Source organism: Marinobacterium sp. MBR-111 (assembly GCF_040547585.1).
Lineage (GTDB): Bacteria > Pseudomonadota > Gammaproteobacteria > Pseudomonadales > Balneatricaceae > Marinobacterium > Marinobacterium iners.
The window spans coordinates 1-57671 of sequence record NZ_JBEPQA010000021.1 but is presented as its reverse complement, the minus strand read 5'-3'; the positions used below and the strand labels follow the sequence as shown (position 1 = coordinate 57671).

45 protein-coding genes and 1 tRNA gene (1 of these 46 running past the window's edge) are annotated in these 57671 nt (G+C 55.8%); 37 read left to right on the top strand and 9 right to left on the bottom strand.

What is annotated here, in order from left to right:
* Positions 1–1526, top strand: the 3' portion of a protein-coding gene (flgL, locus tag ABIE61_RS14090) for a flagellar hook-associated protein FlgL (protein WP_354410559.1). It extends 79 nt beyond the left edge of the window; only the last 1526 of its 1605 coding nucleotides appear in the window; its start codon lies off the left edge, out of view; it ends in the stop codon at positions 1524–1526.
* 18 nt (positions 1527–1544) lie between these two features.
* Here flgL and fliT read toward each other — a convergent pair whose 3' ends face one another.
* Entirely contained in the window at positions 1545–1865 is a 321-nt protein-coding gene (fliT, locus tag ABIE61_RS14085) for a flagellar protein FliT (RefSeq protein WP_354410557.1), read from the bottom strand.
* A gap of 203 nt (positions 1866–2068) precedes the next feature.
* Between fliT and ABIE61_RS14080 the strand changes: the two genes are divergently transcribed.
* The 9 genes from ABIE61_RS14080 to ABIE61_RS14040 all read left to right on the top strand — a co-directional run bounded on the left by ABIE61_RS14080 (position 2069) and on the right by ABIE61_RS14040 (position 13294).
* Positions 2069–4066: a flagellin N-terminal helical domain-containing protein gene (locus tag ABIE61_RS14080; protein WP_354410555.1), complete on the top strand. Its 1998-nt coding sequence runs from the start codon at positions 2069–2071 to the stop codon at positions 4064–4066.
* A 71-nt stretch (positions 4067–4137) separates the two neighbouring features.
* Positions 4138–4533 (top strand): flagellar protein FlaG, encoded by a 396-nt coding sequence (locus ABIE61_RS14075; RefSeq protein ID WP_354410552.1) that lies wholly within the window; start codon positions 4138–4140, stop codon positions 4531–4533.
* Positions 4534–4591: 58 nt separating this feature from the next.
* Positions 4592–6643, top strand: coding sequence for a flagellar filament capping protein FliD (gene fliD / locus ABIE61_RS14070; protein WP_354410550.1), 2052 nt, complete (start codon positions 4592–4594; stop codon positions 6641–6643).
* A 45-nt stretch (positions 6644–6688) separates the two neighbouring features.
* Positions 6689–7093, top strand: coding sequence for a flagellar export chaperone FliS (gene fliS, locus ABIE61_RS14065; protein ID WP_354410547.1), 405 nt, complete (start codon positions 6689–6691; stop codon positions 7091–7093).
* Between the two features lie 300 nt (positions 7094–7393).
* Complete coding sequence (locus tag ABIE61_RS14060) at positions 7394–9124, top strand: type I secretion system permease/ATPase (protein ID WP_354410546.1); 1731 nt, start codon at positions 7394–7396, stop codon at positions 9122–9124.
* Positions 9121–10446 carry an HlyD family type I secretion periplasmic adaptor subunit gene (locus ABIE61_RS14055; RefSeq protein WP_354410545.1) on the top strand — a complete coding sequence of 442 codons (1326 nt, stop codon included), beginning with the start codon at positions 9121–9123 and terminating at the stop codon, positions 10444–10446. The genes ABIE61_RS14060 and ABIE61_RS14055 overlap by 4 nt, the downstream gene beginning before the upstream one ends.
* Positions 10447–10451: 5 nt before the next feature.
* Complete coding sequence (locus ABIE61_RS14050) at positions 10452–11864, top strand: TolC family outer membrane protein (RefSeq protein WP_354410542.1); 1413 nt, start codon at positions 10452–10454, stop codon at positions 11862–11864.
* Between the two features lie 3 nt (positions 11865–11867).
* Positions 11868–12998 carry a glycosyltransferase gene (locus tag ABIE61_RS14045; RefSeq protein ID WP_354410540.1) on the top strand — a complete coding sequence of 377 codons (1131 nt, stop codon included), beginning with the start codon at positions 11868–11870 and terminating at the stop codon, positions 12996–12998.
* On the top strand, positions 12995–13294 hold the full coding sequence (locus ABIE61_RS14040) for a hypothetical protein (protein WP_354410537.1): 300 nt from the start codon (positions 12995–12997) through the stop codon (positions 13292–13294). The genes ABIE61_RS14045 and ABIE61_RS14040 overlap by 4 nt, the downstream gene beginning before the upstream one ends.
* Before the next feature lie 138 nt (positions 13295–13432).
* On the opposite strand, the gene putP is transcribed toward ABIE61_RS14040, so the two are convergent.
* From putP to ABIE61_RS14020, 4 genes are all read right to left on the bottom strand, one after another.
* Positions 13433–14923 (bottom strand): sodium/proline symporter PutP, encoded by a 1491-nt coding sequence (gene putP, locus ABIE61_RS14035; RefSeq protein WP_354410535.1) that lies wholly within the window; start codon positions 14921–14923, stop codon positions 13433–13435.
* 134 nt (positions 14924–15057) lie between these two features.
* Positions 15058–15762, bottom strand: a complete 705-nt coding sequence (locus ABIE61_RS14030; protein WP_354410532.1) for an aldehyde dehydrogenase family protein — start codon at positions 15760–15762, stop codon at positions 15058–15060.
* Positions 15759–18893 (bottom strand): bifunctional proline dehydrogenase/L-glutamate gamma-semialdehyde dehydrogenase PutA, encoded by a 3135-nt coding sequence (putA, locus tag ABIE61_RS14025; RefSeq protein ID WP_354410530.1) that lies wholly within the window; start codon positions 18891–18893, stop codon positions 15759–15761. The genes ABIE61_RS14030 and putA overlap by 4 nt, the downstream gene beginning before the upstream one ends.
* A gap of 140 nt (positions 18894–19033) precedes the next feature.
* Positions 19034–19834: an AraC family transcriptional regulator gene (locus tag ABIE61_RS14020; RefSeq protein ID WP_354410528.1), complete on the bottom strand. Its 801-nt coding sequence runs from the start codon at positions 19832–19834 to the stop codon at positions 19034–19036.
* 160 nt (positions 19835–19994) lie between these two features.
* Between ABIE61_RS14020 and hemE the strand changes: the two genes are divergently transcribed.
* On the top strand, positions 19995–21059 hold the full coding sequence (hemE, locus tag ABIE61_RS14015) for a uroporphyrinogen decarboxylase (protein ID WP_091827669.1): 1065 nt from the start codon (positions 19995–19997) through the stop codon (positions 21057–21059).
* An 80-nt stretch (positions 21060–21139) separates the two neighbouring features.
* Entirely contained in the window at positions 21140–21802 is a 663-nt protein-coding gene (gene can, locus ABIE61_RS14010; RefSeq protein ID WP_091827668.1) for a carbonate dehydratase, read from the top strand.
* On the opposite strand, the gene ABIE61_RS14005 is transcribed toward can, so the two are convergent.
* Positions 21795–22823, bottom strand: a complete 1029-nt coding sequence (locus ABIE61_RS14005; protein ID WP_354410525.1) for a YeiH family protein — start codon at positions 22821–22823, stop codon at positions 21795–21797. The genes can and ABIE61_RS14005 overlap by 8 nt on opposite strands.
* A 102-nt stretch (positions 22824–22925) precedes the next feature.
* Here ABIE61_RS14005 and ABIE61_RS14000 point away from each other — a divergent pair, with 102 nt between their 5' ends.
* Positions 22926–23780: a LysR substrate-binding domain-containing protein gene (locus ABIE61_RS14000; protein ID WP_354410522.1), complete on the top strand. Its 855-nt coding sequence runs from the start codon at positions 22926–22928 to the stop codon at positions 23778–23780.
* A 40-nt stretch (positions 23781–23820) separates the two neighbouring features.
* On the opposite strand, the gene ABIE61_RS13995 is transcribed toward ABIE61_RS14000, so the two are convergent.
* Positions 23821–23896 (bottom strand) — tRNA-Phe (locus tag ABIE61_RS13995).
* Positions 23897–24228: 332 nt separating this feature from the next.
* Here ABIE61_RS13995 and carA point away from each other — a divergent pair.
* Genes carA through greA form a run of 3 tightly spaced genes read left to right on the top strand, consistent with a single transcriptional unit; the run spans position 24229 to position 29116 of the window.
* Entirely contained in the window at positions 24229–25368 is a 1140-nt protein-coding gene (carA, locus tag ABIE61_RS13990; protein ID WP_354410520.1) for a glutamine-hydrolyzing carbamoyl-phosphate synthase small subunit, read from the top strand.
* A 50-nt stretch (positions 25369–25418) separates the two neighbouring features.
* The gene (gene carB, locus ABIE61_RS13985; protein WP_091827665.1) at positions 25419–28643 is read left to right on the top strand and encodes a carbamoyl-phosphate synthase large subunit; all 3225 of its coding nucleotides are present in this window, start codon (positions 25419–25421) and stop codon (positions 28641–28643) included.
* Positions 28640–29116 (top strand): transcription elongation factor GreA, encoded by a 477-nt coding sequence (greA, locus tag ABIE61_RS13980; RefSeq protein ID WP_091827664.1) that lies wholly within the window; start codon positions 28640–28642, stop codon positions 29114–29116. Before carB ends, greA begins: the two co-directional genes overlap by 4 nt.
* A 52-nt stretch (positions 29117–29168) precedes the next feature.
* On the opposite strand, the gene ABIE61_RS13975 is transcribed toward greA, so the two are convergent.
* Positions 29169–29471: a YhbY family RNA-binding protein gene (locus ABIE61_RS13975; RefSeq protein ID WP_091827663.1), complete on the bottom strand. Its 303-nt coding sequence runs from the start codon at positions 29469–29471 to the stop codon at positions 29169–29171.
* Between the two features lie 313 nt (positions 29472–29784).
* On the opposite strand from ABIE61_RS13975, the gene ftsH reads away from it, so the two are divergent.
* The 8 genes from ftsH (at position 29785) to ABIE61_RS13935 (ending at position 41145) form a co-directional block, all read left to right on the top strand.
* On the top strand, positions 29785–31791 hold the full coding sequence (gene ftsH / locus ABIE61_RS13970; protein ID WP_091827662.1) for an ATP-dependent zinc metalloprotease FtsH: 2007 nt from the start codon (positions 29785–29787) through the stop codon (positions 31789–31791).
* Positions 31792–31867: 76 nt separating this feature from the next.
* Positions 31868–32728, top strand: a complete 861-nt coding sequence (gene folP, locus ABIE61_RS13965) for a dihydropteroate synthase (protein ID WP_354410515.1) — start codon at positions 31868–31870, stop codon at positions 32726–32728.
* A gap of 3 nt (positions 32729–32731) precedes the next feature.
* Positions 32732–34084, top strand: coding sequence for a phosphoglucosamine mutase (gene glmM, locus ABIE61_RS13960; protein WP_354410512.1), 1353 nt, complete (start codon positions 32732–32734; stop codon positions 34082–34084).
* A 117-nt stretch (positions 34085–34201) separates the two neighbouring features.
* Positions 34202–35659, top strand: a complete 1458-nt coding sequence (locus ABIE61_RS13955) for a sigma-54 dependent transcriptional regulator (protein WP_354410510.1) — start codon at positions 34202–34204, stop codon at positions 35657–35659.
* Positions 35656–36726: a sensor histidine kinase gene (locus ABIE61_RS13950; RefSeq protein WP_354410508.1), complete on the top strand. Its 1071-nt coding sequence runs from the start codon at positions 35656–35658 to the stop codon at positions 36724–36726. Before ABIE61_RS13955 ends, ABIE61_RS13950 begins: the two co-directional genes overlap by 4 nt.
* On the top strand, positions 36723–38123 hold the full coding sequence (locus tag ABIE61_RS13945) for a sigma-54-dependent transcriptional regulator (protein WP_354410506.1): 1401 nt from the start codon (positions 36723–36725) through the stop codon (positions 38121–38123). The genes ABIE61_RS13950 and ABIE61_RS13945 overlap by 4 nt, the downstream gene beginning before the upstream one ends.
* Before the next feature lie 185 nt (positions 38124–38308).
* Positions 38309–40264 (top strand): acetate--CoA ligase, encoded by a 1956-nt coding sequence (acs, locus tag ABIE61_RS13940; protein WP_354410504.1) that lies wholly within the window; start codon positions 38309–38311, stop codon positions 40262–40264.
* A 218-nt stretch (positions 40265–40482) separates the two neighbouring features.
* A complete protein-coding gene (locus ABIE61_RS13935; RefSeq protein ID WP_354410501.1) occupies positions 40483–41145 on the top strand; it encodes a response regulator in 663 nt (220 codons plus the stop codon).
* A gap of 48 nt (positions 41146–41193) precedes the next feature.
* Here ABIE61_RS13935 and ABIE61_RS13930 read toward each other — a convergent pair whose 3' ends face one another.
* A complete protein-coding gene (locus ABIE61_RS13930) occupies positions 41194–45147 on the bottom strand; it encodes a hybrid sensor histidine kinase/response regulator (RefSeq protein WP_354410499.1) in 3954 nt (1317 codons plus the stop codon).
* 292 nt (positions 45148–45439) lie between these two features.
* On the opposite strand from ABIE61_RS13930, the gene ABIE61_RS13925 reads away from it, so the two are divergent.
* From ABIE61_RS13925 to ABIE61_RS13865, 13 genes are all read left to right on the top strand, one after another.
* Positions 45440–45700 (top strand): DUF4212 domain-containing protein, encoded by a 261-nt coding sequence (locus ABIE61_RS13925; protein WP_091822464.1) that lies wholly within the window; start codon positions 45440–45442, stop codon positions 45698–45700.
* Between the two features lie 6 nt (positions 45701–45706).
* Complete coding sequence (locus ABIE61_RS13920; RefSeq protein WP_206839093.1) at positions 45707–47476, top strand: sodium:solute symporter family protein; 1770 nt, start codon at positions 45707–45709, stop codon at positions 47474–47476.
* Positions 47477–47575: 99 nt separating this feature from the next.
* Complete coding sequence (locus tag ABIE61_RS13915; RefSeq protein WP_354410495.1) at positions 47576–48088, top strand: hypothetical protein; 513 nt, start codon at positions 47576–47578, stop codon at positions 48086–48088.
* 122 nt (positions 48089–48210) lie between these two features.
* Positions 48211–48471, top strand: a complete 261-nt coding sequence (locus ABIE61_RS13910) for a sodium/substrate symporter small subunit (protein WP_354410493.1) — start codon at positions 48211–48213, stop codon at positions 48469–48471.
* Positions 48472–48474: 3 nt separating this feature from the next.
* Positions 48475–50307, top strand: a complete 1833-nt coding sequence (locus ABIE61_RS13905; RefSeq protein WP_354410492.1) for a DUF294 nucleotidyltransferase-like domain-containing protein — start codon at positions 48475–48477, stop codon at positions 50305–50307.
* A gap of 5 nt (positions 50308–50312) precedes the next feature.
* Positions 50313–50942, top strand: coding sequence for a 3'-5' exonuclease (locus ABIE61_RS13900; protein ID WP_091822451.1), 630 nt, complete (start codon positions 50313–50315; stop codon positions 50940–50942).
* Positions 50943–51137: 195 nt separating this feature from the next.
* Positions 51138–51503 (top strand): flagellar hook-basal body complex protein FliE, encoded by a 366-nt coding sequence (gene fliE, locus ABIE61_RS13895; protein ID WP_091822449.1) that lies wholly within the window; start codon positions 51138–51140, stop codon positions 51501–51503.
* Positions 51504–51533: 30 nt separating this feature from the next.
* Entirely contained in the window at positions 51534–53213 is a 1680-nt protein-coding gene (gene fliF / locus ABIE61_RS13890; protein WP_206839099.1) for a flagellar basal-body MS-ring/collar protein FliF, read from the top strand.
* Entirely contained in the window at positions 53203–54207 is a 1005-nt protein-coding gene (fliG, locus tag ABIE61_RS13885) for a flagellar motor switch protein FliG (RefSeq protein WP_091822444.1), read from the top strand. The genes fliF and fliG overlap by 11 nt, the downstream gene beginning before the upstream one ends.
* Positions 54207–54956, top strand: coding sequence for a flagellar assembly protein FliH (locus ABIE61_RS13880; protein ID WP_354410488.1), 750 nt, complete (start codon positions 54207–54209; stop codon positions 54954–54956). Before fliG ends, ABIE61_RS13880 begins: the two co-directional genes overlap by 1 nt.
* A 15-nt stretch (positions 54957–54971) precedes the next feature.
* Complete coding sequence (gene fliI / locus ABIE61_RS13875) at positions 54972–56351, top strand: flagellar protein export ATPase FliI (protein ID WP_354410486.1); 1380 nt, start codon at positions 54972–54974, stop codon at positions 56349–56351.
* Positions 56352–56364: 13 nt separating this feature from the next.
* A complete protein-coding gene (gene fliJ / locus ABIE61_RS13870; RefSeq protein ID WP_354410483.1) occupies positions 56365–56811 on the top strand; it encodes a flagellar export protein FliJ in 447 nt (148 codons plus the stop codon).
* A gap of 52 nt (positions 56812–56863) precedes the next feature.
* The coding region (locus tag ABIE61_RS13865; protein ID WP_502915059.1) for a hypothetical protein at positions 56864–57671 on the top strand (808 nt) is incomplete at its 3' end.

Here is a 57671-nt window from a genome sequence, read left to right as displayed (position 1 = left end):
AGAACAAGATATCCAGCGGTAAAAAATTCACCAGTCTGGCGGAAGACCCTGTCGGAGCGAGCCGAGTTGTGGGGTTGCAGCGTGAACTGGCGCAGTTGAAGATGTTCCAGAGCAATATTGACGCTTCCCGTCGTAGGCTGGAGCTGGAAGGTACAACACTGGATGACCTGAATACTGCCTCTGACCGCGCCCGTGGATTGGTTTTGCAGGCAGCTAACGGCACATTGGGTGATGCGGATCGCCAAATTATTTCGTACGAACTGGAAGAGCTGGTTGGCTACATGGCCGGTCTGATGAATACGCGTGACGCAAAAGGAGAGTATCTCTTTTCGGGCTCACAGGGACAAGTACAGACCTACACACAACAAGGTAATCGCTATGTTTTCCAGGGCGATGCGACTACCCGCCAGATCCAGGTGTCCAGCGAGCTTTACGTTCGCTCGTCAGACTCGGGCCAGTTCCTGTTTGAGTCTGTGATTGATGAGCCAGGCCTGAAAGCAACTGGCAGTTTGCAGTCCAGTTTTGACCCGGAAAACCTGACCGTGACCGACCCTGATGCCTTTGCGGCATTGATGCGACAAACCGGTGATATCAGTGTTGAAGTCGATCAATATGTCGACAGTGTAACGACTGCTACCGTTAATGCATATACCTTGCGTGACAGTGCTGGAAACGTGGTGAAGGATGCGTCGGGTAACCCGTTGCAAAATGTCGAATTCACTAACGGCGCTGTTCCTGAAATAGGGCTGCCGGGTGCCAGGCTGGTACTGGACTTGGCCGAGCCTGTTTCTCCTGATCCGTCCGCGCTTGCCATTCAGGGAGAGGGTGCCGCGGTGGTTGACGCAGGCACAATTTCATCCGAACCGGACTTCCTGGAGTTGATGCGCGAGACAACCGGCGATATTCGGCTGGATATGGCCTATGACGCTGATAGCGATGAATACGCCTACACCGTGACGGATCAGGCTGGCAATACGCTGACAAGTGTAACGGGTATACCTTCATCCTCACCAGTACAACTAGTTAGTGTTGGAGGCCCGCCGCCAGTACCGTCAGTGTCGTTTGATATTGACCTGACAACGGTGACTGACGCCACGGTCGCAACCTTTGTTGTGGATACGCCGCCGACATCAGAGCTGAAACTCGGGTTTTCCCAACCGCCTTCCAATATATTGAACACCCTGCTCGATACCATCGAGCTGATGCGTGAGCCAGTTGCGGGTAATGCGCAGGCGCAAACTGAGCTCCAGGAACGGTTTGCCAAAACCCTGGATCAGATCAGCCTGTCACAGGAGCGGCTGTCTGAAGCCACGGCTACGCTCGGGTCGCGCCTTAATACGCTGGATGATGCTGAAATGACCAATACGGACTTCAAATTGATGACCGAGGGTACTCTCTCATCTGTGCAGGATTTGGACTACGCCGCAGCTGGAACAGAACTGACCAAACGCAAGCTTGCCCTAGAAGCCGCCTATGCCAGTTTTGCCAAAATTCAGGATCTGAGTCTGTTCAATTACATACGTTAAAACCGGAAACGTTAAGGCTCAACTGAACCGGTCATAGGCCTTGCGCGCCTGTTTGCTCAACTGCAGCTTGCTGTGCTCTTCCCCCACCTCTTTACGCTGTGCACTCAACTGCTTGAGAATGCTCTCCTCAAGCAGTTGAGCCTGTTTAATAAGGCCTTGGCACCCAACCAAAACATCGCGTGGCCAAGGCTTCTGGCTTTCCATATCCAGCTCGGCTACAAGTTCGGCACGTTGTAGCTGCAGTGACTCCACCTCGGCCAGGTCGCCGCCTTCAACTTTGGATTGCAGCGCCTCGGTGGCCTGCAACAGCTGCAGCGACAGCTCCATGATTCTATCCATTCGCGTTACCTCACAAAAATGCTAATGCCCAGTCTGAACGTGCCGATAAAGCAACACAAGCGCCCAGCATGGCACATACAAATTTAGCTCTAAAGTTTGTACCGAGTGGGTCGATAAAGTAAGCACAAGCGGATCAACCGCCCAGTTTTAGCAACGATTTGCATACAGCCGGTCAGACAGACCGCTATCGAGGAGAAACACTCATGGCAATGGTAATCAACTCAAACATCATGTCGCTGAATGCTCAGAATCAGCTGACAAAATCCAGCAATGAACTGAACACCTCTATGGAGCGTCTGACCAGTGGCAAGCGCATCAACTCGGCTGCCGACGATGCAGCGGGTCTGGCCATCGCCAGCCGCATGACCTCTCAGGTGCGTGGTCTGGATCAGGCGGTACGTAACGCCAACGACGGTATCTCTCTGATCCAGACCGCTGAAGGCGCGCTGGAAGAGTCCACCAACATCCTGCAGCGTATGCGTGAACTGTCCATTCAGTCTGCGAACGGAACCTATTCTGAAGGTAACCGCTCCACTCTGAACGCTGAGGTGAAGCAGCTGACGGCTGAGCTTAACCGTATCTCTGAAACCACCTCATTCAACGGCCAGAAAATTCTGGACGGCTCGCTGGGTAAAACATCCTTGCAGGTGGGCTCAGAAGCCAACGAAACCATCAGCTTCCAGATCCAAGCAATGGACGCAAAGACCTTGGGTATGGGGTCTACCAGTTCTGATGTGCTGGGTGCAGCAACGAATTTGACTGGTATCACCTTTGAAAATAATTCTGTGACTATTAACGGCCAGTCCATTATGGGTATCGGCGAGACTTGGGTGGAAGGGACAGACGAGCTGGGTGACTTGGTCGATAAAATCAACACTAATGTTCGTGGGGTTACCGCTTCTACCTATGCGGAAATCACGGCAGATGCTGCAGGTACTGGTGTTTTAGTGGCGGGTACTGATACTCTCACCATAACTGCAGGAAAAAATGACGGTACGAACGCAGTATTCAATATCACTGGTACCGAAAGCTTGCAGGAACTAGCCGATAAAATTAATACCGAAAGCGGCGGTTTGTTAGCTGCCTCTGTTACTGATGACGGTAAGCTGAGTATAGCAGGTGAAAATATCGCCAGTATCGCAATGACTGAAACAGGCGGTGCGCTTGCAGCAGCTGGTGGCTACACTACGGCAACCAAAACAGCGTCAATAGCACTGACCTCAGACAACGGTGACCCTATTGTTATTGAACGAGGCTCTGCAGGTGACTCTTCTGATCTTGAGGCACTCGGCTTCCGCGAAAATAATAAGCCTGGTGTGATCGAAGGGGCGGCCGGTGATGGTACGCAGCTTGCCTCTGGTGATGTCACAATTAATGGCGTGAAAGTGGGGGCTGGTGAATCAGGTGATTTGCAGGATACTGTTGCTGCAATCAACAAGGTAAGTGATCAAACTGGTGTGACTGCTAATGCCTTTACTTCAGTTGAGATCGACGTAAGCGTTAGGACTGGTGCTTACACAGCGACTACTGATTTCCATATGAATGGAGAGATTATCAGCTCTGGTGCTGATATTGACGCACTTGTTGAAAATATCAATGCAGTAACAAAAGATACAGGTGTCACTGCTACTCTTTCGGGTGGCTACCTCAGGTTAGAAGGGGATGTTTCTTCTATTACTTTTGGCGACGATGCTGGTACCGCAGATACTGGTGGAGCTTTGGCGGCGATACTTGATGATGGGGGTACAGTAACAGTAGCCGATGGTGTTGGTGGCGTTAAACTGACATCTGATTCTGGTAGCCCCATCAGTGTTAAACTGACCACTGCCGGTGAAGATGCAACAGGTCTGCTTAATGCAAATGCAACAGCAGATGGCAAATTCGGCGCAGCAGTTAACAGCATCGATATCTCAACTGTAGCGGGCGCTCAGAAGGCGATCGGTATCATTGATAACGCGCTGGATACCATCAACTCAACTCGTGGTGACCTCGGTGCGGTCAGCAACCGTCTGGACTTCACCATCAACAACCTGTCCAGCATCTCCGAGAACGTGTCTGCTGCACGCTCACGGGTAGAAGATGCCGACTTTGCCAAGGAATCGGCTAACCTGAGCCGTGCCCAGGTGCTGCAGCAGGCCGGTACCGCAATGCTGGCCCAGGCCAACGCGGCACCGCAGCAGGTGCTCTCACTGCTGCAGTAAGCATTAGGGTCTATCCTTAATGAGTAAGGCTGCCCCGCCGGGGCGGCCTTTTTGAACAAGAGGTAAGGGTAATGAATATCGAAACCTCCGGCATTAATGCAAATGCCCCGTCACAACAGTCAAGCGCATCTTCCCGTCAGCTGCCTGACTCCGCCTCAGCTAATGCGGCTGCCCCCGTGCCAACGCTGAATGCAGCGACGAATACTGTGCAGCAGGCCCAACAGGTTGAAAAACCTGAGGTATCCCCAGAGAAGCTGCAGGCAGCTGTCGAGAAGATGAACGAGCTGATGCAGAGCGGTAACCGCTCGCTCAGGTTTTCCGTTGATGACACCGCCGACAGGGTGGTGATCAAGGTGATGGATCTGGAAACCGAAGAGGTCGTGCGCCAGATACCCACTGAAGAAACCCTGAAATTCTCAGAATTTCTTGAAGGTATGGTTGGCCTGATCTTTGATGAGAAGGCCTGAAAGCACATTCAGGTCTCTGCTACACTGTACCGCCTAAGCGCAACCCAAGGAGGCCCCCATGTCTAACATTATCTCTTCACTTGGCGGTGGTTCAGGGATTGATACCACCAGCCTTGTATCTCAGCTGACCCAGATTGAGCGCGCACCGAAAGAGCAGCGACTGGATGCCCGGCAGGAGAAGCTCGAAGCTGAAATTTCAGCGTACGGCACCCTCAAAAGCGCACTCTCTGATTTTCAGGGGGTGCTGGCACCTCTGGGTAATAGCGACACCTTTAACGCGCGCTCGGTTGCCTTCCCTGAAACCGGCGTTATCACGCCCAACTCCTTGGCGGCGGGTGCACAAACCGGTAGCTACCAGATTGAAGTGATGAGTGTAGCCAAGGCCCAGTCTCTGGTAATGGGTAACAGCGTTGACCCGAAATCACCACTGGGGGCCACTGGTGAGCTGAGCATTCAGTTTGGCGAATGGAGCTATTCAGGCAATGACCCGGACCAGTTCCAGGTCAACGATGCCCGTGCGGCATTGAATGTCACGGTTGATGCGTCAGACTCACTGCAGACGCTGGCAGACAAAATCAACAAGAGTGACAGTGGTGTTCAGGCCAGTGTCATGAAAGTGGATGGCCAGTATCAGCTCTTGCTAAGTGCCCCTTCCGGTGGTGGCAATGCGATGCAAATCACTGCATCAGATGGGGCAACCGGTCTGGAAGGGTTTGAGTACAACCAGGCTGCGGGTATTGCCGGAACAGGTGCCCTGCAAACACAGGCCGCAAGCGATGCTGTGCTCGAAATTAATGGCCTTGAGGTGCGTCGAGACACCAATACCATTGATGATGTCATCGAAGGGTTTGACTTCACAATCAACAAGCCCAGTAACGGAGAAGTCGTCAACTTCTCGGTTGATGCTGACAAGGCTGTGGCCGAGCAGTCTATCCGTGATTTTGTCGAAGCCTATAACAGCTTCTTGACCACCGCGAAGAACCTCACGGGTTACAGCAAGGACGAAGATAACAATACCGTGCGAGGGGATTTGGCCACTGATGGTACCGCCAAGGCTCTGATCAGTCAGTTGCGTGGCATGGTGGGTGCCGAGGTTAATGGTGTCAAATCCGGTTTTACAGCCCTGACAAATGTGGGTATACGTACTGAGCTGGATGGGTCCCTTTCCATTGACGAAAAAGAATTCAGTTCGGCCATGAGTGGTAACTTTGACTTGGTCGGCAATCTCTTCGCCCAGAAAGCTTCCTCCAGCAACAATTTTGTTGACGTAGGTATGGGGACGCGGATCGGCAATACGGTACCCGGCAGTTATCAGGTTGAGATCACACAGGACCCTGCCAAGGGCTCGTTGACTGGCAGCAGTGTCGGGACCCTCTTTGATAGTCCGCTGGATACCAGTGGCGGTGGTTATACCTTCAAAATCAGTGTTGATGGCACAGTCAGTAATGAAATCGCCCTGAGCGGGATCTACACAGACGCTGAATCAATGCGTTCTGATCTGCAATCATTGATCAATGGTGATGAGAAACTGAAGGCGGTCAACGCCAGGGTTGATGTCGGTTTCGATGCTGACACTGGCCAGTTTACCTTTACATCACGCGAGTATGGTGCTGGGTCAAAGGTGAGCCTGAGTGAGCAAAGTGCCGCTATGGATGATGTAGGGCTTGGCGCAGGCTCAGCGTTGACGGCTACGGCTGGCCGTGATGTTCAGGGTACAATCAATGGCGTGGCTGCTTTTGGTGCCGGTAATGTATTACTGCCAGAGCTAGGGTCTGATGCCTACGGCCTGAACCTGTCCATAAGGCCGGGGGCTGCTGCCGAGGGTGAGTTCACTGTAGGTTTTTCACGCGGTATGGGCGGTCAGTTGACCAATTTGATTGATCAGTTCCTTGCCCGAGATGGCGCGATTGCCACCCGTGAAGAAAATATCGACAAGCAGCTGGATAAGGTTTCCACGGACCGAGAAGATCTTGATCGCCGTATGGAACAGTATGAAACTCGTATCAGCGCCCAGTTTCTGGCAATGGAGCGCATTATCAGTAGCCTGAATACCACCGGCAACTCGCTTGATGGTATTCTTGACCGACTGCCGTTTACAGCACAGAAGTAACTGAGTGCAGCCCTAAACCGTTTTCCGATAGAGTAGAGCGACTGAATGAACAACAAGGCCCTGAGTCAGTACAAAAGCGTTGATTTGAATGCGGCGGTAGCCTCTGCCAGCCCTCACCAGCTGATCAGCATGCTGTTTCGTGGCGCCTTGGAGGCGTTGGCAAAAGCGAGCGGTGCCATTGAGCGTAAGGATGTTCAACTGCGCACAACCCAGCTGAACAAGGCCTGTGAAATCATCGTCAACCTCAAGGGTTCGCTCGACTTCGAAAAAGGTGGCGAAGTCGCTGAAAACCTGGATGGGCTTTATGACTACATGATTCGAGCCCTGATGGAGGCCAACCGCAACAACGACATTGCCAAAGTCAAGGAAGTATCAGGTCTGGTTGCTGAGATCGCTGAAGGCTGGTCACAAATTCCCTCAGAAGAGCACAACACCACGGCTGTTGAGTAAATCATCAACCGGCTTTGCCGGGCTTTGGCCGTATCCTGAGAACCGAGCATCTGCTCGGTTTCTTGGTTTTGTACGAGGTACATAAATGCCTCAGTACCGTAAGCTTGTGTTAGCCCGGCTGTGAGGTGTCAGTGTGCATGATGCTGTGGTAGTATCGGCCACGTTTTTAATGATGGGCCCAGAGCGAATGGGCCAGTTCTACTTCGAATTACATGAATTCAGAGTGAAGTGGCGTTTTGATTTCGGTCGCTAACGGGTAATCACGGGTAGTCAAGCCTCTAGGCTTTTGGAGTGGTTTACATGGAGAAAAAACGCACGGATCTGGAAGCGGTGCTACATGCCTGTCGCGCCAGTTTCTTTAGTGTGGGTCTGTTCAGCATGTTTATCAACCTGCTGATGTTAGTACCAGCCTTCTATATGTTGCAGGTATACGACCGAGTTGTCACCAGTGGCAGTATACCGACTCTGGTGATGTTGACGTTGGTGATGATACTGTTGATGGTTACCATGGGTGGGCTTGAGTGGGTACGCTCGCGCATTATGGTACGAGTCAGTACACGGATGGATACCTTGCTTGGGCATCGGCTTTATGATGCAAGTTTCAAACAGGCACTGGCGTCAGGTGGCATGCAGGCCAGTGCCCAGCCGCTAAGTGATATGACCGGGTTAAGACAGTTTCTTACCGGAAACGGACTGTTTGCGTTTTTTGACGCGCCTTGGGTGCCTATTTATATCGCTATCATGTTCATGTTCCACCCTTGGTTTGGGGTGATGGCGATTATTGCAGTGATTATCCTGTCAACTATCGCGGTCATTAACGAAAAGGTCACCAGCAAAATGCTGAACGAGGCCAATCGTGAAAATATGGCCGCCACTCAGTTTACCAGCAAGAACCTGCGCAACGCTGAGGTGGTTGAGTCCATGGGAATGCTTGGACGTATACGTGATCGCTGGCAGGAGAAAAATCACAAGGTATTGGCGTTACAAGGCATTGCAAGTGATCGAGCCGGTATATTGACCTCTCTTTCAAAAACAATACGCCTTATTGTACAGTCGCTTGTTTTGGGTTTAGGTGCCTATTTGGCCGTTCAGCAGGAGATTTCCCCAGGGCTTATGATTGCAGGTTCAATCCTTTTGGGCCGGGCCTTGGCTCCTATTGATCAAATGATAGGGGTTTGGAAACAGTTTGTTGGCGCGCGTTCTCAATATCATCGTCTGAATGACATTCTAGGCAAGATAGCTCAGGAACCGGAGCGCATGTCACTGCCCGAGCCTGTTGGTGCGGTGAGCGCAGAAAATGTAATGATTGCCCCCCCGGGAACTCGAACGCCGGTTGTCAAGGGCGTCACGTTTTCAGTTGAACCCGGTGATATGGTAGGGATTATCGGCCCGAGTGCTGCAGGCAAATCCACACTTGTGCGTGCAATATTAGGAATTTGGCCAACTATCGGTGGCAAGATGCGGCTGGATGGGGCTGATATTTTTAATTGGAAACGTGATGAACTGGGGCCGCACATCGGTTATCTGCCACAGGATATTGAACTGTTTGACGGTACTATCAGCGAAAATATTGCACGGTTTGGTGAGGTGGATTCTGATGAGGTGGTACGCGCAGCACGCACTGCAGGGGTGCATGAGCTTATTCTTCAGTTACCAGAAGGCTATGATACCGTCATTGGTGCCACCGGAGGGATGCTGTCTGGAGGGCAGCGTCAACGAATAGGCTTAGCCCGAGCCCTGTACGGCAACCCGAAACTTGTTGTGTTGGATGAGCCAAACTCAAATCTTGATGATCAAGGTGAGGCTGCATTGGCTCAGGCATTGGAAAAATTGAGGCTGGCAAGGGTGACCGTTTTTGTAATTACCCATCGGGCGAGTGTTCTATCGCAAGTGCAAAAGCTGATGGTTATGAAAGAGGGGACCATATTGATGTTTGGGCCGAAAGATCAAATTCTGGCGGATCTTAACAAAGCAGCGAAACCGTTACCGACAACAGCGGTAGCCCGGTCGGCCTCAGGGACTGAAGCATGAGTGCAGAAAAGCTGAAAGCCATACGTGAAGGCCAGTTCGAGTTGGATGTTTCCGACAAGGCACCCCGCTTGATAGGGTTGTTAATTCTGTTTGTGACGTTTGGCATGTTTGGCACTTGGGCGGCGGTGGCCCCTCTTGACAGTGCGGCCTTGGCACCTGGTGTCGTCACCGTAAAAACGTACCGTAAAACGATTCAGCACCTTGAAGGTGGAATCGTGAATGAAATCATGGTTCGTGACGGTGATCAGGTAACTGCGGGTGAAGTGTTGCTGGTGCTTGATGATACCCAGACACAGGCGGAGCTTGGGATCGTCAAAGGGCAAATGATAGCGGCCTTGGCACAAGAGGCTCGCCTGCAGGCTGAGCGTGACGGGCGCGAAGAAATTGCCTTTCCCGATAGTTTTGCTCGCAACGATCCGCGTGTCGAAGAAGCGGTATTGAGTGAGAGTCAGGTCTTTACGGCACGCATGAATTCACATCTGGGCGAAATCGGTGTGCTGGAGCAGCGCATGACTCAGATTGATGAACAGGTACGCGGCCTTCAAGCCATCATCCGCAGTAAGGATGAATTAATGAAGTCTTACCGTGATGAAGTGCGTGATCTGTCAGAGTTGCTGAGTGATGGCTTTGTCGATAAGCAACGCCTGCGTGATCTGGAGCGGAGAGTGTCTGAGCTTGAAGGTGAAATGGCCGATAATCGCTCCAATATTGCACAGGCAAAAATGCGTCGAGGAGAAACGGAGCTGCAAATTCTGCAGCTGAAAAAGGATTTTCACACCGAGGTGGTAAATCAGTTGTCTGAAGTGCAGTCGAAACTGTTCGATCTGCGCGAGCGTGAACGAGCCCTGACCGACAGGGTGGAGCGTACGGTTGTTCGTGCACCTGAGGCGGGCATGGTGTTGGGTATGAAGGTTCATACGGTAGGAGGGGTTGTCAGATCGGGTGAGCCAATCCTGGATATTGTGCCTGCCGCTTCTGATCTGATTATTGAGGCTCAGGTGTCGCCTATTGATATTGATCGAGTAAGTACCGGTAAGCTGGCTGATATTCGATTCAGTGCATTTAAGTCAGCCACTACACCGGTTATCGAAGGTGAAGTAACACAGATATCGGCTGACCGCCTGACCAATGAGCAAACAGGGATGCCCTATTACCTGGCGCGAGTTGAGCTGACAGATAAGGGGCGAGAGCTGCTGGGGCCTTTGTTGCTTATTCCGGGTATGCCGGCGGAAGTGTTGATCAATACGGGTGAGCGGACACTGCTTGAATATCTGGTACAGCCGGCCACGAATGCCTTTGCCCGTTCATTTATAGAGGATTGAATGATATGCGACAAATAGGCGAGCTGTTGGGACGCTGCTCACTGGTGATGTTGCTGGCGGCTCCGTTACCTTTCCTGTCAACTGTGCAGGCTGAGGAAAAGAGGGATGCTGGCACGGGTGCCGAAGAAGCCACCAGTGGTGCGTCTGATCTGTTGCAACTGTATCAGCAGGCTCAGAGCCAGGACCCGCGGATACTTGCAGCCCAAGCGGCTGCTCGGCGGGCAGGTCACCAGCAACGCGAAGCCTTGGGTCGCCTTTTGCCTCAGATGAATGCTGATGCGCGTCTGACCCGAACGAATTATGTGTCGGGCATGACAGATACCAATTACAGCGGTGAGCGCTACTCGGCTTCCATCACTCAGGTATTGTATGACTCGCCCGTTTGGCAGAGCTTTCAGCGCTCCCGTGCCTTGAGCGAGCAGGCTGATGCCCAGGGTGAAAACGATATTCAGGGTGCGACGGCTGATCTGGTGCAGCGTTACTTTGATGTCCTTGCCGCTCAGGACTCTCTGGAGTTGATACAGGCTGAAAAGCGTGTGGTTGAAAGGAACCTTGAGCGAATCAACTCGTTATATGACCGCCAGCTGGCTTCGATCACCGAAAAGCTTGAAGTCGAGGCACGGTTGGACCGACTTAATTCGGATGAGATTGAGGCAGAAAATCGTATCTGGGTTGCACGTGAGGGGCTGGGCGAGGTCATTGGTCGTCCCGTATATGAGCAGCTTGAGCGTTTGGCTTCACAGCCTAACCTTGATGTGTTTGATCTCAAAACACATGAGTACTGGCGTGACCAAGCCTTGGCCACGAACCCTCTTATGCAAGCCAGGTTGGCGGCTGTGGAAGCACAGCGGCGAGGGCAGAAAGAGGCGTTTGGTGGGCATATGCCAAAGGTGTCTTTGCAGCTTTCGAGCCAGAAAAGCAACATTGGCTATGAAAACTCCCAGTCAGGTGAGACAGAGTCTAACGTGGCCGCGATAAGCGTTCAGATCCCCCTGTTTTCTGGCGGCTCCACTCAGGCCCGCAGCAATGCCGCCTATGAAAGCATGATTATTGCCCAGCAGGAGCTTGAGCAGGCTCGACGCCAGGTGTTGCGTGAAGTGAGGACAGCTTTTCTTAACACGGAATCTTCATTGGCAAAGGTGTCTGCTGCACGCGTCGCGCTGAGTTCTGCCGTTAAAGCCAGAGAAGCGGCTGAGAAAAGCTTCACTTTCGGTATCAACAATGCTGTCGATGTTTTGGATCGTGCCCGAGAGCAATACAGTGCCCAGCGTGATCTATTAGAGGCGCAATATAGTTTTCTGCTCAGTTATACCGTGCTGAAGCGTTGGAGTGGAACCCTGAACGAGGAAGACCTGGAACAGGTGAATGCATTGTTGGAAGTGCGAAGCGTGGAATATGCGGCTAACACTGCAGGCTGATTATTGAACGTTCTCCATCTGTATAAGTCAGCACCGCCTGAAGATATTGGTGGTGTTGGCGTTGTGATCCAGAATATATCGCGCTTCTCAAGTGTGCAGGGGGTTAACCACCGGGTTCTGGTTTGCACCAGGGAAAAAGAACGACGTGTAGAGCAATGGCCTTGCGGAACAGAGGTATATTTTTGTCCTCAAGTAACCAGTATTGCGTCTATGCCCATCAGCGCCAGTTACTTTACCCAATTCAAACAATTGCTTGAGTGGGCGGATGTACTGCATTTTCACCATCCGTTCCCTCTTCAAGACCTACTCTATCTGTCGACAAAGCTCCGGCACCCAATGCCACCTGCGATGGTAACGTACCACAGCGATGTAGTGCGTCAGCGACTCTTCAATCATCTGTACACACCCCTGGCTCGCAGGTTCTTGTGCTCAGTTGATAGGGTTGTAGCGACCTCCCCCAACTATGTGCAAAGCAGCATGCTGTTGAAGACGCTCGACCGCCAGGTCGATGTGATTCCTCTGGGTGTGAACCCTCTTACTTACCCACCGGTTTATCCACAGGTTCAGGCGCGACTGAGGGAGCAGGTTGGAGAAGGCTTTTGCCTGTTCTTGGGGGCTCTTCGTTACTACAAGGGGCTCAGCTATCTGATAAATGCGGCACGAGAAACCGGGATACCGGTTGTCATTGCTGGTCGGGGTGAGATGGAGCCGCAACTACGGCATGAAGCTTCAGGAGCGTCTAATATTCACTTTATTACTGAGGTCAGTGAGGAAGAAAAGGTCGCTTTGCTATCATTAGCGCAAATATTCGTATTTCCCTCTCATGTTCGCTCTGAGGCTTTTGGTATCAGCTTGCTTGAGGCTCAAATGATGCGACTCCCACTTATCACTTGTGAGATTGAAACCGGTACCAGTTATGTCAATCAGGCCGATGTGACGGGCTTGATTGTACCACCAGCAGATAGTTTGGCGCTGGCGGAGGCGATGCGTCGCTTGCATGACGATCCGTCGCTTTGTAGGAAAATGGGTTTTGCTGGATATGCTCGTTTTCTGGGAATGTTCACTGCGCAAGAAATGGCATCACGTTATCTCCAGCTTTATCGAAACATGTGTGAAAGGCAGGAGAATCAATGACGCAGCTGGTTTTCTTTTGCCGCGCCTTGATCAAGCACAGTCAGGAGTATGACAAGAGGCAACACTTCTTTTACAGCCTTGTCCTTATGCTTGTAGCGGCTCTGGTGTTGCAAATATGGGGGGCGGCCCTTGTGGTTGTGTTGATCGGTTTGGCAAAGGAGTGCTGGGATCACCACTGGGGTAGCGGTTTCTGTTGGCTGGACATGTTGGCCAATACCATGGGTATTGCGGCAGGAAGTGTCATTGTTTGGTTATTTGAAGATGTTTTTGCGGGTGTAATTCACATTCTGTTGTAATACACTTCGGCTTCCAGCCACCGCTAGGTGGCTGGTTCTTCTCAACATCCACGCTCACGGGTGTTTACGGTCTACCCACTCCGGCAACCAGTTCCCCGGGTGCTGGAGTGGGTTTAGACTCTTTATCTCTAGCCCTTCCTACAGATTTTTCAGCATGCGCTGATGCTGGGCCTGGATCTCTTCGTCAGGCTGGCTGCTCAGCTTCGATACAACAAAGATCCCAACAGTGGCAAAAACAATGCCCGGTACAATTTCGTACATGTCGAACAGACCGCCGCTGAGCTGTTTCCAGACAACAACGGTTACGGCACCGATCACGATACCGGCCAGTGCGCCGTTACGGGTCATGTTCTTCCAGTACAGGCTGATCAGCAGTGCAGGACCGAACGCCGCACCAAAGCCTGCCCAAGCGTAGGAGACCAGTCCCAGTACGGTACTGTCTGGATCGAACGCCAGCATCATGGCAACAAACGACAGGCCGATTACCGCAAGACGGCCGACCATGACGATCTCTTTCTGTGATGCGTTCTTGCGAAGCAGTTGCTTGTAGAAGTCTTCAGCCAGTGCGGAGGAGGACACCAGCAGCTGGGAGTCTGCGGTACTCATGATCGCGGCCAGAATGGCGGCCAGCAGAATACCGGCGATGATCGGATGGAAAATGGCATTCACCAGCAGCATGAAAATGGTCTCGCCATCTTGCAGTACGCCGCCGAGCTCGGCTTCAACATAGACCATGCCTGCCAGGCCGACCAGAATGGCCCCGGCCATCGACAGCCCCGTCCATCCCACGGCGATACGACGCGCTGTGTTGATGTCCTTGTTGCTGCGACAGGCAGCGAAACGGGCAAGGATGTGGGGCTGACCAAAATAGCCCAGACCCCAGGCAGCCAGGGAGATGATCGCAATGAAGCCAAGGGCTTCTCCGTCGGTCCCGTTGAACAGGGTCAACAGTTCAGGATTGCGTGCCTCAACGGCACCCCACATGGCGCCAAAGCCACCGTCAGCCTGAATTACCGCGATGGGAACGATCATAAGGGCTGCAGCCATCAGCAAACCTTGAACCAAATCGGTCCAGGATACCGCCAGGAAGCCGCCGAACAGAGTGTAAGAGACGATACAGATGGTGCCTACGATCAGTGCCGTGCTGTACTCAAGCCCAAATACGGTCTCGAACAGTTTGCCGCCGGCGACCAGGCCAGAGCTGGTATAGAACAGGAAAAACAGCAGTACAAAAAAGGCGGATATAATCTGGATCAAGCGAGTGTTGTCACAGAAGCGGTTGGCAAAGTACTCGGGCAACGTCAGGGCGTCACCCGCTTCGATGCTGTAGGTGCGCAGGCGTTGAGCTGTAAAGCGCCAGTTGGCCCAGGTACCCAACAGCAGGCCGCCGGCAAGCCAAAGTGATTCAAGTCCTGAGGTGAAGGCATAGCCGGGAAGCCCCAGCAGCAGCCAGCCACTCATGTCGGAAGCGCCGGCAGACAGTGCCGCCGGCCAAGGCCCGAGAGAGCGCCCGCCGAGGAAGTAGTCGGAAGAACTTGCCGTGCGACGATAGGCATAAAGGCCTATGCCCAGCATCAGGATGAGATAAACGATAAAGGTGCCGTAAACGGCATAGCTGCTTTCAATCATGCAAAAAGCCTCTCTGCAATCCCCGGATGGGGGTTCTGTTATTTGCGCCACTCCCGTGCCGGTGGTTCAGAGAAGCCGGGAGTGGTCATTGAGCCCCACATTCGGTGCTGTATGCACCATATGGGGATTACACGTCACACGGCACTGCTGCCCAGCTCAAGCAGGGTTGCGTTGCCGCCGACAGCGGTAGTGTTAATGGTACGGGTTTTTTCCGTGACCAGCCGTAACAGGAAATCAGGGCTTACGAGCTGGGAGCAGTTGGTGGTATCGGTTTCGGCCACCAGTTGAATCAGCACGCCGTCTTGAGCAGCCAAGGTGCGGTTGAGTGCAATGATTTGCTCGGGCGTTCCGCTGCTGATCACCAGTCGCAGGTCTGGCGTTTGCAGCAGATCCTCGGAAGAGGTCGCTTCGCTGAGCACCAGTGCGCCTTTGGGCACACCTGACTGGTGGCAGGCATCCACCAGGGCGCTTGACCACTCTGCCTGCTCGGGCCAGTGCAGGGCCACGGCGTTACCGCAGGCTAGTGCTGCCAGCAGTTGGCAAGTGATCAGGGAGTGTGTGCTCTGTTCGTTACCCAAGACCAGCACCACACCGCGTCCGGTGAGGTACAGTTCATTGGATTCGCCGGTCGGTCCTGGTAGGGCGATAACAGGCTCCAAAGCCGCGGCATCCTGCAGTAATTGCTTAGCCAGGCGTACGGTGGCAGCCGCTTCGGCATGTGCCGGCAGCTGTTCCAGTATCGGTTCCAGCAGTTGGCAGCGGTCGGCAAAGCCACGGCGGTTCCATGCTTCCCAGATGGCGGTTGCCTGAATATCCAGTGTATCGGTGGTGTGCATCATTCTTCCTCCGCCTTGGGCGTGGCTGCCGTAGCCAGTTGAGTAAAGCGTAGCAGATAGTGCGGGCCACCGGCCTTTGGACCCGTACCGGACAGACCTTGCCCGCCGAACGGTTGTACGCCGACGGTGGCGCCGACCTGGTTGCGGTTGATGTAGGTATTGCCAACGCGTGCACGCGACTCGATATGTGCTGCGGTACCTTCGTTACGGCTGTGAATGCCGAGCGTGAGACCATAGCCGCAGTGGTTGATTTGATCAATCAGCCTGTCCAGGTCACGTGCTTTATAGCGTACCAGGTGCATGATCGGACCGAATTGCTCGCGGCCCAATCGTTCGATGGAGTCGATCTCAAAGGCAGTGGGCGGTACGAAGGTGCCCTGATCCGCGTCTGCATGCAGTGGCGTCTGAGCCAGCAGTTTGGCATGACTCTTCATCTGATCGATATAGCTCAGCAACCCCTGCTGTGCTTCGGTATCAATGACAGGGCCGACATCCGTGCTGTGCAGGCAGGGATTGCCGATTTTCAGCTCGGCCATGGCACCCTGCAGCAAGTCGATGATGCGATCGGCGATATCGCTCTGTACACAGAGTACGCGCAGAGCCGAACAGCGCTGACCTGCCGATACGAAAGCGGATTGCACGGCATCCTTCACCACCTGTTCGGGCAGTGACGTCGAGTCAATGATCATGGCATTCTGGCCGCCGGTCTCGGCAATCAGCGGGACCGGTTCGGCATTGCGTCCGGCCAGAGCGCGATTGATCAGCCGAGCGGTTTCGGTGGAGCCGGTAAAGGCCACGCCGGCAATGCGTGGATCGCTTGTCAGGGGGGCGCCAACCGTAGCGCCATCGCCGGGCAACAGTTGTATGGCGCTGCCGGGGATGCCGGCTTCAAGCATCAGCTCGATGGCACGGCTTGCGATCAGACTGGTCTGTTCGGCGGGCTTGGCGATGACCGTGTTGCCGGCAGCCAGTGCAGCTGTAATCTGGCCGAGGAAAATGGCCAGCGGGAAGTTCCAGGGGCTGATACAGACAAACACACCCCGGCCGTTGCGGATCATTTGGCAGTGACTGCCGTCGGCGAGGGTTCGCTCAAGAGGGGTGCTGAAGAGCTGGTCGGCCTGCAGGCTGTAATACCGGCAGAAGTCCACTGCTTCACGTACTTCGTCAATCCCGTCCTGGATGGTTTTGCCCGCTTCCTGGTGGCACAGGGCAACCAGCTCCGCCAGATGTTCTTCCAGCAAATCTCCCAGTCGCATCAATGCCTGTGTGCGTACGCCCACCGGGGTTTGTTGCCATGATTGAACGCCGCCCTGCGCGGCGGCAATCGCCTGTTCTACGCAGGTGCTGTCGGCAAAGTATACCTGGCCGGCGCTGATGCGGTGATCATAGGGTGCTTTTACCTGAATTTCGGTGCCGGTCGTCAGGCGCTGGCCATTGATGATCGGCCCTCCCTGCCACTGGTGGTTGAGCCAACGTTGAATGTCGGCACTGAACGGTTGCCATTCAGCGGCAATATCGATGTTCGGGCCGCGTGAGTTCAGGCGCTTGTCACCGTAGATGTGACGTGGCAGCGGGATGCGTGGGTTATGCAGCGGATCACGCTTGTTCAGGGTCTGCCAGGGGTGCTCTACCAGATCGCTGATAGGGCAGCGAGCATCGACCAGTCGGTGTACGAATGAACTGTTGGCGCCGTTTTCCAGCAGGCGACGCACCAGGTAGGGCAGCAGGTCCTTGTGATTGCCAACCGGTGCGTAGATGCGTACCGCAACACCGGCCTGTTCCAGTACTCGGTCGTACAGAGCATCACCCATGCCATGCAAGCGCTGGAATTCGAACTGATTGTGCTGCGCTTCGGTCATGATTGCGGCAACGGTATGTGCGTTGTGGCTGGCAAACTGTGGCCAGATCAGGCCCTTGATGTGGTCGCTGAGCAGAAAACGGGCGCAGGCCAGATAGGATACGTCGGTGGCCTCCTTGCGGGTATAGACCGGATAGCCATCCAGTCCTTTTTGCTGGCACAGCTTGATTTCAGAGTCCCAGTAGGCGCCCTTGACCAGGCGCAGCGGTATCAGGTCGCCCTGCTGTTTCGCCAGTGCGGCTAGCCAGACGAGCACCGGCAGCGCTCGCTTGGAGTAAGCCTGCACAACCAGTCCGAAGCCGCCCCAGCCCTGGCAGTCAGGATGTTGATACAGCTTCTGGAACAGTTCCAGCGACAGCTCAAGTCGGTCGGCCTCTTCGGCATCGATGGTGATCGCGACATCCAGTGCCCGTGCCTGACGAATCAGCTTGAGCACAGTCTCGAACAGTTGCTGCATAACCTGCTCTTCTTGGCCGGGCTCGTAGCGAGGGTGCAGGGCGGACAGTTTGATCGATACGCTGGGCTTGGGGCCCTTGGCTTTTTTGTCCTGATAGTTGCCGACAAAGTTGATGGCGTTGCTGTAATCGTTCAGGTATTTGGCTGCATCGGCTCGGGTCAGTGCCGCTTCGCCGAGCATGTCGAAGGAATAGGTGTAGCCCTTTTGGCGAAAGTCGCTGCCGCGTTTCATGGCTTCATCGATATCGCGGCCGAGTACGAACTGATGCCCCATGATCTTCATCGCCTGTTGCATGACCTTGCGGATCAGAGGCTCGCCGAGGCGATTGACCAGACGGTTGATGACACCGGACGGTGTGCCGTCTTCGCGTTCGTCAAGCGTTACGACCTTGCCGGTCAGCAACAGACCCCAAGTGGAAGCGTTGACCAGTACGGAGTCCGAATGCTTAAGGTGGCTTTTCCAGTCGGCGACACTGAGCTTGTCGCGGATCAGGGCGTCTGCTGTCTCGGCGTCAGGTACCCGCATCAGTGCTTCAGCCAGACACATCAACAGGATTCCTTCGCGGGTGTCCAGACTGTATTCCAGCAACAGGGCATCGATCATATGGATGGCGCCATCATCGGCACGCACCTGCTCAATCAGGCGGGTGGCGGTGGCTTCAGTGCTGCTGATCTGATCGCGGGTCGGCTCGGCGAGTGGCATTAGCTCACGCAGCCATTGGCCCTCGTCGATGGCATAAAGCGGGGAGATCTGCGCCTGGAGCGTTTCCAGTGGCTGCTCGATGTATCCCGGATGCAGGGCATCAATCGCTTTGAACATAGACTTTTCCTCAACTCTTCTCCGCTGATGGCGGGCTGCAACACGCAGGCCGTATCGTCGGTCGCGGCCGTTCGAGAGGGCAGGATTACCCACTCGAACTGCATTTAATAACAGGCTGTGCGGAGAGGTCTTGTCTGAATCTATGCTTGTTTTGCCAAATCCTCCGGCAGAGCCTGGCCGTGTTGGCGCCGATAATGCGCCGGTGAAATCTGGAAGCGCTGGCTGAATGCGCGAGTCAACGCGCTCTGGCTGCAAAACCCGAAACGCCCTGCAAGTTGTGCAATGGGTGCCGCGGAGTTTTCCAGGGCGCTGCGCACAGCTCGCAGCCTGTACTCGCTGACGTATTCCTGCGGTGTGCGACCTGTTTCAGTTTTGAAACGGGCAAAAAACTGGCTGCTGCTGAGGCAAAACAGGCCTGCCAATTCGGCTACGCTGATGCGCCTTTCAATATGCAGTTCAAGGTAATCATCCAGCAGCTCAAGGTTGAGTCGTCCCGCCATGCCGCGAGGCTGTGGCAGAGGAAGGTATTCCAGCTGACGCTGCAATGAGCACAGCAGTGTGTTGCTGCAGGCTTCAAGCAGCAGCGAGTCTTCGGGGCTGCTTTCTACCTCGCGGCTGAGGGTGCGCAAGAGCAACTGCAATTGCGGTGGGCAGTTGAAGTAGCGTGCACTGCGGAACAGCTGCTCGACACGCTCCTGCTGCTGACGGTCTTCACTGTATGCCGGCAGATTGACGACCAGAATGCGGTTGTCGCCCAGTCCGCTGAAAATATGCTCGGTCGAGCAGGGAACCAGGCAGCCATGGCCGATGCTGACTTCTCGGCTGTGGCCTACCAGCTCAAATTCCGTTTCGCCTTCAAGCCCAAAAACCAGTTGGTGGTAATGATGGTCGTGTTGGTCTGCCGAACTGGGCAGGCTGATCAGTTGTGTCGATCGGTTCATGTGAGTGCCGTCATTGCCGTGGTCAATGGAGTATGGGTTAACCATAGACCAGTTATTGTACGGTGCAATTGGATGGATGTGATCAGGTCCATGCGCATTTGTGCCTTTTAGCGGTTACAATAGGCCACTTGAATTAACTGCGAACAGGATTGAGAGCGCGATGGCTGAACTGAAAAATGATCGCTTCCTGCGGGCGCTGCTGCGTGAGCCGGTCGATGTGACACCGGTCTGGATGATGCGACAGGCAGGGCGATATCTGCCGGAATACCGTGCCACCCGTGCGCAGGCCGGAGACTTTCTGAGTCTGTGCAAAAATCGTGAGCTGGCCTGTGAAGTGACACTGCAGCCGTTGGAGCGTTACGATCTGGATGCGGCCATCCTGTTTTCCGATATCCTCACTATCCCCGATGCCATGGGTCTGGGGCTCTACTTTGAGCAGGGTGAAGGCCCGCGTTTCAAGAAGATCATCCGAACCGAGAAGGATGTGGCCGAGCTGCCGATCCCCGATGCCGCCACCGATCTGGACTACGTCATGGCAGCTGTGAAAGAGATTCGTGGCGCTCTGTCCGGTCGTGTACCGCTGATCGGTTTTTCCGGCAGCCCCTGGACGCTGGCGACTTACATGGTTGAGGGCGGTTCCAGCAAGGATTTCCGCCATATCAAGCAGATGATGTATGCCACGCCCGAGGTGATGCATGCGCTGCTGGACAAGCTGGCGCAGTCGGTGACTACCTACTTGAATGAGCAGATCCGCAGTGGCGCTCAGGCGGTACAGATCTTCGATACCTGGGGTGGTGTGCTCAGCGGCCCCATGTATCAGGAATTTTCGCTCAAATACATGAAGCAGATCGTTGATGGCCTGATTCGTGAACACGAAGGCCGTCGTGTGCCGGTGATTCTATTCACCAAAAATGGCGGGCAGTGGCTTGAAGTGATGGCCGAAGCGGGTGCCGATGCTCTGGGCCTGGATTGGACCACCAATATCGATGATGCCCGTCGCCGCGTTGGTGACCGTATTGCGCTGCAGGGCAACATGGACCCAAGCGTGCTGTATGCGCCGGCTGATCGTATTCGCGCCGAGGTGGCGGATATTTTGCAGCGCTTTGGTTCTGGCAATGGTCATGTGTTCAACCTGGGGCACGGCATTCATCAGTTTGTTGATCCGGAAAGTGCCAAGGTGTTTGTGGATGCGGTGCACGAGTTGAGTGCCCAGTATCACCGCTAACCCACCTCCCTGTTGTGCGAGTCTGACAGGCAGCGGTGTGTTACACCGTTGCCTGTGTTGTATCTGCGGATTGAAAAAACATGAAGAAACTGTCGACGCTTTTTACCAATAACCGCAACTGGTCTGATCGCATCCGGGAGCAGGACCCTCAGTTCTTTCCCACGCTGGCCAGTCAGCAAGCGCCCGAGTACCTCTGGATCGGCTGCTCCGACAGTCGTGTTCCGGCCAACGAGATCGTTGATCTGTTGCCCGGCGAGCTGTTTGTTCACCGTAATGTCTCCAATATCGTGGTGCATACCGACATGAATTGCCTGTCTGTGCTGCAGTACGCAGTGGAGGTACTGAAGGTGAAGCATGTAATGGTGGTGGGGCACTATGGTTGTGGTGGTGTGCGCGCCGCGATGGAGCAGCGGCCACATGGTCTGATTGACAACTGGCTGCGCAATATTCGCGATGTTTACTACAAGCACCGTGCGCTGGTCGGTGTCTGGAAGGATACGCCGCAGCAGATCGATCAGTTGTGCGAGCTGAACGTGATTGAGCAGGCCTATAACGTCTGTAACACTACTGTGGTGCAGGATGCATGGAATCGTGGTCAGGAGCTGAGTGTGCATGGCTGGATTTACAGCCTTAAGAACGGTCGCCTGACCGATCTTGAATTTTGCGCCGAGGGGCCTGAAAGTGCCCAGAGTGAGTTGCAGGGAGCACAGAACAGGATCGAAGCAGCCCGCGCCTTCAGCTGATCAACAGCGTCAGCAGGGCACCCCCTGTCAGCAGCAACACAAACAGCAGAGCGCCCAGCGCCAGTGGGCGCCAGCCGGCAGCCCGAATCGCACTGATCCGGGTTGCAAATCCCAGAGCGGTCATCGCCATCCCCAGCAGCAGCTGGTCCAGCTGGTGGAGCCATGTCAGTATGGCGGCTGGTACCAGCTCAAGACTGTTCACCAGCGGCAGCAGCATGAAAACCAGCGCAAACCAGGGGATGGTCAGGCTCGGTGTTTCGCTGTTCTCTGTCCGATGCTGAAACAGACGACTCAGAACCAGCAGAACCGGTACCAGCAGCATCACACGCATCAGCTTGGTAACCACAGCCGTGTGAGCGCCATCCGCAGGTAACGTAGCGGCTATGGCGGTAACCTGTGCGACCTCATGTGTAGTGGCCCCAACAAGGCGGCCAAAGTCCCGTGCCGAACCATCAAACAGCGTCATTACCCAGCTTTGTGTAAACAGCCAGGGGTACAGCAGCATGGCCGCTGATCCGAACAGTACAACCGTTGCAATGGCGACAGGTACGGCCTGGTTGCGTGCACGCAGGGCTGGCGCCGTTGCCAGAACGGCAGCGGCACCACAAATGGCGCTGCCGGCGCCGATCAGCAGGGCTGTTGGTACGTCGAGTCGAAACCAGCGCACCCCGGCCCAGACCGCCGCGAGCAGGATGGTTGTGACCACAATTGCATCAATCAGCAGGGCCTCCCAGCCGGCAGTGCTGAGGTCATCCAGGCTGATGCGCAGTCCATAGAGGATAATGCCAGCTCGCAGCAGGTAGTGACGGGAAAATTGCAGGCCGCGTTCGGCCTGCTGGGTGAAATCCGAACTGCTGCAGTGGCCTGCTGCCATACCCAGTAACATGGCCAGTGTCAGTGGACCCAGCAGGGGGAATATTGGCAGCGGCATTTGGACCAGCGACAGGGCGGTCAATGTTAGAAAAAAGGCCAGTGCCAGGCCTGTAAACAGATAATGTCGACTGAGCAGAGTAACAAACATGGCAGCGAGACCTCTTGGCTGGGCTGGCTACCTTATAGAGCTGCAATGTATTAGTAAAAGGAGTAATTTATATAATATCTACCATAAAAATAGGTAAAAGAGATGATCTCTCTTCGCCAGCTGGAAATTTTCCTGGCCATTGCTGCCAAGGGATCAACTACGCAAGCTGCGGCGCAGGTGGCGCTGTCACAGTCAGCCATCAGTAATGCGCTGGCCGAGCTGGAGCAGCGCCTGGGTGTGCGGCTGTTTGACCGTGTCGGCAAGCGATTGGTACTGAATGAGGCGGGCCGACGACTGCAGCCAAGGGCACAGTTGCTGATGGCGCAGGCATGTGAGCTGGATGAGTTGTTTTCCAGTACTCAGGGGCGGCTGGCAGTCGGAGCCAGTACCACTATCGGCAACTACATGCTGCCGCAATTATTGGGGCGGGGTGGTGTTGATCAACCCTGTCGCCGAGTTGAGGTCGCTAACACCGAAGTGATTGCAGGACGTGTGGCGCGCTGTGAGCTGGATATTGGGTTGGTGGAAGGACAGGCGCGGCATCCAGATCTGGAGCTGACCCATTGGCAGGATGATGAGATGGTTGTGGTGGCATCGGCCGCTGGCGGTTGGACTGAAGCCGCTGTGACGCTGGAGCAGATGCCCTGGATCATGCGAGAAAAAGGCTCGGGCACGCGCAGTGTGGTAGAGGGGGAGTTCCCCGAACTCACGGCAAGCAGTGTCAGGCTGGAGCTGGGGAGCTCCGAGGCGATTCATCACGCCGTACTGGCTGGTTTGGGTGTAAGCTGTCTATCGCTGCAGGTGGTGGGACGTTCGCTTCAAAGTGGCGAGTTGGTGAGGCTGGTTCCGCAGCGCAGTATCCGTCGGCCACTGTATATTCTGCGCCATCGGCAGCGGCCGGATACGGCAGCGACGGCTGCATTCATGCAGTTGATAGGTCGGCAGGCAGGGCTGTAAACGAAAAAGGCCTGCATTTGCATGCAGGCCTTTCGGAATTTGGTGCCCAGAGACGGAATCGAACCGCCGACACGGGGATTTTCAATCCCCTGCTCTACCGACTGAGCTATCTGGGCTGGAAGAGGCGCCTATTCAACCAGTCTGTAACTGACGCGTCAAGTATCTTGCTGATTTTTATTCACAAAAGTGTCGGCTCACGATTGGGTGGCAGGGCAGGTCTGCTCCTGTTCGTTGTGATTCGGACCCGCCACACAGGCCCTCTAAGGGGCTTTTCGCGTGGACTCCAGAGCGCTGATCGTCTAGAATACTGGCGTTTAACCTGCTACGAATGCAGGCGGAACACAGCCAGACATATAAAAGCGAGGTAAACATCGTGTTTTGCCTCGCTTTTTTGCACGTATCCTATCCAACTGTCCAGATTATGCAGCGCATGCGCGGGGAGGTTCAATTGACGCGACCAGCCATTCTAGCCCTTGAAGACGGCAGCATTTTCAGGGGAATAGCAATTGGCGCCGATGGTGAGTCCAGTGGTGAGGTGGTGTTTAACACCTCCATGACCGGATATCAGGAGATCCTGACCGATCCTTCCTACTGCCGCCAGATTGTGACCCTGACCTACCCACACATCGGAAACACCGGTGCCAACGCGGAAGATGCCGAATCCGATCGCACATGGGCCGCCGGCCTGGTGATCCGTGATCTGCCGCTGGTGGCGAGCAACTTCCGTTCGGAACAGTCGCTGGACCAGTACCTTAAGGCCAATAACATTGTCGGTATCGCCGATATCGATACCCGTCGCCTGACCCGCATTCTGCGTGAGAAGGGCTCGCAGAACGGCTGTGTCATGGCCGGTGAAAATCTGGACGAAAACAAGGCCCTGGAAGCCGCGCGTGCGTTCCCGGGTCTGAAGGGTATGGACTTGGCCAAAGAGGTCAGCGTGACCGAGCGTTACGACTGGCGCTCCACTACATGGAAGCTGGGCGAAGGCCATCAGGATAAAACGGATGCCGAGCTGCCGTTCCATGTTGTGGCCTACGACTTCGGTGTGAAACTTAACATCCTGCGGATGCTGGTCGAGCGTGGCTGTCGCCTGACCGTTGTTCCGGCCAAGACTCCCGCTGCAGAGGTACTGGCGCTGAATCCGGATGGCGTGTTCCTGTCCAACGGCCCCGGCGACCCTGAACCCTGCGATTACGCCATCACGGCGATCGGCGAGATTCTGAGCAGTGGCGTGCCGGTATTCGGTATCTGCCTGGGGCATCAGCTGCTGGCGCTGGCCTCCGGTGCCAAAACGCTGAAAATGAACCATGGTCACCACGGTGCCAACCACCCGGTGCAGGATCTGGACAGCGCCCGTGTGATGATCACCAGCCAGAACCACGGTTTTGCCGTAGACGAGGCCTCGCTGCCGGCCAATCTGCGTGCAACCCATAAATCCCTGTTCGACGGTACACTGCAGGGGATCGAGCGCACGGACGTGCCTGCGTTCAGCTTCCAGGGGCACCCTGAAGCCAGTCCCGGCCCGCATGATGTCGCGCCTCTGTTCGATCGTTTTATCGAGCAGATGCAAGCGCGCCAGCAGGCCTGAATCCGCCCTGACAAGTCAGTGACAGCAACAGAGACGACCGGTTAAGACAGATGCCAAAACGTACGGACATAAACAGTATTCTCATCCTTGGTGCGGGCCCGATCGTGATCGGACAGGCCTGCGAATTCGACTACTCCGGAGCCCAGGCGTGCAAGGCGCTGCGTGAAGAGGGTTACCGTGTCATTCTGGTGAACTCCAACCCGGCGACCATCATGACCGACCCGGCCATGGCGGATGCGACCTACATCGAGCCGATCAACTGGAAGACCGTTGCCAAGATCATCGAAAAAGAGCGCCCGGATGCACTGCTGCCGACCATGGGCGGCCAGACTGCACTGAACTGTGCGCTGGACCTGGACCGCGAAGGTGTGCTGGCCGAATTCGGCGTCGAGATGATCGGTGCGACCCAGGATGCCATCGACAAGGCGGAAGACCGTGAGCGTTTCGACAAGGCGATGAAGAACATCGGCCTTGAGTGCCCGCGCTCCGCCATCGCGCACAGCATGGAAGAAGCGTTGCAGGTGCTGGACTCCATCGGCTTCCCGGCCATCATCCGTCCCTCCTTTACCATGGGTGGCTCCGGTGGCGGTATCGCCTACAACCGCGAAGAGTACATCGAGATCTGTGAGCGCGGTCTGGATCTGTCGCCGACCAAAGAGCTGCTGATCGACGAATCCCTGATCGGCTGGAAAGAGTACGAGATGGAGGTTGTTCGCGACAAGAACGACAATTGCATCATCGTCTGCTCGATCGAGAACTTTGATGCCATGGGCGTGCATACCGGTGACTCCATTACCGTGGCCCCGGCTCAGACCCTGACCGACAAAGAGTACCAGATCATGCGTAACGCATCGATCGCGGTACTGCGTGAGATCGGTGTCGAAACCGGTGGCTCCAACGTGCAGTTCGGCGTGGACCCGGAAACTGGCCGTGTCGTTGTGATCGAGATGAACCCCCGTGTGTCGCGCTCTTCCGCCCTGGCATCCAAGGCCACCGGCTTCCCGATCGCCAAGATCGCGGCCAAGCTGGCGGTAGGTTACACCCTGGATGAGCTGCAGAATGATATTACCGGTGGCCGCACCCCGGCATCGTTCGAGCCGTCCATCGATTATGTTGTCACCAAGATTCCGCGTTTCACCTTTGAGAAATTCCCTCAAGCCAACAGCCGTCTGACGACTCAGATGAAGTCCGTGGGCGAGGTGATGGCGATCGGCCGTACTCAGCAGGAGTCACTGCAGAAAGCCCTGCGCGGGCTTGAAGTCGGTGCTACCGGCTTCGATCCGATCGTGGATCTGAATGCCGAAGACGCGCGTGACGATATCGTGCGTGAACTGACCCAGCCGGGTGCTGAGCGTATCTGGTACATCGGTGACGCTTTCCGTCTCGGCATGAGCGTGGATGAAATCTACAAGCTGAGCGGCGTGGATCCCTGGTTCCTGGTACAGATCGAAGACATCATCAAGGATGAGCAGCGCGTGTCCGAAACCGCGCTGAGCGATCTGGACAAGGGTCAGATCTTCCGCCTCAAGCGCAAGGGCTTCTCCGATGCACGCCTGGCGCAGCTGTTGGGTGTGAGTGAAAAGTCGTTCCGCAAGCAGCGTCAAAGCCTGGGTGTACGCCCGGTGTTCAAGCGCGTAGATACTTGTGCCGCCGAGTTTGCCACCGATACCGCCTACATGTACTCCACCTATGAGGAAGAGTGCGAAGCCAACCCGTCCGACCGTGAGAAGATCATGGTGATCGGTGGTGGCCCGAACCGTATCGGCCAGGGTATCGAGTTTGACTATTGCTGCGTACATGCAGCGCTGGCGGCGCGTGAAGACGGTTATGAGACCATTATGGTCAACTGTAACCCGGAAACCGTCTCCACCGACTATGACACCTCCGATCGCCTGTTCTTTGAGCCGATTACCCTCGAAGACGTGCTGGAAATTGTTCATGTCGAGAAGCCAAAGGGTGTGATCGTGCAGTACGGTGGTCAGACGCCGCTGAAACTGGCGGTAGCGCTGGAGCAGGCCGGTGTACCGATAATTGGTACCAGCCCGGAAGCGATCGACCGTGCCGAAGACCGTGAGCAGTTCCAGCAGATGCTCAAGCGACTGGGTCTGAAACAGCCGGAAAACGCCACCGTGCGTAGCCTGGAGGAGGCGATCGTTGGCGCCGGCAAGATCGGTTACCCGCTGGTGGTGCGCCCCTCCTACGTGTTGGGTGGTCGTGCCATGGAAATCGTCTACAAGGAAGACGAGCTGCGTCGCTACATGACTACTGCGGTGCAGGTCTCCAACGATGCTCCGGTGCTGCTGGACCATTTTTTGAATGCTGCGGTTGAGGTCGATATCGATGCCGTCAGCGACGGCAAAACCGTCGTCATCGGTGCCATCATGCAGCATATCGAGCAGGCGGGTGTTCACTCTGGTGACTCGGCTTGTTCGCTGCCGCCGTACAGCCTGGCGGCCGATGTGCAGGACGAAATGCGTGAGATGGTCCGCAAGATGGCACTGGAACTGGGCGTGGTCGGTCTGATGAACGTGCAGTTGGCCTATCAGGATGGCGAAATTTACGTCATCGAGGTGAACCCGCGTGCTTCTCGTACCGTACCGTTCGTTTCCAAGTGCATCGGAGTATCGCTGGCCAAGATCGCTGCGCTGGTGATGACCGGCAGGACCTTGCAGGAACTTGGTTTCACCGAGGAGATCGTACCGAAATTCTTCAACGTGAAGGAAGCGGTATTCCCGTTCAACAAGTTCCCGGGCGTGGACCCGATCCTTGGCCCGGAAATGAAGTCGACCGGTGAGGTTATGGGTACCGGAGCCACTTTTGGCGAAGCGTTCATGAAAGCGCAGATTGGTGCCGGTGAGAAGATGCCGTCAGCCAGTGGCAAAGCGTTTATCTCCGTACGTGACGTGGATAAGACTGCAGTCGTGCCGGTAGCCAAAGACTTGGCAGCACTGGGCTTTTCACTGGTAGCGACGGCAGGTACCGCTGCGCTGCTTGAAGAGGCGGGGCTTAGCGTGGCACGGGTGAACAAGGTGGCGGAAGGTCGTCCCAATATCGTGGACATGATCAAGAACGGTGAAATCGTTTATGTGATCAATACCACTGAGGGCCGCAAGGCGATTGCCGATTCCGCTGAAATTCGTCGCTCGGCGCTGCAGCACAAGGTTCCCTATACCACAACACTGGCAGGGGCAGCAGCGACCGCTGAAGCGCTGAAATATGGCGAAGAGAAAACCGTGCGTCGTCTGCAGGACGTGCACGCAGGAGTAGCAGAATGAAACGGGTACCGATGACGGTTGCCGGTGAAAAGAAACTGCGTGAAGAGCTGGCCGACCTCAAGTCGGTCCAGCGTCCCGCGGTGATTGCGGCCATCGCTGAAGCGCGTGAACATGGCGATCTGAAAGAAAATGCCGAGTATCACGCCGCTCGAGAGCAGCAGGGTTTTATTGAAGGTCGTATTCGTGAACTTGAGTACAAGTTGTCTCAGGCTCAGGTCATTGACGTTACAGCTATTCCGCATACGGGTAAGGTGATTTTCGGCACCACGGTGGAGTTGATCAACATCGATACCGAAGAGGAAGTGCGCTATCAGATCGTGGGTGATGATGAAGCCAGCATCAAGGACGGCAAGATTTCGGTCAACTCACCGATCGCGCGCGCGCTAGTAGGTAAGATGGAAGGGGATATTGCAGCTGTGCAGACGCCTTCCAGTATGATCGAGTATGAAATTGCAGCGGTAGAGCATATCTAGTCAGCTGAAATAAAAAAACCGCCGGGTGTCGGCGGTTTTTTTTGGCTGCGTCTCAGCGCAGTAAATTGGACAGTTTGGGGTTGGGGTCGCGTGAAGGTCGATAAAGCAGGGCAATGTTGCCGATCTGCTGTACCAGTTCTGCTTCCACGATATCGCACAGCTCGCGCACCAGTTGGCGCTTGATGTCGCGATCTCCAACGGAGAACTTCACCTTGATCAGTTCGTGGTCTTCAAGGGCGCGATCCACTTCAAGCTGAATGTTTTCGGACAGCCCCTTGCCGGCCACCATAACGATCGGGTTCAGGTTATGACCCAGGGTGCGGAAGTGCTTCTTTTGCTCAGGCGTCAAGCTCATACTAGAATATGGTGCCTCTTGATTCGGGGATGGATCCCGTTTGATCAGATAAAGAGGTATTTTACCTGAGTCATGCCGGCCTGAGTAGCGCTTCGGTCTCGCCTGACGGTGATGTTGCCGAGGGGGCGCTAAGGAACATTTTTCGATTTGGCGAATCGAAGGAAGTTAATAGGATTGCATGTTGCTGCCTGCTCGGAACAGGGTTTGCACGCGTACAACGATAAACAGGTTGCAGGGCGGTACCGATTGGTTGAAAGTGGCAATCAGTATGGCCGACAGAATTGAGTGAACAGAGGGTGATCCATTGAACGATATGGCAAAAAATCTGGTGTTGTGGCTGGTGATAGCAGCAGTCCTGCTCACAGTCTTCAACAATTTCAGTGCCGAGAGTGATGCCGGAAAGCTGAGTTATTCAGACTTTGTTGCTGAGGTTCAGGCTGACCGTGTATCCAAGGTCACCATCGATGGCTATACCATCATTGGGCAACGCAGTAATGGGGAGCGTTTCGAGACCGTGCGACCGGCTGTACAGGATCCCAAGCTTATCGATGACCTGCTGCAACATAATGTGGTGATCGAAGGCAAGCAGCCGGAGCGGCAGAGCATCTGGACCCAGTTGTTGGTCGCCTCTTTCCCGATCCTGGTGATTATTGCCGTGTTCATGTTTTTCATGCGCCAGATGCAGGGCGGCGGTGGCGGCAAGGGTGGGCCCATGTCGTTTGGCAAGTCCAAGGCACGCATGATGAGCGAAGATCAGGTCAAAACCACGTTTGATGATGTGGCGGGTGTTGAGGAAGCCAAGGAGGAGGTGAAAGAGCTTGTCGATTACCTGCGTGATCCCGGCAAGTTCCAGCGCCTGGGGGGGCATATCCCGCGCGGTGTGCTGATGGCAGGGTCTCCTGGTACCGGTAAAACCCTGTTGGCCAAGGCAATCGCAGGTGAGGCGCGCGTACCTTTCTTCAGTATTTCCGGTTCTGACTTTGTGGAAATGTTTGTGGGTGTAGGTGCTTCGCGTGTGCGTGACATGTTCGAGCAGGCCAAAAAGCATGCCCCCTGCATCATATTCATCGATGAGATTGATGCCGTAGGTCGTCACCGTGGTGTTGGTATGGGTGGTGGCAACGATGAGCGCGAGCAGACGTTGAACCAGTTGCTGGTCGAGATGGACGGCTTTGAGGGTACCGAAGGCATTATCGTAATTGCAGCCACTAACCGCCCCGATGTGCTTGACCCTGCGTTGTTGCGCCCCGGCCGTTTTGACCGCCAGGTGCATGTAGGTCTGCCGGATATCCGCGGTCGTGAACAGATTTTGAAAGTACATATGCGCAAGGTGCCGCTGGGTGATGACGTTAAACCTGAATTGATTGCGCGCGGTACGCCCGGCTTCTCTGGTGCTGACTTGGCTAACCTGGTCAACGAGGCAGCGTTGTTTGCAGCGCGCAACAACCGTCGTACGGTCGGCATGGAGCAATTCGAGCAGGCCAAGGACAAAATCATGATGGGTGCTGAGCGCAAATCCATGGTGATGTCCTATAAGGAGCGCCTGAATACGGCCTATCATGAGGCAGGTCATGCCATTATTGGCCGTGTAATGCCGGAGCACGACCCTGTGTACAAAGTGTCGATCATTCCGCGTGGACGTGCGCTGGGCGTTACCATGTTCCTGCCGGAAGAGGATCGTTACAGCCACAGCCGTCAGTGGATTATTTCCCAGATCTGTTCCCTGTATGGTGGTCGTCTGGCGGAAGAGATGACACTGGGCAAGGAGGGTGTGACTACCGGTGCTTCCAACGATATTCAGAAAGCCACTTCTCTGGCTCGCAATATGGTGACTCGCTGGGGTCTGAGTGAAAACCTTGGCCCGCTGCTGTACGGTGATGAAGATGATGATCCGTTTGGTCGTGGCATGGGGCAGGGTGCCAAACCGATGTCGGAAGAAACTCAGCGTCGCATCGATGCTGAAGTGAAGACGATCATCGATGAATGCTATGCCCGCGCGAAGAAGACACTTGAAGATAATCGCGATATTCTGGATGCCATGGCCCAGGCATTGATGAAGTACGAAACCATCGGTGCAGTGCAGCTGGATCAGTTGATGGCACGGCAGGAGGTAACTCCGCCGGACGGCTGGGTTGAGGCTCAGGAGCGAGCAGATCAGGCCGAGCGTGATATGGAAGAACGCAAGACTCGTGAGCAGTCACAGCCGGGTGAGGCAAGCGACGAGGCGGATGTCGGTACAGGGGATGCAGGTGTCGATGATGACCCGCAGGCTCCGAATCAGGATGATCAGGAAAGGCCTCGCCGCGAGGATGATCGCTGAAGTCGGGGCTCTGGTATTATATAAAGGCTGGCGTGCGCGCTGGCCTTTTTTGTTTCAGTTGCAGGATTTAACAGCTATGGCGGTTTTGAAATGTGCCGGTCGCACGCTGGATCTGGCGCGGGTGCAGGTGATGGGGATTCTTAACGTCACACCCGACTCATTTTCGGATGGTGGCAGCGTCTATGAAGCACAGCATCTCTCGGTTGAACGCGCGCTACAGAAAGCTGCGCAGATGGTAAATCAGGGCGCAACCCTGATCGATATCGGGGGCGAATCGACTCGTCCCGGCGCCGAACCGGTACCGGTTCAGGAAGAGCTGGAAAGAGTCGTGCCGGTGGTGGAGAAGCTGTCACGCGAGTTGGATGTGGTGCTCTCAGTCGACACCAGTGCGTCTGAAGTGATGCAGGCTGCCGCAAGTGCCGGTGCGCATCTGCTCAATGATGTGCGTTCGTTCTCGCGACCGGGGGCTTTTGAGGTGGCAGTTGCGTCTGATCTGGCACTCTGCGTCATGCACATGCAGGGCAGCAGCCCAGCTACCATGCAGCTGAGGCCACATTATCGTGATGTGACGGAAGAAGTGGAGCATTTTTTACAGTTTCAGCTCCAGCGTTGTCGAGAGGCAGGCATCTCGGATGATCGGATAGTGCTGGACCCCGGATTTGGTTTTGGTAAGACACTTGAGCATAATCTTGAGCTGTTGAATCGGATGCAGCGACTGCAGGCGCTCGGTGCACCGCTTTTGGTGGGGACCTCCCGCAAATCAATGGTAGGGCTGGCACTTGGCAGGCCGGTGGATCAGCGTCTCTATGGCAGTCTGGCTACTGTCGCACTGGCGGTTGGCAAGGGGGCAAAAATTATCCGCGTTCATGATGTGGCGCCTACGGTAGATGTGGTGCGAATGACCGAAGCGGTTCTTAACGAAACGGCAGGAGTGTGACCGGTGAGCAGGAAGTATTTTGGAACCGATGGTATTCGTGGTGAGGTAGGCCAGTTCCCGATCACGCCTGATTTTGTTCTCAAACTGGGTTGGGCGGCGGGCTGTGTTTTTGCCCGTGAGGGGCGAAGCAAAATCCTGATTGGGAAGGATACGCGTATTTCAGGTTACATGTTCGAGTCTGCACTTGAGGCCGGGTTGTCAGCGGCGGGGGTGGATGTGCTGCTCACCGGGCCCATGCCCACACCTGCGATTGCCTACCTCACCCGAACCTTCAGAGCAAACGCCGGAATTGTGATCAGTGCCTCGCACAATGTCTATTCCGATAACGGCATCAAGTTCTTTTCCGGCGATGGCACCAAACTCCCGGACAGCATTGAGCGTGCGATTGAGGCACAAATGGATCTGTCCATGACGACGGTGCCGTCCGTCGACTTGGGCAAGGTTCGCCGTGTTGATGATGCGGCAGGGCGCTACATAGAATTCTGTAAAGGGACTGTCAGCGGCAACCTGAATCTCAGGGGGCTCAAAATCATTCTCGATTGTGCCAATGGCGCGACCTATCACGTGGCACCAAAAGTGCTGGCGGAGCTGGGTGCCGAGGTGATTGAGATTGCGTCTTCGCCTGACGGGGTCAATATCAATGAAGCCTGTGGTGCTACCGACACGACACGGCTGCAAAAAGTGGTGATGGCCGAAGAGGCTGACTTGGGTGTGGCACTGGATGGTGATGGTGACCGCCTGATGCTGGTGGATCATCGCGGTGAGCTGGTTGATGGTGATGAAATCCTTTTTATCATCGCGCGGAGCCTGCTGCAGCAACAGGCTTTGAGTGGGGGTGTGGTTGGCACACTGATGTCGAATTTTGGTCTGGAGCAAGCGCTCGCGCAGCTGGATGTGCCTTTTGTCAGAGCCAAGGTCGGTGATCGCTACGTGATCGAGCAGATGCAGCAGCATGGCTGGGTCCTTGGTGGTGAAAGCTCGGGCCATATCGTGTGCGGCAACCTGACCACTACTGGCGATGGACTGGTTGCGGCGCTTCAGGTTCTGAAAGCGATACAGGAACACGGCCAGTCTCTGCATGAATTAAAGGCCGGTATGCACAAAATGCCGCAAGTCATGATCAATGTTTCCATGCCGGGTCGGCCTGACCTGAGTCAGGTCGCGCCGGTGCAGGAGGCTGTAGCAGCCACTGAGTTCGAGCTGGGCAGTCGTGGGCGTGTACTGCTGCGCCCATCGGGTACCGAGCCGGTGGTGAGGGTTATGGTTGAAGGTGAGGATGGTGCTGAAGTGAAGCGCCTCTGTCAGGAACTGGCCACAAGGGTAGAAAAAGAACTGGCGGTACTTGCCAGCCAGTGATGAGCTAACGCGGAGGTAATTAGAAGCTGTCATCCTTTTTACCTGCTTCGTCAATCTATTGACATCCTCTCTCTATTCGGTAGATTGTCAGAATCCTGACAATGCCCGGACACCCCCATGAGCATAACCAACAGTGGAGTTTCTGACCAGCCTCCTTTCCAGGCTCTGATCATCGATGACGATGCTGACAGGCGTGAGACCTTGCGTGCCTGTTTGCAGTTTATCGAGCTTGAGTGTCATGTTTTTGACTTTGTAAGCTGGCTACAGCAGAGCAGGGCATTTGCGCTGGACTCGGTGGGGGTAGTGTTGATTGGTGAGAGCAGTCTGCCAATTGCGCTGAATAAGCTGGTCGCCGAGCTGGATCGGGGGCCGGTTATCCCTAAGCTGTTGACCTGTGACTGGCCGGAGCTGGATCAGGCTGCATTTGCGCAGTCCGGTATTCTGGGTGTGCTGGCGCAGCCTTATCGTTATCCACAGTTACTGGATTGGCTGCATCAATGTGCCCTTCTGCGTGAGCGTGGCATAACTGAGCCGCGTGCACTGCCGGATATGCCGGGTTTTGTCGGCCAGAGTGCGCCCATTCGCGAAATCCGGCACCTTATTGCTCAGGTGGCACCACGTGATATCAGTGTCCTGATTACCGGTGAGTCCGGTACCGGCAAGGAGGTGGTGGCGCGTTGCCTGCATGAGCATTCGCCGCGCCGTGACGGGCCTTTTGTGCCGGTCAACTGTGGCGCCATTCCATCCGAGCTGCTCGAAAGTGAGCTGTTCGGTCATGAGAAAGGGGCGTTTACCGGTGCTATCTCCAGCCGACCCGGTCGGTTTGAACTCGCCAACGGCGGTACGCTGTTTCTGGACGAAATCGGTGATATGCCGCTGCCGATGCAGGTCAAGCTGCTGCGTGTGTTGCAGGAGAGGCAGTTTGAGCGGGTGGGAGGCAGCAAAACACTGGAAGTGGATGTGCGCATTGTGACCGCGACCCACAAGAATCTGGAGCTGATGATTCAGGATGGGCAGTTCCGCGAAGATCTGTATTACCGCCTCAATGTATTCCCCATCGAAATGCCCGCACTGCGCGACCGGCTGGAGGATCTGCCATTACTGATCAATAATCTGAGTCAGCAATTGGATGAGACCGGCTCCGGCCGACTGCAGTTCCATCCCGCCGCGCTGGAGTCTTTGCGCCTGCACCCATGGCCGGGCAACGTAAGGGAGCTGGCCAATCTGGTTGAGCGGCTCAGTATCATCCACCCCGGCGGTGTGATCGGGGTGTCGGAGCTGCCGCCCAAGTTTCGCCATATTGAAGAGCCGGACCCTGAGCGTTATGTGCGGCCTGAGCTGCCGCTGCCGGTTGATACGGAGCAAGCTACCGCCTCCGCCGAGATTGCCGCTGCTGAGGCACTGCCTGCCGAAGGGGTTGATCTCAAGGCCTGGCTGGAATCCCATGAGCAACGCTTGATCCATCAGGCACTTGATGCGACCGATCAGGTGGTATCGAAAGCGGCACGCCTGCTGCAGATTCGGCGTACCACGCTGGTGGAAAAGATGCGCAAATACGGGATTGAACGCCAGTGACTGAAGACCAACCGCTGCAACAACGGATCGCCGAACTTGAACGTCAGGTGGCTGCACTTCAGGCCGACAGGGTGGCCCTTGAGCGCCTGCGCCGCCTTATTGATCGTATGCCCGGCGGAGTGCTGGTTATCGGTCAAACCGGACGTATTACGGAATTCAACCCGGCTGCGGTGTTGTTGCTGGGGATAGAGTTGGCCAATAAAACCTGGCTGGAGGTGATCAATCAGTGTTTTGCACCGAGGCCAGACGATGGCCATGAGGTATCGCTGAAGAACGGCCGCCGTGTCAGTCTGTCGACACAGGCATTGGATGGCGAACCGGGCCAGCTGGTGTTTATCACCGACCAGACCCACACCCGTACGCTGCAGGAGCAGCTGCACCATTACCAGCGGCTGTCGGAAATGGGGCGGATGATGGCCTCGCTGGCGCATCAAGTGCGGACACCGCTGTCGGCGGCACTGCTCTACGCTAGCCACTTGATGGCACCGCAGCTGGATGATGACAAGCGGATCCGCTTTGCCGGCAAGGTTAAATCGCGCCTGACTCACCTAGAGCAGCAGGTGCGTGACATGTTGATCTTCGCCCGCGGTGAAACCCGATTGGAAGACCGTGTTGATGGCCGTACCTTGATGGCAAGGTTGGAAGACTTGCTGGATCAGCCTTTGAGCCAGCACGATGCAGATTGTGATTGCATCAACGAAGCACCTGATGCGGTGATCCAGTGCAATCTCGAAGCCCTGCTTGGGGCAGTGCTCAATCTGGTTAACAACGCCCTGCAGGCCTGCGAAGAGGGCTCTGAGCTCACGCTGCGTCTGGCCCAAGAGGGAGACAGGCTACTGCTTGAAGTGATTGATGATGGCCCGGGCATGGATGCCGCTACACTGAAGCGGGCGCAGGAGCCCTTCTACACTACCAAATCACATGGCACGGGGCTTGGCCTTGCCATCGCTCAGGTGATGGCACGAGCGCATCATGGCGAGTTTGCTTTGGCTTCGACACCGGGTGTCGGCACCCGTGCGAGCTTCCGTCTGCCCCTGATCAATTCCACCGCACAGGAGTCGGCATGAGTGTAAAAGTCTTGATTGTTGAGGATGATATCGACCTGCGCGAGGCGATTACCGATACACTGGCACTGGCGGATATCCACTATCTGGAAGCCGGCAGTGGTGAGGACGCGCTGGCGTTGCTGAAGCGGGACAGTGTGGATATGGTGATCTCTGATGTGAACATGCCCGGTATGGACGGCCATCAACTGCTGGCCCATCTGAAGCAGCAGACCCCCTCATTGCCGGTGGCCCTTATTACCGCCTATGGTCAGGTGGAGCGGGCGGTGGACGCGATCCGCAACGGCGCCGCTGACTACCTGATGAAACCCTTTGAGCCGCAACAGCTGATTGATCTTATCCGCACCCATGCGCAGGGCCTGCTGACGACGCAGTATGACGAACCCGTGGCTGAAGCACCGGGCAGTCGCCAGCTGCTGCAGCTGGCGCAACGGGTGGCCACAACCGACTCTACCGTACTGATCACCGGTGAGTCCGGTACCGGCAAGGAGGTGCTGGCACGATATATCCACAATCACTCGCCCCGTGCTGACAAGCCGTTTATCGCCATCAACTGCGCCGCCATTCCCGAGAGCATGCTGGAAGCAACTCTGTTCGGCCATGAAAAGGGCGCTTTCACAGGCGCCATCAGCAGCCAGCCCGGCAAGTTTGAACAGGCCAACGGCGGTACGCTGCTGTTGGATGAGATCAGCGAAATGGATCTGGGGCTGCAGGCCAAGCTGTTGCGAGTGTTGCAGGAGCAGGAGGTGGAGCGTATTGGTGGGCGCAAGGTAATCCCGCTGGATGTGCGCCTGCTGGCCACCAGTAACCGCCAGCTGGAACAGACCGTGGCGGAGGGAAAGTTCCGTGAGGATCTCTACTACCGTCTGAACGTGTTCCCGCTGCAATGGCAGCCGCTGCGCGAGCGACCGGAAGATATCCGCCCGCTGGCCGAGCGCCTGCTCAAACATCACTGCCGCAAGATGGGTCGCAATCTGGCATCGCTGGACCCAACAGCCGCCAGCAGTTTGTGCGAGCATCATTGGCCGGGCAATGTGCGTGAGCTGGATAATGTAATCCAGCGTGCGCTGATTCTTCAGGCCGGCAACCGGATTACGGCCGCTGATCTGCATCTGGGCAGTGCTGCGATCCCGCTGCGTAATGGGGCCACACAGCCAGCCCCGTCAGACAGCCTGCCCACGGACACAGACGAGCCTGAAATGGACCTGGCCGAGGGCTTGTTGGGCAAAGACCTGAAACAGCATGAGTATCAACTTATCGTAGAGGCCCTGCGTGCCACTTCAGGCAGCCGAAAGGATGCTGCTGAAAAATTGGGCATCAGTCCACGCACGCTGCGATACAAGCTGGCGCGAATGCGAGAAGAGGGAATTGATCTGGAGTCATTGCTGTCAGGTAAGTAAGTGCACGCTTACTGTGTAGTATATGACTTTTGTCGGTATCCGAGTAGACCAATGTCTAATTCAGGGGACCCGAGTGGCTTCGGTATAACCTCTCATTAATCAACTCGATCGCGCCGACAATAGCGACTATAAATAAGTGCGGCGTTCCACGTTATAAAAACAAAACGCAAGCTAAGGGCATCACGATGAGTGAACAGAACGTATATCCGGTCGATCCGGCTTTTGCTGCCAAGGCGCATGCCGATGACGACAAATATCAGGCGATGTATGAGCAGTCGATCAACGACCCGGAAGCCTTCTGGGGCGAGCAGGGCAAGCGCCTGGACTGGTTCAAGCCATACACCAAGGTTAAAAACACCACGTTTGATCCGCACACTGTCGATATCAAATGGTACGAAGACGGCGAACTGAACGCCTCCTACAACTGCCTTGACCGCCACCTGGAAACCCGTGGCGATCAGGTCGCGATCATCTGGGAAGGCGACGACCCGAGCGAAGACGAAAAGATTACCTACCGTGACCTGCACGCACGCGTGTGTCGCTTTGCCAACGCGCTGAAAGCCAAGGGCGTTCAGAAGGGCGACGTGGTCACTCTCTACATGCCGATGATCCCGGAAGCCGCCGTTGCCATGCTTGCCTGTGCTCGCGTGGGTGCGGTGCACTCCATCGTGTTCGGTGGCTTCTCGCCGGAAGCACTGGCAGCCCGTATTGAAGGCGCCAAGTCGAAGGTGGTGATCACCTCCAACTACTCGCTGCGCGGTGGCAAGGTCGTGCCGCTGAAAGAAAATGTCGACAAGGCACTGGATCATCATGAAGCCGGCAACCTGATCGAGACCGTTTTTGTCGTCAAACGTGTCGATAAGGATGTGGCCTGGAACGACAGTCGCGATGTCTGGTACGAAGGCGCTGTTGCTGAACAGTCCGACGACTGCCCGGCCGAGCCGATGAACGCCGAAGCACCGCTGTTCATCCTGTACACCTCCGGTTCTACCGGTGCGCCCAAGGGTCTCAAACACACTACTGGCGGTTACATGGTGTACGCTGCCATGACTCATCAGTACGTATTCGATTATCACGAAGGTGATGTGTACTGGTGTACTGCTGACGTGGGCTGGGTGACCGGTCACAGCTACATCGTTTACGGCCCGCTGGCCAACGGCGCCACCACACTGATGTTTGAAGGTGTGCCGAGCTACCCGGACAACAGCCGTTTCGGCCGCGTGATCGAGAAACACAAGGTTAATCAGTTCTACACCGCTCCGACCGCCATCCGTGCACTGATGCAGCAGGGTGAAGATGTACTGGGCGACTCTGACCTGTCCAGTCTCAAGCTGCTGGGCTCTGTGGGCGAGCCGATCAACCCTGAAGCCTGGACCTGGTATCACCGCATCTTTGGTAAGGGTAAGTGCCCAATCGTAGATACCTGGTGGCAGACTGAAACCGGCGGCATCATGATTGTTCCGCTGCCGGGTGCAACGGCCACCAAGCCTGGTTCAGCCACGCGTCCGTTCTTCGGCGTACAGCCGGAGCTTCTGGATGGTGAAGGCAAGGAGATCGAGGGTGCCGGTGAAGGCAACCTGGTGATCAAGGATTCCTGGCCGGGCCAGAGTCGCTCCATCTGGGGCGACCATGAGCGCTTCATTCAGACCTACTTCAGCACCTTCAAGGGTGTGTATACCACAGGTGACGGTGCCCGCCGTGATGAAGACGGCTACTACTGGATCACCGGTCGTGTGGATGACGTCATCAACGTATCCGGTCACCGTATGGGTACCGCCGAAGTCGAGTCCGCACTGGTAGCTCACCCGGCTGTTGCCGAGGCCGCTGTTGTCGGTTATCCGCATGATCTTAAGGGGCAGGGCATCTATGTGTATGTCACCCTGCAGAGCGGCTTCGATGCCAGCGATGAGCTGATGAAAGAGCTGCGTAACTGGGTTCGTTCCGAGATCGGCCCAATCGCGTCGCCGGACCTGATCCAGTTCGCACCGGGCATGCCTAAGACCCGCTCAGGCAAGATCATGCGCCGTATTCTGCGCAAGATCGCCGAGGACGATTTCGGAGCGCTGGGTGACACCTCCACCCTGGCTGACCCGACTGTGGTGGATGATCTGATTGAGCACCGCATGAACCGTAAGGGCTGATCAACGCCCGGCAGGGTAACAGCCATTGAAACGCCCGCCGCTCACCCGGCGGGCGTTTTTGTTTGGGGATTGGCGACAAACTCGCAGCTTGGTGCAGCACTGTCGACAATGAGGTGGTATTATTGCCCCCAAGTAAAGGCCCCCTATTTGACTGATTGGCACAACATTCGACAACTTCGGCTACTCTTAAGCGGGCCAAGGAACGAGGGAGACGATGCATGCAACTGGCACAAAAGATCATTATTGCTGACGACCATCCGCTATTTCGCGCAGCGCTGCGACAAGCGGTGACTCAGGCGGTACCCGGTGTCGAGATTGTCGAAGCCGACAGTCTGGCGGCGGTGCAGGAGAAGGTCGAACAACACGGCGATGCTGATCTGGTGCTGCTGGATATCCACATGCCGGGTACGCATGGCTTTTCCGGGCTGGTGTTCCTGCGTGGCCAGCACCCTGGCGTGCCGGTGGTCGTGGTATCCGGTAGCGAACAGCCGCATGTTATGAAGCGTGCCATCGATTACGGTGCGTCCGGATTTATCCCCAAGTCCGCACCATTGGAAACCATTTCCGAGGCGATTACCGCCGTACTGGAGGGTGAAGAGTGGTTGCCACAGGAGCTGACCGAGAACATGGGCGATGTGAGCGAAGAGGACCAGCAGTTTGCGGCGGCGCTTGCCTCCCTGACACCGCAGCAGTTCCGCGTTCTGACCATGTTGACCGAAGGGCTCTTGAACAAGCAGATCGCCTACGAACTGAGTGTGTCGGAAGCGACCATCAAGGCCCACGTGACTGCCATTCTACGCAAGCTTGGTGTGCATAGCCGTACTCAAGCGGTTATTGCGGCCCAGCGTTTGGGCGTTGAGCCGCCCAAAACCGAAGTCTGATTCCACTTTTTCCCGGGCGCCATACTGGCCCGGGTCATGCCTCTTTTTTCAGTCCTTTTCCGCCCTCAGGGTAGCAATGATCTTGTTGATCATCGCACGCAGTGCCGCCGGCTTGATTGGCTTGGTCAGCAGCTGTGCCTGAGCCGTGTCGATCTCGTCGCGCACTTCGTCAGTGCGATCCGCGGTGATCACAATGGCAGGCGAGAAGTATTCTGCATTGGCAGGCTGGCCCTCAAGTACGGCCAGCTGACGCAGCGCCATGACACCGGTCTCGGTCTCGCCCAAGTGGTAGTCCGCCAGCACGATATCCGGTACCCAGCTGCGTTCCAGTGTGACCGCAACCGCTTCATCGCCCGAGAGAGCGGTCACCACATCACAGGACCAGCCCTGCAGCAGTGCACTCATTCCTTCCAGAATCTTGGGCTCGTTGTCGATCACCAGTACCTTGATGCCGTTGAGTCCCTTGCTGCGTATCCAGCCACGCTGCTCGGGCTTGGGTTTCTGTGCCAGTGAGGCATCCCCCAGTGGCAGGGTGATGCTGAATACTGTGCCCTGACCCGGCCAGGAGCGAACCTTGAGCTGGTGCCCCAACATGCGGGCGATACGGTCGGTAATTGCAAGCCCCAGTCCCAGCCCCTTCACCTGACTGTGTTTGGGGTTGTCGATCCGCTTGAACTCCTCAAACACTTCGCGCAGTTTGTTCTCGGGAATACCAACACCACTATCCCAAACTTCAAGTCGCAGCTGCTGGCCCTCGCGTCGTGCCCCCATCAGCACCTTGCCGCTGGCGGTGTAGCGCATGGCGTTGGACAGAAAATTCTGCATGATGCGGCGAAGAAGAGTCTGGTCGGAATACACTATCTGATGGCAATTGACGCTGTGGAACGCAAGGCCTTTCTCCTTTGCCAGCACACTGAACTCGGTATTCAGAGTCTGGAACAGGTACTCCAGTGAGAAGTGGGTCAGTGTCGGTTCCAGTGCACCGGCATCCAGCTTGGATATATCCAGAATGGCGGTGATCAGTTCTTCCGCCGCCTTGAGTGAGCCGTCAAGATTTTCCACCAGCTGGCTGGTCTCGCGGCTGTGACTTTGCTGCGCCAGGGCAGAGCTGAACAGGCGCGCGGCATTGAGCGGTTGCAGCAGGTCATGGCTGGCGGCGGCCAGGAAGCGGGTCTTGCCCAGGTTGGCGGCTTCTGCATCGGACTTGGCCTGGCGCAGTTCATCTTCCATCAGGGCGCGGATGGTGTTCTCCTTGCGCAGTTCCTTGTTGACGACTGACAGTGCATGGGTACGCTCACGCACACGCTGTTCCAGATTCTCGTTGGTCTCCTGCAGCGCCTGCTCTGCCTTGCGCCGCTCGGTGATGTCCTGATACAGCGTGAAGTAGCCTAGAACATCACCGTATTCACCAATATGCGGGATGTAGGTCACCTCAGCAAAGCGGATGCTGTCGCCCTGTGTGGGCAGGCGGGTTTCAAAGCGCTGTCGCTCACCACGCAGGGCGGCGTCAATATAGTGACGCCGGTTGATGTACTCCTCTTCCGGCAGGGCCTGAAGGCAATGTACGCCGGCAATATTGTGCCGATCGAGGCCGAAGGCATCCGCATAGGCCTTGTTTATAAACAGAAAGCGGCATTCCGGGTCGAGATAGGCGATCAATACCGGCACGTTGTCGGTGTAGATGCGGATATTCTGCTCGCTCTCGCGCAGTGCCTCCTCGATCCGCTTGTGCTCGGTGATGTCCATGTAGGTGTTGACGTAACCGCCATTGGGCATCGGGTTACCACGGACTTCCAGCACCGTGCCATCGGGACGATAGCGCTCGTAGCTGTGAGGGGCTCCGGAGCGGATCGAATCCAGTCGCATTCTGACCTGGTGCTCAACATCTCCCAGCCCGTATTCGCCCTTGATGGCGTTATAACGGAACACCTCTTCAATCGGGCGGCCGACACAGATCAGCCCTTCCGGGTAGCTGAACATCTCCACGTAGGGGCGGTTCCAGGCGACCAGTCGCATCTGCTGGTCCACTACGCTGATACCGAGGCTGATGTTCTCGATGGTGGACTGCAGCAGCGAGCGGTTGAAGCGCAGAGCCTGCGAGGCTTCATCCACAATGGTGACAACATCGCCGATCTCCATCTCGCGACCGCGCAGGGTTGAATCCATGACGATACGGGCCGATGATGCACCGATGGCACCCGACAGCAGGCGCTCAGTATGCTGGATCAGTTCGGGCGTCGCCTTTTCGGCTGCCATTGGCGGCCCTTCCCCCCGGCCCTGCCCAAAACTGCTGAACGCTTGGCGGGTGCGGCTCATGCCCAGAAAACGCTCGCTCAACATCTGCAAATCGCCAACGGTCACTTGCCCGAAATGGCGTGATGGGTCGGCAATGCCCTTGGCAGAGGTGTTCACGAAGGCGCTGGCCTGAATCCGGTCAACCAGGCGGATGCTGGTGAAGCGTGAGACCAGCACAAACAGCAGGATGTTGACGCCCAGGCTCCAGATCACACCGTGCGTCAATGGGTCGAGTCCATTCAGGCCAAGCAGGGCGGTTGGGTTGAGTAAACCGTTGCTGTCACTGACCTGAGGCAGCCATTCAACCGGAATCAATCGGGCCGAGTTGAGGGTCGGCAGCACCAGAGTGTAGACCCAAAGCAGAAAGCCGGCGCTGAGCCCTGCCAGCACACCGTAGCGGTTGCCGCTGCGCCAGTAGATGCCGCCGATGATGGCTGGCAGGAACTGGATCGCTGCCACGAATGCCAGCAGGCCGAAGGAGGCCAGCGGCCCCTGTTCGCCCAGGATGCGGTAGTAGAAGTAGCCCATCAGTAACAGGCAGATGATGGTGATGCGCCGCACACGCAGCAGCAGGGCGCCCAGATCACGGGATTGTGACAGGCGCAGCCATGAGATGCGGAACAGCAGCGGCATTACGATATCGTTACATACCATGGTAGCCAGCGTGATGCTGGCCACGATCACCATGCTGGTGGCCGCCGACAGTCCACCAATAAAGGCGAAGGTGGCCAGGTAGCCCGAGCCCTCTGCAAGTGGCAGCATCAGTACATAGGTGTCGGCATCAACATTACTGCCGTTGAAAAAGATCATGCCACCGGTGGCGATCGGCAGCACAAACAGGCCCAGTATCAACAGATAGAGCGGGAACAGCCAACGGGCGGTGTACAGGTTGCGACGTCGGGTGTTTTCCACAATGCTGACATGAAATTGACGCGGCAGGCAGATGGCTGCCGCGCAGGCCAGAACCACCTCGGTGAGAAAACCGGTGGTAAGCGGGTTGCTGAAATTCTGGTTGTCGCGCAGCTGTGTCTGCACCTGCCAGGCCAGGTCCTGAAAACCGTCAAAAATGCCGAAGATCACGAACAGCCCGACCGCGACAAACGCGGCAAGTTTGACCAGTGATTCAAACGCCACCGCCAGCACCAGTCCTTCGTGGTGTTCAGTTGCGTCGATGTGCCGGGTGCCGAACAGAATGGCAAACACCGCCATCAACAGTGCAACAAACAGGGCGGTGTCACTGCCCTTGCTCATGGCTTCGGTAGCTCCCGGCGCCAGTGCGTTGTAACTGATCGCTACCGCCTTCAACTGCAGGGCGATATAGGGAATGGTCCCCATGACCGCGATCAGCGTCACCAGTACCGCGAGACTTTGGCTTTTGCCATAGCGTGAAGAGATGAAGTCGGCGATGGTGGTGATGTTTTGCTGCTTGCTGACGGTGAACACCTTTTCGATGACACGCATTGCCAGCAGAAATACCAGAATTGGCCCCAGGTAGGTGGCGACGAATTCCCAACCGGTAGAAACGGCGCGGCCAACCGCCCCGTAAAAGGTCCAACTGGAGCAGTAGACGGCGAGGGAGAGCGAGTAAATGACCGGGTTGCTGGCCCACTGTTTGCCGGCACTGCTTTTGTCACCAAAGTAGGCGATGGCAAACAGCAGGCCCAGATAGGCCAGTGAAATCAGGATGATGGTCCAGCCGGATAGCATGTCGAATCTCGCTTGCAAGTGGATCAGGCGGCTAGTGTAGCGCCTAAGTCTTGTGTCGGCACCGTTACGGACATCAGAGCGGACCAAAGGCCTGTGACCATTGTATTACATGCCACGGATCATGTTTTTTGAATGTTTTTGTAACATGCTGATTCTTCGATGTTATTTTTTTTCGGGTACGGCAGGGAATACAGTGTTCTACTAAAGTCGGGGCTTTTATTCCGTGCGTTCTTTCTGCAAGATCACTCTGGAATTACTCTCGGCTCCAATAACAAGAAAACGGAGAAACAACATGGCAGATGATAAATCCAAAGCTGCTCAATACTGGTCGACGAACCTTCGTCTGATCCTGGGAAGTCTGGTCGTGTGGGCCCTTGTGTCCTATGGCTGCGGCATCCTGTTCCGTGGCATGCTGTCCGGCATTCCGGTCGGTGGCGCTGACCTCGGCTTCTGGTTTGCCCAGCAGGGCTCCATCCTTACCTTTATCGGCATCATCTTCCACTACGCCTGGAGAATGAACAAGCTCGATAAAGAGATGGGTCTGGAGGAGTAAGCCAGTATGAGTCAGTTTGCAATTAACTTGATCTTCGTAGGTGCATCCTTTGCACTCTACTTCGGCATCGCCATCTGGGCCCGTGCCGGTTCTACCAAAGAGTTCTACGTTGCAGGCGGGGGTGTTCACCCGGTTGCCAACGGTATGGCGACCGCTGCTGACTGGATGTCAGCTGCCTCCTTTATCTCCATGGCGGGTCTGCTGTCTGCAGGTTATGTCAACTCCTCCTTCCTGATGGGGTGGACTGGTGGTTATGTACTGCTGGCGATGCTGCTGGCCCCGTACCTGCGCAAATTCGGCAAGTTCACCGTACCTGACTTCATTGGCGATCGCTTCTACAGTCGTGGTGCGCGCCTGGTGGCGGTAATCTGCCTGATCGTGGCGTCGGTTACCTACGTAATCGGTCAGATGACCGGTGCCGGTGTTGCCTTCTCTCGCTTCCTGGAAGTGAGCAGCACAGCCGGTATCTGGATTGCGGCGGCGGTTGTATTCTTCTACGCCGTATTCGGTGGCATGAAGGGTATCACCTACACCCAGGTGGCTCAGTACGTGGTACTGATCATCGCCTACACCATTCCGGCCGTGTTCATCTCCCTGCAGTTGACCGGCAACCCTATTCCGATGTTCGGTATGTTCGGTGACCATGTCGAGTCCGGCATGCCGCTGCTGACCAAGCTGGACGAAGTGGTTCGTGAACTGGGCTTCCGTGATTACACCGCTGATGTGGACAACAAGCTGAACATGGTTCTGTTCACGCTGTCTCTGATGATCGGTACTGCAGGTCTACCGCACGTTATCATCCGCTTCTTCACTGTACCGAAGGTGGCTGATGCACGCTGGTCTGCTGGCTGGGCACTGATCTTCATCGCGCTGCTGTACCTGACGGCTCCGGCGGTTGCTTCCATGGCGCGTCTGAACCTGATCAACACCGTTTACCCGAGTGGCCCGACTGAACCGGCCATCGAGTACGCAGAGCGTCCTGACTGGGTGAAAACCTGGGAAGAAACCGGTCTGATCAAGTTTGAAGACAAGAACAGTGACGGTCGCATCCAGTTCTACAATGCCAAAGCGGGCGATGACTTTGCACCCGTTGAGCAGGCGCGTGGCTGGAACGGTAACGAGCTGACCGTAAACAATGACATCCTGGTACTGGCAAACCCTGAAATTGCACAGCTGCCGGGTTGGGTTATCGGTCTGATTGCGGCCGGTGGTATTGCAGCGGCACTGTCGACTGCAGCAGGCTTGCTGCTGGCGATCTCCTCTGCCGTATCGCACGACCTGATCAAAACCATGATCAACCCGAATATCACCGATAAGGGTGAATTGATGGCTGCCCGTATCTCCATGGCTGTAGCGATTCTGGTAGCAACCTATCTGGGTCTGAACCCGCCAGGGTTTGCGGCGCAGACGGTAGCACTGGCGTTCGGTATCGCAGCTGCGTCCATCTTCCCTGCCCTGATGATGGGTATCTTCTCCAAGCGGGTGAATAACAAGGGTGCAGTTGCCGGTATGCTGGCTGGTCTGCTGAGTACTCTGGTGTACATCTTCACCTTCCTGGGCTGGTTCTTCATCCCGGAAACCAACACTCTGGCCAACACTCCGGATAACTGGATTCTGGGCATCTCTCCGCTGTCCTTCGGTGCGGTGGGTGCGATGATCAACTTCGTGGTTGCCTTCGCTGTGTCTCACATGACTGAAGAGCCGCCGGTTGAGATTCAGGAACTGGTAGAAAGCGTGCGTTACCCGAAAGGTGCTGGCGCTGCGGTTGACCACTGAGCATAATACTGCCTGAGTACAGACAGCAGATGTCTGACAAGGGTTGATCCAAATCGGGCTTCCAACTGGAAGCCCGACTTTTTTCAGGAAGTGAGAAGTATGATCTGGAATCTGGTTGCAACAGCGTTTGCCGGTCTCGGTGCCGCGGGGGTAGCGCTCATCCTGCGTATGCTGAGCCGAAAAAAACTCCCCAAGTGGATCATTCCTGCTTTTGCAGGTGCTGGTATGCTGGCCTACCAGATCTATATTGAATACAGCGCACTGGATCTGATCAAGTCCAGGTTGCCTGAAGGTACTGCTGTGATCGAAACCGAAACGGACAGTATGGTGTGGCGCCCGTGGACCTATCTGGTTCCTCTGGAAACCGCCTTTACTGCACTGGATGTAACCAATGCCGACAGCCGAACTCTTGAAACGGGTGAACAGGTGGTCAGGTTTGTGTTGTATCGGTTCGAGAAGCACCATGTAACTCAGGCGCATCCTCAGGGGTATCTGCTCAACTGTGATAACCGTGAAGTGGTTAAGCTGGATGAGGAGGGGCGGCCGATGGCTTCGCCTGCAGAGCAGATTGCCAGAGGAAAGCAGGTATATGAGATGCTGTGTCAGCCCTGACTGGCCTTGGCACAACGAACCGCTCCGACTAAAGTCGGGGCATATTTAGCCACCTGTGTTTGTTAGATTCAGTGGATAAGCCCACAGGCTTTCACCGGATATAACAACAACAGAGTGGTGTCATGTATTCAGGTAAAGAAGGCGCCAAGGCAAGTTGGCGCGAGAACCTCAGAATTAGTCTTACCGGTCTGGTTATCTGTCTTGCTGCTTTGTGTGGATGTGGCACGGTCTTTATCGATGAGCAGCATCAAGCCCGCCTTTCAAACACCCCACCTGACTTCTGGTTTTCTCAGGAAGGCCCTGCTTTTCTCATGATCGTGCTTATGTGGGCTTATGTGTTCTGCATGAGTCGGCCCCGCCTTTGTCTCGAGCTGCAGGAGTAGAAAATGCCCAACTCGTTCAAGATCGATAACATCCCTTTCAGCCTGCTGAATGAGGAGGAGCAAACGCTGCTGCGTGCCAACCTGGATATCGCCTATTTCCAGAAAGGCGAAACCGTCATCCAGGCAGGTGAGGTGCCAGACGGCCTGCATGTGGTGCTGAAAGGCCGAGTCAGCGAGAGTGAAGCGGTTGCCGAGGATGGCGAAAAAAGAACTCAGCATGTGTTCGTACACTATGAGAACGAAGACTACTTCGGCGGCTGGTCGGCACTGAGAGGCAAGGCGATCCATAATTTCGTGGCGGAAGAGGAAACCATTTGTCATATCCTGCCGACACGAACACTGCTGGACTTGATGGCGACCAATGCCCAGTTTGCCGATTACTTCCAGCAGAACCTGGCGGTAAAGCGTGAGATTGTCGCTCAGCATGGCAGTAATCAGGACATGGCTGAGTTCATGCTGGCCAAAATCACCGATGCCACTGTTCGTGAGCCGTTGGTGGTAGAGCAAGGGACCAGCATTCGTGCTGCAACCGAACTGATGCGAAGCCATAAAGCGGACTGTGTACTGGCACGCAAGGGTGGTCGTTATGGCATGGTAACCGGGACTGATCTGCTGGACGCAGTCGTGCTGAAGCAGCTGCCACTGGAAACGGATGTGTCCGATATCGCCAGTTATCGATTGATCGCCATTGACCATGAGGACTACCTGTTTAACGCGCTTGTGATGATGACTCAGCAGCAGATTGAGCGTGTAGTCGTGATGGATGGTCAGGAGATGGTGGGTATTGTCGAGCTGACCGATGTGCTCAGCTACTTCTCCAGCCATTCCCATGTGATTGGCTTGCGCATCGAACGTGCAGCCAGCATCGACCAGTTGCGTGAAGCCGCACAGGGCCTGAATGAGCTGATCAAGGCGTTGATCTCTACCGGCGTCAAGATTCGTTTTACTATGGATCTGCTGGCGGCCATGAACGGGCGCATTATTGCCAAGCTGTTCGATCTAATCGTCCCTGCGGACATGCAGCCGCACGTCTGCTTGATCGTGATGGGGTCGGAGGGGCGTGCCGAGCAGATCATGAAAACCGATCAGGATAACGCGCTTATATTTCGTGACAATCTGGCCTGGCCTGAAATGCAGCAATGCATGCAGCAGTTCAGCGAGACTCTGATTTCATTCGGCTTTCCGCCTTGTCCAGGTAACATCATGGTGTCCAATCCCGAGTGGGTCAATTCCGTGGGTGACTGGACCCAGAAGCTCAGTGATTGGGCCGACACCTGTGAAGGCAGTGCGCAGATGAACCTGGCCATTGCGGTTGATGCCAAGCCGGTAGCGGGTAACGAGGCGCTGTTCAAGGTGGCGCGTAACTGGTTCCTGCGTCACCTGCGGAACAATGATGTGTTTTTCTCGCATTTTGCCCGTGCCGCGATTGGGTTTGATACGCCACTTACCTTCTTTGGCAACCTCAAGGACAAGGGGCAGCTGGATATCAAGAAAGGCGGGATTTTCCCCATTGTGCATGGTGTCCGTACCATCGCGCTTGAGCAGCGCATCCTCAAGACCAATACTTTCCAGCGCATTGAGGCGCTGATGGAAAGTGGCCAGATGCAGGAACAGCATGGCCGTGATCTATCGGAAGCGCTGGCGCTGTTTATTCAGCTGCGTCTGCGGCAGCAAATCCGCCGTGCTGAAGAAAGTCCTGATGGAGCCGATCCAACCCCGAACATGATCGACCTGCAGCAGCTGAACAAGCTTGAGCGGGAACTGCTGCGTGATGCTTTGCATGTGGTGAAAGGGTTCAAAAAGCACCTGACAATGCGTTACCACCTGGGAGGCTGATGTAGATGATCATTCCGCGCTCAATACGGCGTCTGAAAGAGAAACGTGAGCACAGGGAAGGGCCTTGGGCACATCTGTTCGAAGCCTACAAGGGTGACGAAGTCGTGTCACTTGACTGTGAGACCACCAGTCTTGACGTGAAAAAGGCCGAAATACTGTCGATCGGAGCTGTGCGTATCAAAGGGCGTAAAGTGATTACCAGTGAGCGTCTCGACCTGAAATTGAAGCCTCCGGCCAGCCTCAGCGGTGATTCCATCAAAATCCACAAGATCAGAGCCAGCGATCTGGCGGATGGCATCGAGCTGGACGAGGCTCTGGAAAAGGTGCTCGAATTCGTCGGCAATCGTCCCATTCTCGGTTACTACGTCAATTTTGATATTCGCATGCTGGACAAGTTTATCCGCCCCAAGTACGGTTTCGGCCTGCCCAACAAGGCTGTTGAGCTTTCCCACGTCTATCACGACATCATCAAGTGGAAGCATGTGGGGGGTAATATCGACCTGCGCTTTGACACCATTGCAGGCAAACTGGATATCCCCATCCTTGAGCGGCACACAGCTTTGGGAGATGCCATCACGGTAGCGCTGATGTATGTGCGGCTGCGCTACGGTGAATCGCCAGAAGGACGATACTAGGGCATGCATTAACGTCAGGTTCCCCGGCGGGCTATATGGCCCGCTTTTTGCATTATAGCGTTAAGCAGTAACAGCATGACCCTTGTCAGGCTCAATTGGCGTCAGGATATTGTCAACTCTGGCGTGATTGCATCTTGAAGCGGGAGGGTTAGTCTCTATAATGTCAAAATATTGCCGTCCGGGAGGAAGCTCTGCATGATTGAACGAGCTGATATCAACAGCCTTCTGTCACAGATGCGCGCGATCAAGTCAGAGGTGCAGCAGGGGCCGCGTCCGGTCGAAATGCTGGATCTTAGGGCCGAAGGTATTGGTGCGCCGGGGATCAGCAAGACCGAAAGCAACAGTTTTGCGACGCTGCTCAAAGGGGCTGTGGATAAGGTCAATGAACACCAGTCGGAAGCATCACGGCTGCGTGAAGCGTATGAGCGGGGCGATCCTGGCGTGGATCTGCCGCAGGTCATGATTCAGGCTCAGAAGTCTTCGGTCTCGTTTCAGGCTATGACTCAGGTGCGTAATCGTTTGGTAACGGCGTATGAAGATGTCATGAAGATGCCGATTTAATGTTTTCAGGTTTTACACGGTCAGGGCTGAATGGATAACACACCGGCACAACTTAACAGCAAGGGCAGTTTGATGACCGGCTTTAACAGCCTGGGAATCCTGCGCCAGCTGGGTCTGATGGTGGGGCTGGCTGCCAGCATCGCCATCGGCTTTGCCGTTGTGCTCTGGTCACAGAAGCCGGATTATCGGGTGCTGTTTTCCAATCTCAACTTTTCCGATGCCAATGAAGTGATTGAACAGTTACGGCTGTATAACATGCCGTACAAGTTTGACGCTGACGGCCGGGCAATTCTTGTGCCGCAGGAGCATGTGCATCAAGCGCGGCTAAAACTGGCCGCTGAAGGTTTTACCGCTGACAAGACGGTAGGCTTTGAGCTGCTGGAACAGGAACAGGGACTGGGGACCAGTCAGTTCATGGAGAATGCTCGCTTCCGCCGTGGGCTGGAAGGCGAGTTGGCGCGTACCATCAGCAGCCTGCTTGCGGTACGTTCTGCCCGTGTTCATCTCGCGTTGCCGAAAGAGTCTGTTTTTGTACGTGATCAGCGCAAGCCGCGTGCCTCTGTATTTATCGAAATGTTTTCCGGGCGCACGCTGGAGCGGGATCAGGTGGCCGCGATCGCCAATCTGGTGGCGTCCAGTATTCCTGAGCTGGCGGTGGATGATGTCACGGTAGTTGATCAGAAAGGGCGTCTGCTCAACACACGCAGCCAGGACCAGGATGTGGTGCTGGCGGCAAAACAGCTCGAGTACACCCGCAGCATTGAAGAGACCCTGCTTAACCGGGTCAACAGTATCCTCCAACCGGTTGTTGGGTTGGGCAACTTCCGGGCTGAAGTGTCGACCGATATCGATTTTACCGAAGTTGAACAGGCAGACGAGATATACAATCCGGATCTGCCGGCGTTGCGCAGCGAGCAGACACTGGAAGAAAACCGCGCCAGTGGTGATCTCGCTCAGGGGGTTCCGGGGGCGCTCTCCAACCAGCCGCCCGGACCCAACTCAGTTCCTGAGGAGATGGATGCCAATGCTGCCGCACGTGGTGGCGCCGCACGCTCGGGTTCAAGCCGTGAGCAGGCCGTGCGCAACTACGAGCTGGACCGTACCCTCAGTTATACACGACATCAATCCGGCGTGGTGAAACGCCTGAGTGTTGCGGTTGTGGTGGATGATCTTCAGACTATCAACCCCGAGTCCGGTGAAACCGTGCGTACGCCATGGACCGAGGCTGAACTCGAGCGGCTGCAGGTACTGGTACGCAATGCCGTGGGCTTCTCGGCACTGCGCGGAGACAGCGTCACAGTGGTCAACTCACCCTTCGTGCCCCCTGAGCAATTTGAAGTTGAAGAGTCTTCCTTTTGGCAGGAGGACTGGTTTTGGGATCTGATGAAGCAGCTGATGGCGGGGCTGTTTGTGTTGCTGCTGATTTTGGGTGTATTGCGCCCGATTCTGCGCAGCCTGGCGGATGCAGGTAAGGGACGTGAAGTGGCAACGCTGGGACCGGCCGGTGAAATATCGGCAGATCTTGAAGGGTTGGATGGCGCCGGAGTGGCAGATGACAAGGTGACACTCGGTAGCTCCGATCGTGGTGTCATGCCGACACCCAATGAAAGCTTTGACTATCAGCTCAATGCGATCAGGAGCATGGTCGCAGAGGATCCGGAGAAAGTGGCGCAGGCAGTTCGGCAGTGGGTGATCGATCATGAGCGATGATAGTGATCTCACGGACATCCAGAAAGCGGCCATTCTGCTGATCAGCCTGGGCGAGTCAGATGCAGCCGAGATTCTTAAGCACTTGGGCCCCAAGGAAGTGCAGCGTATCGGCGAGGCGATGACCCAGCTGGATAATGTGCCCCAATCGCGGGTCGAGTCGGTCGTTGCCGATTTCATGCATGTCGTCAGTGACCAGACCGGCATCGGCATCAATAACGATCGCTATATCCGTGCCATGCTGAATCAGGCATTGGGTGAAGAAAAAGCCAAGACATTGATCGACCGTATCCTTTTCAGCACCAATACTTCTGGGCTGGATACCCTGCGCTGGATGGATCCGCGTCAGGTTGCCGAAGTGCTGCGCTATGAGCATCCCCAGATTCAGGCGGTGGTGGTTGCCTACCTCGATCCGGACCAGGCAGCAGTCGTGTTGACTTACTTCGATGAAAAGGTGCGGTTGGACATCCTCATGCGCATCGCGGCGTTGGATCGTATTCAGCCGCAGGCCCTGCAGGAACTGAACGACATGTTTGAAACCCAGTTTGCCGGCAGCAAGGCCAGTCAGTCGCGCACTCTGGGCGGCGTGCGTTCAGCTGCGAATATCATGAACTACATCGAGACCAGTCTTGAAGCTGAACTGCTGGAAGGCATTAAAGAGAATGATGAAGGGCTGGCAAGTGAAATTTCGGATCTCATGTTCGTGTTCGAGAATCTGATCGATGTCGACGATCGCGGCATTCAGGTGATTCTGCGCGAAATTTCCACTGACAGTCTGGTGCTGGCGCTCAAGGGGGCCGATACTGCCCTGCAGGAAAAGATTTTCAAGAACATGTCCAAGCGTGCCTCCGAGCTGTTGCGTGATGACCTTGAGGCCAAGGGCCCGGTGCGTGTGTCTGAAGTTGAGGATGCTCAGAAGGAGATTCTCAACGTAGCGCGTCGTTTGGCCGATGAGGGTGAAATCATGCTGGGTGGCTCCGGCGAAGAGATGATCTGATGAAACAGGATGCTCCTGTCCGTATTCGTGCCGCTGATGTGGCCAGCCTCGAACGTTGGCTGCCGCCCGATGTTGGCGTGGAAGCGCCGGTTGTTCAGGCGCTGGCCCGTAAGCCGAAGGCTCCGCTTGAAGATGTCGATGTCTCCGTGGTTGAAGAGGAGATATTTGCCGAAAAATTGACGCTGTCACAGTGGGAAGAAATCTGTGAGGAGGCGCGACGGGAAGGTCATGCCGAAGGGTTGAGCGAAGGCCGTGAACAGGGGCAAAAGGAAGGCTATGAGCAGGGGCTTGCTCAGGGGCTGGAAGCGGGTCAGGCCGAGATTAAGGCTAGGCTGGAGAGGCTTGACGCCTTGCTTGAGCAGTTGCAACAACCGATCGAACAGCAGCGTGAAGAACTTGAATCGACCATTGTGAAACTGGTGGTGGCTCTGTCGGAGGCGGCGGTCAAGGCTGAGCTGAGTCAACGAGTTGAACTGCTTGCTCGCAGCGTCCATGAGGCGCTGGATCAGCTGCCAAGAGCCAGTGGCGAAATCCTGGTACGGGTTAATCCTGACCAGCTTGCAGCCCTGGAGCCACTGCTGGATGACAGTAGGCTCCAGCTCAAATCAGACGAAGGTCTTGCAGCAGGCAGCTGTATCGTTGAAAGTGGCAGTTGTCGCGTAGACTATCGCACTGAAGAACGTTTTGCACAGGTGGCCGAGCAGCTGCTGGCGCGCCTTATCAGTACACCTGACGCCAACTCCAACTGATCACCGGAGCCCGCCTTGCCGGACCTGAATCACCGTCTTGAACGTTATCTGCAGGTTGATTATGAACCGCCTCGTCCCGGGGTTGAGGGGCAGGTGACGCGGTTGATAGGCCTTACTCTGGAAGCCGTTGGGCTGAAAGTGGCGCTGGGCGACTATTGTATGGTGGATCTGCAGGGCGATGGCAGTGTCGAGGCTGAAGTAGTTGGCTTTGCCGGTGATCGTATCTACCTCATGCCACTGGATAGTGTGGACGGACTGGCCCCCGGTGCTGCGGTTCGTCCGCGTGTAGGGGCCAGTCTGGTGCCGGTGGGATTCGGTCTTCTCGGCCGAGTGATTGACGGTATTGGCCGTCCGCTGGACGGAAAGGGACCACTCAAGCCCGACGACATGGTGACGCTGGCCGGCGAAAGCATCAACCCGTTGCATCGACACCCAATTGAACAGACTCTTGATGTTGGTATACGGGCCATCAATGGCCTGCTGACGGTGGGCCGAGGTCAGCGTCTGGGTTTGTTCGCCGGCAGCGGGGTGGGCAAGTCGGTGCTGCTCGGCATGATGACCCGCTTTACCGAAGCAGAAATTACCGTGGTGGGTCTGATCGGTGAGCGTGGTCGTGAGGTGCGTGAATTCATTGATCACAGTCTGGGCGCCGAAGGCATGGCGCGCTCAGTGGTGGTCGCCTCGCCGGCGGATGACTCGCCGCTGATGCGTCTGCGTGCGGCCCAGCTTACCACCCGTATTGCCGAGTATTTTCGTGCTCAGGGCTGCAACGTACTGCTGCTGATGGATTCCTTGACGCGCTATGCTCAGGCTCAGCGAGAGATTGCGCTGGCTGTGGGTGAGCCCCCCGCCACCAAGGGATATCCTCCGTCGGTCTTTGCCAAGCTGCCCAAGTTGGTAGAGCGTGCGGGCAACGGTGAAACAGGAGGGGGCTCCATTACCGCCTTCTACACCGTATTGACCGAGGGTGATGACCAGCAGGATCCGGTGGCTGACTCGGCGCGCGCCATACTGGATGGGCACTTTGTGCTGTCTCGTACGCTGGCGGAACAGGGGCATTATCCCGCGCTGGATATTGAGGCTTCGATCAGCCGTGCCATGCCACAGATCGTGGACAGCAGTCAGTTGAATCTGGCGTTGCAGTTCAAGCGCCTGTACTCGCGTTATCAGCAGAACGCGGACCTGATCTCGGTCGGGGCCTATGCGCGTGGCAGTGATCCTGAAACCGACCGTGCGGTTGACATGCTGCCCGCCATCCGTGCCTACCTGCAGCAGGGAATGGATGAGCCGATGCCGATGCAGCGCAGTGTACAGGAGCTGGCGATGGTCATGTCACCGCCGCCACAGCCCAAGAACCAGCCCGGCCAGCCGCAAATGCTGCGGCGCACCCCATAGGAGGCAGTGACGCATGGCAGCCAAACGATCGGATCGATTACAGGTAGTGCTTTCGGTTGCCGAGCGCAAGCGCAAGGAAGCTGACCGCTTTCTGGCGGATGCCCAGAAGCGGGTGAGTCAGGGGGAAGCCGGTATCGCCCAGCTACAAACCTATCTGCGTGAATATCAGCAGCAGTTTACGACCAGTGGCCAGCAGGGTCTGAGTATCGGTGCATTGCATACTCAGCAGGCGTTCATGCATAAGATCAATACGACCATCTCCGAGCAGGAGCATGCGCTGAAACAGGCGCGAGAACAGCTGCAACAGGTGCGTGCTTACTGGCAGCAGGTTTATGCTCGCCAGAAAGGGATTGAGCGGCTGATTCGAAAGGCGCGTGAGGATGAGCAACAGGAGCAGGAGCGCAAGCTGCAACGGGATATTGATGAGCGCTCGCAACATGGTCGTCCTCGCTTTATCTGAATTTGGCATTTAAATTGCTTGTTCCCTGTAATCTTGTATGCAGGAACCTCTCATGGCAATCACACAACCATCTCCTTCATCCCCTCTGTTACTGGGTCTGGGCGGCATTGGACAATCGCTGAATCCAACCGCTGGCGGGGCGGTTGCTCCGGTTAGCCCGATGAAGGGGGGCGGTTTTCATTTTCATTTCAACGGTTCGCTACAGGCCTATCAGGAGGCAAGGGTTGAGGCCGAAGCTGGCACAGTCTTGCCACCGACGGGCGAGCAATTGCCGGATACGTCGGTCATCGAGTCGGAACAGCCAAGTGGTGTTGTTGACCCTGAGCTGGAACAAGACGGTCGATTGCTTGAAACTGCTTCTGAAGACGCTGAACAGCAGTCAGTAGAAAAGCAGCAGGCACAAGCTGTGCAGGCTCAGGCAGCATATACTCAGGCCGAAACAGCTGATAAAACTGCACAAACCATAGCAAGCGTTGATAATGCTGATGCACGACAACAGGCTGAAGCGGCCATGAAAGCTGAGTCTGAGCAACAAAGCGATCAATTTCGTCAGTCTGAAGCAGCGCGCGGTGAGCGCAATGGCGAGCAACTGACGCAGGAACAGAAAGCAGCGGAGCGGTCTGCGCAGACACAGTTCAGGGATCAACAGATCGCCGCCGAGGCTGCTCGCCAGCAGCAAGCCGGCCAGCAGAACCGTGAGCAACAGGTACAGCAACAGGTAACACAAACTCAGCAGCAGGAGGCCCAAGGCCAGAATGTAGAGCCGACATCGCAGCCAGTGAGTCAAGGACAGCGTGTAGAACCGACACCACAGACATCGCAGCCAGTGAGTCAAGGACAGCGTGTAGAACCGACACCAC

Excerpts from the sequence above, each read along its gene's own strand:
- fliT (WP_354410557.1), bottom strand. The coding sequence starts at position 1,865 with ATGGATAGAATCATGGAGCTGTCGCTGCAGCTGTTGCAGGCCACCGAG.
- ABIE61_RS14080 (WP_354410555.1), top strand. The coding sequence starts at position 2,069 with ATGGCAATGGTAATCAACTCAAACATCATGTCGCTGAATGCTCAGAAT.
- ABIE61_RS14075 (WP_354410552.1), top strand. The coding sequence starts at position 4,138 with ATGAATATCGAAACCTCCGGCATTAATGCAAATGCCCCGTCACAACAG.
- fliD (WP_354410550.1), top strand. The coding sequence starts at position 4,592 with ATGTCTAACATTATCTCTTCACTTGGCGGTGGTTCAGGGATTGATACC.
- fliS (WP_354410547.1), top strand. The coding sequence starts at position 6,689 with ATGAACAACAAGGCCCTGAGTCAGTACAAAAGCGTTGATTTGAATGCG.
- ABIE61_RS14060 (WP_354410546.1), top strand. The coding sequence starts at position 7,394 with ATGGAGAAAAAACGCACGGATCTGGAAGCGGTGCTACATGCCTGTCGC.
- ABIE61_RS14055 (WP_354410545.1), top strand. The coding sequence starts at position 9,121 with ATGAGTGCAGAAAAGCTGAAAGCCATACGTGAAGGCCAGTTCGAGTTG.
- ABIE61_RS14050 (WP_354410542.1), top strand. The coding sequence starts at position 10,452 with ATGCGACAAATAGGCGAGCTGTTGGGACGCTGCTCACTGGTGATGTTG.
- ABIE61_RS14040 (WP_354410537.1), top strand. The coding sequence starts at position 12,995 with ATGACGCAGCTGGTTTTCTTTTGCCGCGCCTTGATCAAGCACAGTCAG.
- putP (WP_354410535.1), bottom strand. The coding sequence starts at position 14,923 with ATGATTGAAAGCAGCTATGCCGTTTACGGCACCTTTATCGTTTATCTC.
- ABIE61_RS14030 (WP_354410532.1), bottom strand. The coding sequence starts at position 15,762 with ATGATGCACACCACCGATACACTGGATATTCAGGCAACCGCCATCTGG.
- putA (WP_354410530.1), bottom strand. The coding sequence starts at position 18,893 with ATGTTCAAAGCGATTGATGCCCTGCATCCGGGATACATCGAGCAGCCA.
- ABIE61_RS14020 (WP_354410528.1), bottom strand. The coding sequence starts at position 19,834 with ATGAACCGATCGACACAACTGATCAGCCTGCCCAGTTCGGCAGACCAA.
- hemE (WP_091827669.1), top strand. The coding sequence starts at position 19,995 with ATGGCTGAACTGAAAAATGATCGCTTCCTGCGGGCGCTGCTGCGTGAG.
- can (WP_091827668.1), top strand. The coding sequence starts at position 21,140 with ATGAAGAAACTGTCGACGCTTTTTACCAATAACCGCAACTGGTCTGAT.
- ABIE61_RS14005 (WP_354410525.1), bottom strand. The coding sequence starts at position 22,823 with ATGTTTGTTACTCTGCTCAGTCGACATTATCTGTTTACAGGCCTGGCA.
- ABIE61_RS14000 (WP_354410522.1), top strand. The coding sequence starts at position 22,926 with ATGATCTCTCTTCGCCAGCTGGAAATTTTCCTGGCCATTGCTGCCAAG.
- carB (WP_091827665.1), top strand. The coding sequence starts at position 25,419 with ATGCCAAAACGTACGGACATAAACAGTATTCTCATCCTTGGTGCGGGC.
- greA (WP_091827664.1), top strand. The coding sequence starts at position 28,640 with ATGAAACGGGTACCGATGACGGTTGCCGGTGAAAAGAAACTGCGTGAA.
- ABIE61_RS13975 (WP_091827663.1), bottom strand. The coding sequence starts at position 29,471 with ATGAGCTTGACGCCTGAGCAAAAGAAGCACTTCCGCACCCTGGGTCAT.
- ftsH (WP_091827662.1), top strand. The coding sequence starts at position 29,785 with ATGGCAAAAAATCTGGTGTTGTGGCTGGTGATAGCAGCAGTCCTGCTC.
- folP (WP_354410515.1), top strand. The coding sequence starts at position 31,868 with ATGGCGGTTTTGAAATGTGCCGGTCGCACGCTGGATCTGGCGCGGGTG.
- ABIE61_RS13955 (WP_354410510.1), top strand. The coding sequence starts at position 34,202 with ATGAGCATAACCAACAGTGGAGTTTCTGACCAGCCTCCTTTCCAGGCT.
- ABIE61_RS13945 (WP_354410506.1), top strand. The coding sequence starts at position 36,723 with ATGAGTGTAAAAGTCTTGATTGTTGAGGATGATATCGACCTGCGCGAG.
- acs (WP_354410504.1), top strand. The coding sequence starts at position 38,309 with ATGAGTGAACAGAACGTATATCCGGTCGATCCGGCTTTTGCTGCCAAG.
- ABIE61_RS13935 (WP_354410501.1), top strand. The coding sequence starts at position 40,483 with ATGCAACTGGCACAAAAGATCATTATTGCTGACGACCATCCGCTATTT.
- ABIE61_RS13930 (WP_354410499.1), bottom strand. The coding sequence starts at position 45,147 with ATGCTATCCGGCTGGACCATCATCCTGATTTCACTGGCCTATCTGGGC.
- ABIE61_RS13925 (WP_091822464.1), top strand. The coding sequence starts at position 45,440 with ATGGCAGATGATAAATCCAAAGCTGCTCAATACTGGTCGACGAACCTT.
- ABIE61_RS13920 (WP_206839093.1), top strand. The coding sequence starts at position 45,707 with ATGAGTCAGTTTGCAATTAACTTGATCTTCGTAGGTGCATCCTTTGCA.
- ABIE61_RS13915 (WP_354410495.1), top strand. The coding sequence starts at position 47,576 with ATGATCTGGAATCTGGTTGCAACAGCGTTTGCCGGTCTCGGTGCCGCG.
- ABIE61_RS13910 (WP_354410493.1), top strand. The coding sequence starts at position 48,211 with ATGTATTCAGGTAAAGAAGGCGCCAAGGCAAGTTGGCGCGAGAACCTC.
- ABIE61_RS13905 (WP_354410492.1), top strand. The coding sequence starts at position 48,475 with ATGCCCAACTCGTTCAAGATCGATAACATCCCTTTCAGCCTGCTGAAT.
- ABIE61_RS13900 (WP_091822451.1), top strand. The coding sequence starts at position 50,313 with ATGATCATTCCGCGCTCAATACGGCGTCTGAAAGAGAAACGTGAGCAC.
- fliE (WP_091822449.1), top strand. The coding sequence starts at position 51,138 with ATGATTGAACGAGCTGATATCAACAGCCTTCTGTCACAGATGCGCGCG.
- fliF (WP_206839099.1), top strand. The coding sequence starts at position 51,534 with ATGGATAACACACCGGCACAACTTAACAGCAAGGGCAGTTTGATGACC.
- fliG (WP_091822444.1), top strand. The coding sequence starts at position 53,203 with ATGAGCGATGATAGTGATCTCACGGACATCCAGAAAGCGGCCATTCTG.
- ABIE61_RS13880 (WP_354410488.1), top strand. The coding sequence starts at position 54,207 with ATGAAACAGGATGCTCCTGTCCGTATTCGTGCCGCTGATGTGGCCAGC.
- fliJ (WP_354410483.1), top strand. The coding sequence starts at position 56,365 with ATGGCAGCCAAACGATCGGATCGATTACAGGTAGTGCTTTCGGTTGCC.